We start from the raw sequence: 54,432 nt of genomic DNA on the forward strand, positions 1-54,432 counted from the left end.
ACGGTCACCCGCTGATCAAGGAAGGGCAGGAGGTGATGATCGCGCCGCTGCCGCTGTACCATATCTATGCCTTCACGGCGAATTGCATGTGCATGATGGTCTCGGGCAACCACAACGTGCTGATCACCAACCCGAGGGACATCGGCGGCTTTATCAAGGAGCTGAAAAAGTGGCGCTTCACCGGGTTGCTGGGGCTTAACACGCTGTTCGTGGCGTTGATGGACCATCCGGACTTCAAATCCCTGGATTTCTCCCACCTCAAGCTCACCAACTCCGGCGGCACCGCGTTGATCAAGGCGACCGCCGAGCGCTGGCAGCAGATCACCGGTTGTGCCATCGGCGAGGGTTATGGCCTGACGGAAACGTCACCGGTGGCCAGCACCAACCCCTACGGCAACAAATCCCGCCTGGGCACCGTGGGCATCCCCGTGCCGGCCACGGCCATGAAGGTGATCGATGATCATGGCGTCGAGTTGCCATTGGGCGAACGCGGCGAGTTGTGTATCAAGGGCCCGCAGGTGATGAAAGGCTACTGGCAGCAACCCGAGGCCACTGCCGAAGCGCTGGACGCGGAAGGCTGGCTCAAGACCGGTGATATCGCCGTCATCGATGAGGAGGGTTTTGTAAGCATCGTTGACCGCAAGAAAGACCTGATCATCGTGTCGGGCTTCAACGTGTACCCCAACGAGATCGAAGATGTGGTGATGGCGCATCCTGCCGTGGCCAACTGCGCGGTAATCGGCGTGCCGGACGAGCGCACAGGGGAGGCGGTGAAGCTGTTTGTGGTCGCGCGTGCCGAAGGGGTGAGCCTTGAGGAGTTGAAGGCTTACTGCAAGACCAACTTCACGGGGTACAAGGTGCCCAAGCATATTGTGTTGCGTGACTCGTTGCCGATGACACCGGTGGGCAAGATTTTGCGCAGGGAGCTGCGCGACATCGCCTGACCATGAATTGAAATGCAATCAAACGGTGGGAGGGGGCTTGCCCCCGATAGCGGTAGATCAGTCGATATATTCAGTGACTGAAATGCCGCCATCGGGGCCAAACCCCCTCCCACTTTGTTTTTAATTGGGCTGAAAACCCTATTCCAGAGCCTTTTACTCGGAGATTTTAGCTACGCTAAAAGTGTGACCAATTATTGTAGGACAGTCGTGTTTATGACCGTAGGGCTCCCTTTTGGCTCTAGGCGGCCCCAGGCAAAGCTGCTACTCTCGGCGCGCTTTGTGACGTCTCGGCCTGCTTGAAAGCGCCAGATTCACCAAAAAACATACACCAATAATAATCGCATCAAATGCGATGATGAATTCGCGTCGCTGACGTCGCTGAGGAGTGGGCTTCCATGAACGAAGACTTTTGGAAGGATAAGTACCCCGCCGGGATTGCTGCAGAAATCAATCCAGACGAGTATCCGAATATTCAGGCGGTACTGAAGCAGTCCTGCCAGCGCTTCGCCAACAAACCGGCTTTCAGCAACCTGGGCAAGACAATCACCTACGGTGAGTTGTACGAATTGTCCGGCGCCTTCGCCGCGTACCTGCAACAGCACACCGACTTGAAGCCCGGCGATCGAATCGCCGTGCAACTGCCCAACGTCCTCCAATACCCGGTCGCCGTGTTCGGCGCCATCCGCGCCGGCCTGATCGTGGTCAATACCAACCCGCTGTACACCGCGCGGGAAATGGAGCACCAATTCAACGACTCCGGCGCCAAGGCCCTGGTATGCCTGGCCAACATGGCGCACCTGGCGGAAAAGGTCGTGCCCAAGACCGCCGTCAAGCACGTGATCGTCACCGAAGTCGCCGACCTGTTGCCGCCGCTCAAGCGTCTGCTGATCAACAGCGTCATCAAGTACGTGAAGAAAATGGTCCCGGCCTATCACTTGCCCAACGCGATCAAGTTCAATGACGTGCTCGCCAAGGGGCACGGCCAACCGGTCAGCGACGCCAGCCCGACCAGCAGTGATGTGGCCGTGCTGCAATACACCGGCGGCACCACCGGCGTGGCCAAGGGTGCGATGCTCACCCACCGCAACCTGGTCGCCAACATGCTGCAATGCAAGGCGCTGATGGGTTCCAACCTCAATGAAGGCTGCGAGATCCTGATCACCCCGCTGCCGCTGTACCACATCTATGCGTTCACCTTTCATTGCATGGCGATGATGCTGATCGGCAACCACAACATCCTGATCAGCAACCCGCGCGACCTGCCGGCGATGGTCAAGGAACTGTCGAAGTGGAAGTTCAGCGGCTTTGTCGGCCTGAACACCCTGTTCGTGGCGCTGTGCAACAACGAGGCGTTCCGCAAGCTGGACTTCTCCGCGCTGAAAGTCACCCTGTCCGGTGGCATGGCCCTGCAACTGGCAGCGGCCGAGCGCTGGAAGGCCGTGACCGGGTGTGGCATCTGCGAAGGCTATGGCATGACCGAAACCAGCCCGGTGGCCACCGTGAACCCGATCCAGCACATCCAGATCGGCACCATCGGCATTCCGGTGCCGTCCACTGTGTGCAAAGTGATTGCCGACGACGGTACTGAACTCGCCCTGGGTGAAACCGGCGAGCTGTGCGTCAAAGGCCCGCAAGTGATGAAGGGCTACTGGCAGCGCCAGGACGCCACCGACGAGATGCTCGACAGCGAAGGCTGGCTCAAGACCGGTGACATCGCGATCATCCAGCCTGACGGCTACATGCGCATCGTCGACCGCAAGAAGGACATGATCCTGGTCTCGGGCTTCAACGTGTACCCCAACGAGTTGGAAGATGTGCTGGCAGGCCTGCCGGGTGTGCTGCAGTGCGCGGCTATCGGTGTGCCGGACGAGAAGTCCGGGGAGCACATCAAGCTGTTCATCGTGGTCAAGCCGGGTGCAACCCTGACCAAAGAGCAGGTGATGGAGCACATGCGCGCCAACGTCACCGCCTACAAGGTGCCCAAGGCCGTGGAGTTCCGCGATGCGTTGCCGACCACCAACGTGGGCAAGATCCTGCGGCGTGAGTTGCGCGACGAAGAGTTGAAGAAGCTCGGTCTTAAAAAGTAACGCTATACCAATGTGGGAGGGGGCTTGCCCCCGATAGCGGTTTATCAGTCAGCAATCTGTAGCTGACACACCGCCATCGGGGGGCAAGCCCCCTCCCACATTTTTATACGTTTTCTACAGGGCGAACTGGGCGAAGCCCACGCCAGCGCCAGCCGGGCGCACATCTTTCAAGAACGAATCCTTGTCTGCGCTCAGCTCCAGGGTGATCTCCGGCTTGCGCTTGCCCGCATTACGCACCACCAACCCTTCGATGTGCTCACGCAAAAACGCCGTCGGCACCTTCAGGTGCAGCAACTGGTCGGTCTCGGCATTGTGCATCAACAGGTGGATCCACTCGTACTGGCCCACGGCAATACGGCCCACCGGGAGGTCAAACCACCAGATGTTGCGTTTGCGGTCCAGGTCGGTGAAATGGCAGTTGTTGACGCCGAGTACGGCACCGCCCAATTCGGTGTTTCTGCGGGCGATGGCCTGTGCTTTATTGAGTTTCATAACCTTCCTACGGGATCTGTTATTCAGCGTTTCAGCCTGAATGTGCCGGGCATTCTCATGGGTTGGCGGCAAAACATAAAGCCAAACCTGCGGCCGGCGATGAAATGCGTGGGCAAAAATAATTGAAACTCTCCCAAACGGCCTTGGGTCAATCTTTAGGTAATGACCAAAACCCTTGATTGTTCTCAGGAGAAATACCATGGGCAGCACAGCGGATAAGGCAAAAGGTTTGGCGAATGAAGCCGTCGGCAACATCAAGCAAGGTGTGGGTAAAGCCACGGATAACACCAAGCTGCAGACCGAAGGCAAGGTTCAGGAAAAGAAAGGCGAAGCTCAGCAAGCTGTCGGTAAGGCCAAAGATGCGGTGAAGAAAACCATCGACAAAGCCTGACCCGGCTGACTGCGAATGCGCAGCCACGCGGCCATCCACGGATGGCCGTTTTTGTGTCACCTGATGCAGTTAAGATTTCGAAATTGTTTCAAGGTCGCCAAATAGTCTACCTTGATGTAGAAAACGGCCCCTGAGTCGCCCACGAACTCAACTTTTTTGCGGCGAAAGGAGACGCTATGATTTTCCCGGTTCTCGATGGTCTCAAGCTGCACAAAGTGCTGTTGCGCACCGTCAAGGAATTCGTCGACGACGAAATGCCCACTTACGCCTCGGCACTGGCCTACCAGATGCTGTTCTCGCTGTTTCCCTTCCTGCTGTTCCTGATTGCCCTGATCGGTTTCCTGCATTTGCCGGACTTCTTTACCTGGCTGCGCCTGCAGTCGGAACTGGTGTTGCCGCCCCAGGCGCTGGAGCAGGTCAACCCGGTGATCGACCAGTTGCAGCAATCCAAGGGTGGCCTGCTCTCGGTGGGTATCGTGATCGCACTGTGGACGGCCTCGGCCGGCGTGCGCCTGATGATGAGCGCGATGAACGCCGCCTATGACGTGGTTGAAGGCCGCCCGATCTGGAAGCGCTTCCCGCTGTCGATTTTCTACACCGTCGGCATCGCCGGCATGCTGTTGGCCGCCGCCGCGTTGATGGTGCTGGGCCCGCAGGTGATGGAGTGGCTGGCCGGACAGATTGGCATGCAGGAGTTCGTGGTCACGTTATGGACCATCCTGCGCTGGCCGTTGATCGTTATTTTGCTGATGTTCGCCGTGGCCCTCATGTACTACGTGATGCCTGACGTCGAACAGAAATTCCGCTTCATCACGCCCGGCTCGGTGCTGGCGGTGGTGGTGTGGATCGTCGCGTCACTGGGGTTTGGCTACTACGTCAAAACCTTTGCCGACTACAACGCCATGTATGGCAGTATCGGCGCCATCATCGTATTGCTCCTGTACTTCTACATTTCCGCCGCCGTGCTGTTGCTGGGCGCGGAGATGAATGCGGTGATCGAGCACATGTCCGCCGAGGGCAAGGATCCGGGTGAAAAAGAGTTTGACGAGCCCGGCCACACCGGTGAAAAACAGCACGTCTCAGGCCTCGGCCGGGACCACTCCAAGCCCACTGCCGATGAAGTCTGATCGATGATCCGTGAAATCCTGAAAATGGGCGACGAACGCCTGCTGTGTATTGCGCCCCCGGTTCCGCCGGAAATGTTCGACAGCCCCGAGCTGTGGCAATTGATCGATGACATGTTCCAGACCATGGAGCACGTGGGGGGCGTCGGCCTGGCCGCACCGCAGATCGGTGTCGACCTGCAATTGGTGATCTTCGGTTTCGAGTCCAGCGAACGCTACCCGGACGCACCGCCGGTGCCACAGACGATCCTGATCAACCCGCTGATCACGCCACTGAGCCCAGTGCTGGAAGAGGGGTATGAAGGTTGCCTGTCCGTGCCCGGTTTGCGGGGTGCGGTGGATCGTTACCAGCAGATTCGCTATGAGGGGTTCGATCCCAAGGGCGAGCCGATTGTGCGCATCGCCGAGGGTTTTCATGCGCGGGTGGTGCAGCACGAGTGCGATCACCTGATCGGGCGGTTGTATCCGTCGCGGATTACCGACTTCACGAAGTTCGGCTTTATCGAGGTGATGTTTCCGGACATGGACCCCACCGCCGACGAGTAGCGTTCAGGCCCAATGAGGCCGAACTGTGGGGCGGGCTTGCTCGCGAATGCGGGGTGTCAGTCGCCAATAATGTTGACTCCCCCAGCACATTTCGCGAGCAAGCCCGCTTCCACGGTTGGAATGCGTTTCAAGCAAGGTTATTTGCAGTCGATCTCACCAAACGATCCAAGCCCATCGCGATCATCGGCTTGTTGCGCTTGTAGCGTACCCAGCGTTCGCTGAGGGATTGCGGGAGCACAGTGTTCTGGGTGAAACCCATGCGTTGGTACAAGCCTTCCAGGTCCGGATGACATAGCAACCACACGGTGCCTTCCACCTCGGCCACGGCTGCATCAATCACACGCTTCGCCAAGCCCTGGCCACGATACGCGGGGTCGACAAACACCCCGGTCAACCACTGCCCACCGACCACCGGCGTCAGGCACAGCCCGGCGACAATCTCGCTTTCACGCGCCACCCATAGACGCCCGCCCTTGAGCGCCTTCATCGACGAATTGTGGCTGCGGTAAAACTTGTTCAGCAGCGGCCACAGGGGCTCTGCCAGCGGTTCGATATGCAAGTTGGGCATGGTGTTCAGGCGGCGTTATCAAGGGCCGAGGATTATAAGCGCCTTCTGCCGGGCAATAGGTGGTATACCCAGTGCTACATCCCCTTTCAGTGGAGCATGCATCATGGCCAAAGGTATGGATTCAAAGAAAGCCGCGAAAAAGAAACCGGCAAAGACCGCCGACGAAAAACGCGCCGACAAGAAAGCCAAGAAAACCGAGACAGGTCTGTTCGGTCACTGAGACCCGTTTTTGAACGAACTCAGCTTTTGGGGGACTCGGCGGCCAGCGCGGCAATCACGGCTGGTCGCTGACCCACCCGCTGCTCAAACGCCGCCAGCGCCGGCCATTCGCGCAGATCAATCGCGTGGAGGGCCGCCCAGCGTAGCACCACGAACAGGTACGCATCCGCCACTGAGTACTGCGCCCCCAGCAAATAATCCTGGCGCTCCAGCGTCTGCACCAGCACGGCAAATCGCTTGAACAGCGTGGCCTGGAACATGGCCCGCACCTCGCCCTGAATCACGCCGTTGAAGAACACTGCCAACCCACCGTGCACTTCGGTGGCGATAAAATTCAGCCATTCCTGCAAACGCACGCGCTCCCAGCTGCCATTGGCCGGCGCGAGATTCGCTGTGGGTTTCAGGTCGGCCAGGTACTGCAGGATCGCACTCGCTTCAGTCAGCACCTGGCCGTTGTCCAGTTTCAGCGCCGCAACATAGCCTTTGGGGTTGATCTGCAGGAAGTCTTCGCCCTCGGCGGTGGTCTTGGCCTGGTTATCCACCAGCACCAGGTCGAAGGGAATCGCCAATTCGCGCAGCACGATATGCGGGGCGAGGGAACAGGCATGGGGGAAGAAATACAGTTTCATCTGGGGCAGCTCCGTTGAATTTGCGCCAGTCTCGCGGGCATGGCACCGTGCGTAAAATTAAACGTTCAGACCCCCGCCATAAGGACAGCTACTGCCATGATGAACCTGATGCACTGGCGCCTGCTGGTAGCCGTGGCCGATCACGGCAGCATCACCGCCGCCGCCGAGCGCGTGGGCATGACCCAATCCGCCGCCAGCCAGGCCATGGCCGGCATGGAGGCGACGCTGGGCGCACAGCTGTTTACCCGTGAACCGCGCAAGACTTTGCCCACCGCCTTGGGGTTGAGTGTGATCGCGCAGGCGCGGGTGATGCTCGCGGCCTTGCAGACGATTCGCAGCACCGTGGACGAAGCCCGCCCGATGCTGCGCGGGACGATTCGCATCGCCAGTTTCCCCATGGTGCTGGCGACGTTTCTGACGCCGCTGTTGTTGCGTTTTGCTCAGCTCTATCCGGGTATTGAGGTCACTACTCTGGACGTCACCGACAACGAAGTGCTCACCCTGCTCGACGCGGACCTGATCGACCTGGGCGTTGTGCTTAACCCCAAGCCCGAGCGCAATGCCACGGTGCTGGGCCGGGACTTCTGGATGGCCGTGCTTGCGACAGACCATGCGCTGGCGCAACGCCCGGCCGATGCGACTGTGGCGCTTGAGGAATTACTTGAGCAGCCGTTCGTACTTGCCACCGGTGGCTGTACCGCGAATGCACGCAGCCTGGGTGCCGCAGCGGGATTGACGCTGCGCGATATCCGCGTGGAAGTGCGCGAATGGAACAGCGCCTTCAGCCTGGTACGCGAAGGTGTCGGCGTGACGCTGGTGCCGGAAATGGCCCTACCGGCCCAGCGCAAGGGCTTGCGTGTCATGCCACTGACGGTGCCGCTGCACCGTGAGTTTGCCTTGGTCGGCTCGCCGACCCGTCCCCCTTCGGCCGCTGCCAGCGCGTTGTTAGCAATGGTGGCTGATTAGTGGCCTTGCATAGCGCCAAGCTCTGTCTATGCTCACCCAGAACCGTTGATGACGCTTGGCATATAAAGCGATTCGGATGGTTATTTCCCCATGAAGGTGTGCCAGCACTGTCTAACAAATGAATGGAATGCGCCTCCAGGCGCCGGGAACCCAGGGTGATCTGACCATGTTCAACCGCCATCACAAATCCGACCTGCAACAAATCGAACGTTTCTCCTGCGCCCTCACCGAATCCAACGCCAAACTGGCGGCCATCAGCCGTTCCATGGCCATGATCGAGTTCGACGCCAGTGGTGTGATCCTCGACGCCAACGACAACTTCTGCAACACCATGGGCTACAGCGCCGAGGAGATCCGCGGTGAACATCACCGCCTCTTTTGCGACGAGGCCTACACCCACACCGACGCCTACGCCAAGCTGTGGCGCGACCTGGCGCGGGGCGAGGCCCTTAGTGGCACCTTCATGCGCCTGAACAAGCACGGCCAGGAAGTGTGGCTGGAAGCCAGCTACATGCCGGTGCTGGACAAGGACAACCAGGTGCAGAGCGTGATCAAGGTCGCGTCGGATATCACTGCGCGGGTCCATCACGAACATGAAAACCAGAGCTTGATCGACGCCATCGGCCGTTCCATGGCGGTGATCGAGTTCACCCCGCAGGGCCAGATCCTTAACGCCAACGAAAACTTCCTGAAGACGGTGCAGTATTCCCTGGATGAAATCGTCGGCCAGCACCACAGCATGTTTTGCCACCGCAACGAAGTGGAATCGCCGGCCTACAAGGCGTTCTGGGCGTCGCTCAACCGCGGCGAATACCACTCGCATCGCTTCGAGCGTAAAAACAAATACGGCAAGACCCTGTTTCTGGAGGCCTCCTACAACCCGATCTTTGACACCAATGGGCGCCTGTACAAGGTGGTGAAGTTCGCCAGCGACATCACCGACCAGGTCACCACCCTGCGTAACGCCGCCGACTCGGCCCATGCCACTTCGGTGCAAAACGACGCCTGCGCACGCAAGGGGTCGGAGGTGGTGCAGCAAACCGTGCAGATCATCGAAGAAATTTCCCATGATCTGAACCAAGCGGCGGTGAGTATCGACGCCGTGAGCAAGCAATCGGACATCATCGGTGCCATCGTGCAGACCATTCGCAGCATTGCCGAACAGACCAATATGCTGGCGCTCAACGCCGCGATCGAAGCGGCACGGGCCGGTGAGCATGGGCGTGGCTTTGCAGTGGTGGCAGACGAAGTGCGCAGCCTGGCGGCGCGGACCAGCCAGGCGACGGTGGAAATCGTCGATGTGGTGCGCAAGAACCATGATCTGTCGCTGAGTGCAGTGTCGAGCATGCAATCGAGCTTGAGTCGCACAGGCGTGGGAGTGGAATTGGCGAATGAAGCAGGTCAGGTGATCCTGGAGATTCAGGAAGGGTCACGGCATGTGGTGGATGCGATCGGGCAGTTCAATTCGACGTTGCAGCTGCAATAACCCAATCCCTGCAGGCGCCGGCTTGCCGGCGATAGCATCACCTCGGTCTCTCTGATTCACCGGGGCGCCTGCATCGCCGGCAAGCCGGCGCCTACCGTTGATCGTGGTGCTTGTTAGATCGCAGCCAGGGTTTCTTTCACTGTCTGGGCCTGTGGGTCAGCGGTTTTTGCCGCGACCTGCTGCTCTTGCTGCTGCTTCAAGCGCTCTGCCACTTGCTTGGAAAAGGCATCCTGTTTTTCCTTCGACATGTTCTGCAAGTCTGCCTCGGTCAAACCCTGCTCCTTGAGCAGTTGGTCACGGATGCGCTCGGCCGGGGATTTGCTCATGTAGTCGGTGAATTCCGAGCGCGCACCGGAGGTGGTGCTGGTCGCCGGTACATCGCTGGTCGACGCGCTCGTCTGCAACTGCACGCGGGTCTTGGCAAAGGCTTCGTCGATACGGTCGGTCGCCTTGTCCAATTCCTTCTGTGCGGCCGGCACGGTCACGCTTTGCTGCGCCGCTTGCAGGGCACCGCTGTACAGCGCGCTGGCAGCGGCGTTGGCGGGGTCCATGTCGGGCCGCTTGATCTGTTGAACGGTCGACACGGCTTGGGTGTTGTTGTTAACCAGCATGATCGGTCACCTGTGGAAATGTTCTGTGCCACAGCTGGAGCAAATAGCGTGCCGGGTGCCAGGTGCTCGGTTTTATTGGGGATAGCGTGGCCGTTGCGGCAAACAATGTCCCGCAGGCGGCCAGCCATTGCCGTTAATGGGCGATGTTTTCCAGCGCCAGGTTACGCGTACGCGGCCCGAACCAACTGATGGTGATCATCACGATCAACATGCTGCTGGCGATAAACGCCAGCACCCCCGGTGTGCCCAGGTGTTCGAGGATAAAGCCGATCAACAGGCTGCTGAACACGGTGGATAAGCGGCTGAACGAATAGCAGAACCCCACCGCCCGTGCGCGGATGTTGGTGGGGAACAGTTCGCTCTGGTACGAGTGATAACTGAAGCTCAGCCAGGCGTTGCAGAAGGTGATCATCACCCCACAGATCACCAAACCCACCGCCGTGGTTTGCAAGGCAAACAGGCTGCCGAAGATCACTGCGCCCAGGGCCGAGCCGACGATCTGCCATTTGTTTTCAAAACGGTTGGCCACCTTCACGAACAGCAACGGCCCCAGGGGGTAGGCGAGGGTGATGATGAAGGCGTAGAGCAAACTGTGGGTCACGCTGACGCCTTGGCCCGACAGCAACGCCGGCAACCAATTGCCAAAGCCGAAGAAGCCGATGGCCTGGAACACATGGAACACGATCAGCATCAACGCGCGGCGGCGGTACGGCGGTTGCCAGATATCGGCAAAGCGGCCGCTGCCCTGCACGCTGACGGTTTCTGGCTCGGGCTCATCCAAGGGTTTGCCATGATCCTTCTGACAGCGCGCTTCGAGGCTGTCCATGATCACACCGGCCTCTTCGAAACGCCCCTTTTGCGCAAGCCAACGCGGTGATTCTGGCAAGCGCTTGCGCAATTGCCAGATAAACAGTGCAAACACTGCGCTCGACAACACCACCCAACGCCAGCCCGATACGCCGAACGGTGCTTGTGGCACCAGCCACCATGACATCAACGCCACCGCCGGTACCGACAGGAACTGGATGAAGAACGCAAAGGCAAACGCCGAGCTGCGCATGCGCTTGGGCACCAGTTCCGAGAGGTAGGCATCGATGGTCACCAGCTCGATGCCCAGGCCAATGCCCACCAGGAAGCGCATGCAGATGATGCCCAGGGCGGACGTCTGGATGCCCATCAACACCGTGGCGACGGTGTACCAGACCAGCGCAAAGGTGAAGATCGCCCGCCGGCCGTAACGGTCGGCGATGGGGCTGAGCAGGCTGGCGCCAAGGAACAGGCCGAGGAAGGTTGCCGAGGCAAAGGCGGCCTGGTCCGAAAAGCCGAATACGCCCTCGCTGCCGGTATGAAAAATCCCGTCGCTGATCAGGCCAGGGCTGATATAAGCGGTCTGGAACAGGTCATACAGCTCGAAAAAGCCGCCGATGGACAGCAACGCTACCAAGCGCCAGACCGTGGCGACGGCGGGGAGGCGGTCGATGCGGGCGCTGATGTGGGCGGCGCGGATGGGGTCGATGCCGTCGGTGGTGGAGGTGAGTGTGGACATGGGCGAGATTCCAGGTGCAGTGACCTGGAATCTTAGCTGGCTAACGGAAAACGCTGCGTGTGAAGTTGTGCCCGGTTGGTTGCTCATTCGCTGGTTTATTGCGCAAAGACTCTCTTTTCAAAGGTTTTATGGCGGACGGGTTCAGTAGCTGATGGGGATCTCGAAAGTCGCAAAGGCATCGTCTACCGGTTGATAGCCCAGTACTCGGGTGGTTTCGCTCAAATCCAGCCGCTTGAAACGGTTATTGGAAATCCCATGGGCGATCAGGTGTTTTACCCCCTCGGTTTCCACCGCGCGTTGCAGCAACTGCACCGCATCCCGTGGGCTGAGCCAGGCGCTGAGGTCACGGGCGTTGTTCAGGTCATGGGTTTCGGGGAATTCAAAGGCACCGATGCGCAGGGCAATGGTCGACAGCGGGGTTTTGGCGGCGTAATAGCCGCAGAGTGCCTCGCCGTAGCATTTGCTCACGCCGTACAGGTTGGCGGGCATCACCGGCATGCCGGGCGTGATCTGGCGATCCACCGGATAGCCTTCGATGGTTTGCGCGCTGCTGGCGAATACCAGGCGCTTGACCCCGGCGGCCACGGCGGCTTCGAACAGGTAAGTGGTGGCGAGGATGTTATTGGGCAACAGTTCTTCGAACGAGGCGCTGGCGTGGGGGATGCCCGATAGGTGCACGATCACGTCGATGCCGTCGAGCAGGGTCGCCAGGCTGGATTTATCGCTGAGGTCGGCGTGTACGAAGCGGTGTCCACCCAGGTCGAAGTCCGGCGCGATGCGGTCGGTGAGGGTGAAGCGGTAGCGGTCTTGCGAGGCGTCGAAAAACGTCTTGCCGATTCTGCCGCAGGCGCCGGTGAGCAATATGTTGAGTCCTTTCACGCGTAATCCTTGTTTTAGTTATGGCCGTCGAGCGCGAAGGTCTTGAAGCCAGGGCGCTGGCTGAGGCGCAAGTAATACGCCTCCACCGCGGGGTAGGGCGGATGCGCCAGAGGGGCGTTGCGCCAGCGGTGTACGGAGAGGCCGACGAGGATGTCTGCCAGGGTGAACTCATCGCCGGTTACGTAGGCGCCGGTCTTGCTCAGCTGTTGCTCCAGCAAGCCCATCTTGTCGTTCCAGGCTTGCACGCCGGCCTGGATGCGCTGCGGGTCCTGATAATCCGGGTTCTGGCGCACCAGCGCGTGGAACGCGTAGCCCCAGGACGGGTTGAGTTCGGTAGCTTGCCAGTCCATCCATTGCTCCACCCGGGCCCGTGGCGCGGGTTCGGCGGGGAGCAGGTCGTGGCGTTGGTAAAGGCTGACGAGGTACCGGCAAATGGTGTTGGACTCCCATAGCACGCCATGGTCGTCGATCAGCACCGGCACTTGGGCGTTGGGGTTCAGGGCCAGGAACTCGGCGGACTGGGTGGGCTTGAAGCCGATGCCCCAGTCTTCGCGCTGGTAGTCGATGCCGAGTTCCTGGCAGGTCCAGAGCACTTTACGCACGTTGATGGAGGACGTACGGCCCAAGATTTTCAGTGAGTGTCCCATGGTGCTTCCCTGGCAGTGGAGAGCAGCCAATCTAGCAGGGCGCAAGCGGGCATGGTTAAAAAATGTGGGAGGGGGCTTGCTCCCGATTGCAGTGGGTCAGCTACCTGTAAGTTGACTGACCCACCGCTATCGGGGGCAAGCCCCCTCCCACATTTTTTCGAGTAAGGCCTTAACAGCATGGTGTGTGCTGGTCCATGGCCTTGCCTACCAGCAATACACTTAGCTCGCTCAGTTGGTGGATAGCCAGGGCTACATCGCGGTGCTTGCCGGTGAGGTCATCGGACAGGTCGAGCAGCAAGGTGCTGACGGAGCACACGGTTTCGTAGCTGTTGATCAGCAGGGTTTCGGTGGGGGTATCAGGGATGACGGTGAAGAGCGTATGCGTGGGGATGCTGTGCATTATTGACGTACCTGATCTGGGCTGATACCTGATCGCTACTAAACGAGGGTGGCAGCTGTACGCAGGTTAGTAGACCGGTATCCCACACAAACCCGGCGCACCCGAAGGCGCCCTGCGCACAGCCACCATCAAGCATCGATAGGTTCATGCAGCTTGTGTGAGGAAGCGGGGCTACTAAACCCGATCACCGAGACATTCAGCGACCGGCCAACCTTAGAGACCCTCACCCTGACGCACAAGCCGGCGGATTCTGACGTAAGCGTAGGCAACCGGGCAAGGCGCTTACCGCAATGTCAGGCGCTTCCTACAGGCGTCCTACGTACTCTCGCGCACCTGCAACTCAAACCCCATGTCCACCACCGGCTTGGCGATCTTGTTACCTGCCATGATCGTCAACAAATGTTCTGCCGCCCGCCGACCGATCGCCTCACGCGGAGTACTGATGCTGCTCAGGCGCGGCACCATGAACGAGGATGCCGGCAAGTCGTTGAACCCCAGCACTGCCACACGCTCCGGTACTTTGATGCCATGGCGCAGGGCTTCCAGCAGCGCGCCCTGGGCCAGGTCGTCGTTGCCGAAGAAGATCGCGTCTACGTCCGGATGAGCCGCCAGCAACTGTAAAAACAACTCGCCACCCAGTCCCACGGAAGAAGGGCGCGGCGTCAGCAATTCCAGCGCCGGGTCGTACAGTCCAGCCTGCTGCAGTGCGCGGCGGAAACCTTCGCCTCGCAGCAATGTGCGCTGGTCCAGTTGTGCACCGATGTAGGCCAGGCGCTTGCGCCCGCGGGACAGCAAATGCGCCGCCGCCGTCTCGCCCGCCGCGAGTTGCGAGAACCCTACGCAGTTCACGCCGGCGTTGGGGTCCAGATCCATCATGTAGACGCAGGGCACATTGCTGGCCTCGACCATCCGTCGGGCGCTTTCAGTGCGATCAAACCCGGTCAGCAGCAAACCCCGTGGCTGGTAGGCCATGTAGTTGCGCAGCAGGTTTTCTTCTTCGTCGCGGGAATAGTGGGAGTTGCCGATCAGCACTTCAAAGCCCTTGGGACGCAGCACTTGGTGGATGGCTTCAAGGGTTTCGATAAACAGCAGGTTGGACAGCGACGGCACCAACACCACCACCGAATGGCTCTGGGCCGAGGCCAGTGCACGGGCGGCAGGGTTGACCACGTACTTGAGTTCGGCGGCGGCCTGCTGCACTTTTTCCACCAGTTCGGTGGCCACGGTGCTGATGCCGCGCAGGGCGCGTGAGGCGGTAATCGGGCTGACGCCGGCCAGGCGGGCGACTTCGTTAAGAGTCGGGCGACCCGTGGTGCGTAATTTTTTATCGTTCTTGGAGGTCATCAGGCGGCTTGCCAAACAAAAATCGAGGCACTAAGGTAGCGCTGTCTCCAAAGGGCTGCAAATTCTTGAACGCTGGGTTGCCTGATCCGGTTCAAACGATTGGAGAGGATGCACGCGTCACTCCATAAAAAAAGACAAGACGGCGCGGGAAAAGCCTGTTTTTGCACTAGCCTTACAGCGTGCAAAGGTAGCGCTATCTGCGTCCTGAGGTGTTTCATGAGTCAACCTGTTACCGCCCTGGTCATCATGGGTGTTTCCGGCTGTGGCAAGTCCAGCGTCAGCGAGGCCCTGTGCCGCCTGAACGGTGCCACTGCCATTGAAGGCGACAGCTTTCACCCTGCCGCCAATATCGAAAAGATGAGCGCCGGCCACCCCCTCAACGACGACGACCGCGCCGGCTGGCTCGACATCCTTTGCGATGAACTGCGGCGTTCGCTCAAAGCGGGCGAGCACCCCGTGCTCACCTGTTCCGCCCTCAAAAAGAAATACCGCGACCACCTGCGCGAAGCAGCGCCGGGTCTGGGTTTCGTGTTCCTGGAGCTGACCCGCGCCGTGGCCGCCGACCGTGTGTCTCATCGCCCCGGCCATTTCATGCCAGCCAGCCTGATCGACAGCCAGTTCGCCACCCTTGAATCGCCTAAAGGCGAGCCGCTGACCCTGGCCCTCAACGCCAGTGAAGACAGCGTCGAGGCATTGGCCGAGCAGACACACGCCTGGTGGCTGCAACACGGCTTTGAACCTACTCATTAATTTTTTGCCGGAAAAGATAGCGCTATCCCCGGCAGGAAATTCAACACCCGCTTTAATAACAACAACAAACAGGAGAGACCCCCCATGTTTGGCATGTCCCACGAGTCCTACTTACTGCTAGATGCAGTCGTTACCATCATCGGGTTGATCGTTCTGATCACCAAGTTCAAGGTGCACCCGTTCATCGCGCTGATCATCGCGGCCGGCTTCCTCGGCCTGACCTCGGGCATGCCCGTGGACAAGATCATCAAGGCGTTCCAGGACGGCTTCGGCGGGGTGCTCGGCTTTGTCGGCATCATCCTCGCGCTGGGCACGATGCTCGGCAAGATGATGGCCGAATCCGGCGGTGCCGATCAGATCGCCCAGACCCTGATCCGCGCCTTCGGCAAAGAGAAGGTCCAGTGGGCCATGATGTTCGCCGCGTTCCTGGTGGGCATTCCGCTGTTCTTCGAGATCGGCTTTGTGCTGCTGATCCCGCTGGTGTTTATCGTCGCGCGCCGCACCGGCGTGTCGCTGATCAAGATCGGCATCCCGCTGCTGGCCGGCCTGTCGGCGGTGCATGGCCTGGTGCCACCGCATCCGGGGCCGCTGCTGGCCATCGGCGTGTTTGGCGCGGATATCGGCAAGACCATCTTGTACGGCCTGATCGTCGCTTTGCCGACCGCCATTATCGCCGGTCCGATCTTCGGCACGTTTATCGCCAAGTACATCCCGGGCAACCCGTCCCAGGAACTGGTCGATCAATTGGCCCGCGAGACTGATAACAAGTCGCTGCCAAGCTTCGGCATCACCCTGGTCACCGTGCTGCTGCCGGTGTTCCTGATGCTGCTGAAGACCTTCGCCGACATCGCGTTTGCCGAAGGTAACGTGGTACGCAACTGGATGGACATGATCGGTCACCCGATCACCGCCTTGCTGCTGGCCCTGTTGCTGTCGCTGTACACCTTTGGCCATCGCCAGGGCATCCACTCCAAGCAGATCCTCAAGCTACTCGACGCCAGTCTGGCGCCGACCGCTGCGATCATCCTGATCATCGGCGCCGGTGGTGGCTTCAAGCAGATGCTGGTGACCAGCGGCGTGGGCGACGTGATCGGCCATATGGCGGTGAACGCGCAGATCAATCCGATCCTGCTGGCGTGGCTGGTGGCGGCAGTGATTCGTGTGGCGACCGGTTCAGCCACGGTGGCGACCATTACCGGCGCGGGCATTGTGGTGCCAGTGGTAGGGATGATTCCGGGCGTCAACCGTGAGCTGCTGGTGTTGGCGACGGGGGCGGGTTCGTTGATCCTGTCTCACGTCAACGATGCGGGGTTCTGGCTGGTGAAGCAGTACTTCAACATGACCGTGGCCGAGACGTTCAAGACCTGGACGGCGATGGAGACCATTCTGTCCGTCGTGGCGTTGATCTTCATCATGTTGCTGTCGTTGGTGGTGTAAGCCACACCGCAGCATCCCATGGGGTCACCCAATCAAATGTGGGAGGGGGCTTGCCCCCGATAGCAGAGTGTCAGTCATTGCATCCGGTGACTGAACCACTGCCATCGGGGGCAAGCCCCCTCCCACATGTTTGAGCGCATTTCTTCGGGGAGATCGGGTCAGGCTTTAGGGGGCAGCCCATCTGCCCGGAACATCCCGCGAATACCGCGTACCGCCTGGCGGATCCGGTCCTGGTTTTCGATCAGTGCAAAGCGCACATGGTCATCACCATACTCGCCAAAGCCGATGCCTGGCGACACACACACCTTGGCTTCCAGCAGCAGCTTCTTGGCAAACTCCAGCGAACCCAGGGCGGCATATTGCTCTGGAATCTTCGCCCAGACGTACATCGACGCCTTCGGATTCTCCACCATCCAGCCCAGCTCATGCAGGCCTTTGACCAGTACATTGCGGCGCTGGCGGTACTGCTCGGCGATGTCTTTCACGCACTGTTGGTCGCCTTCCAGCGCGGCAATCGCCGCCACTTGCAGCGGGGTGAAGGTGCCGTAGTCGTGGTAGCTCTTGATCCGCGCCAGGGCGTTGACCAGTTCCGGGTTACCCACCATGAAACCGATGCGCCAGCCGGCCATGTTGTAGCTCTTGGACAGGGTGAAAAACTCCACCGCAATGTCCTTGGCACCCGGCACTTGCATGATCGACGGGGCTTTCCAGCCGTCGTAGACGATGTCGGCGTAGGCCAGGTCGTGGATCACCAGCACGTCGTATTGCTTGGCCAGGGCGATCACACGTTCGAAGAAGTCCAGTTCCACGCATTGCGCGGTCGGGTTGGACGGAAAGCCCAGGATCATCATCTTCGGCTTGGGAATCGAGCCGCGAATGGCCCGTTCCAGCTCCGCGAAGAAATCCACGCCAGGCACCAGCGGCACCGAACGCACCTGGGCGCCGGCAATCACCGCACCGTAGATGTGGATCGGGTAGCTCGGGTTGGGCACCAGTACGGTGTCGCCCTGGTCCAGTGTGGCCAGCATCAAGTGCGCCAGGCCCTCCTTGGAGCCGATGGTGACGATGGCTTCCGATTCGGGGTCAATGTCCACTTCATAGCGGTCTTTGTACCAACGCGAAATCGCCCGGCGCAGACGCGGAATGCCTTTGGACGTGGAGTAACCGTGGGTGTCTTCACGCTGGGCGACTTGCACGAGTTTTTCGACAATGTGCGGCGGCGTGGGGCCGTCAGGGTTGCCCATGCTCAGGTCGATGATGTCTTCGCCGCGCCGACGCGCAGCCATCTTCAGTTCGGCCGTAATGTTGAAAACGTAAGGGGGGAGTCGATCTATGCGCGCAAAGCGGCGCGGCGAACCTTGGTCTGCCATTGTTGCCTCGAAGTACGTAAGCGCCCGGAACCGTCCGAGCGACGTCGGCCACTGCGGTGGCCTGCGGGGCAGACAATACGGTCGATGATGGCCAGTTGTCCAGATGCGTAGGAAAATTTTCTGCATGGAGTCCAGCGCGAATATGCCCCTATACTCGATGCGGGTTTGTTCCCTCATAAGAAGGAGACTGTTCGTATGGATCAGCAGACAAAACAACCGTTAGAGCCACGCATGGAAGCCGGTAAAGCCTTGGTGATCGCCGGGGTGCAAGGGCGTTATTCGAAGGCCACCGTGGGGGATATCCCCAAATTGTGGGAGTTGTTCGATACCTGTATCAAGGACATCAAGCAGCGTGTGGGCGGCGTGACGTATGGCGTTTGCCATAACCCCAGGCAGGGCGAATTCGACTACATGGCCGGTGTCGAAGTCCCCACCAAAGGCGATGTGCCGAGCAACTTCGAATTCATCGAAATCCCACCGCTCAACTACGCCGTGTTCCCGCACTACGGGCCGGTACAGGCGCTTGAGCAGACGTACGAGCGCATCATGTTTGAATGGCTGCCGCACTCGGGCTACAAGGTGATGGGCGCGGATTTTGAGCGCTACAGCGCGGATTTTGATGCGCGCAAGGGCACCGGGACGGTGGAGATCTGGTTGCCGGTGGGGCAGAAGGTCTGACTGGAACAGGGGCTGGTAGTCGGGCCCCTGTCAGCTCGGTGTCGAGCGCTAGACGCCCCCACGACACCAAGGGTGCCTTGGGGGCCGCAGGCCATGGCATAAAACGCAACGTTGCCCTGGGCCAGGACCACTTCGCCGTTGTTACCGACCCCCGAGTCAGGATTGCCGCTGGCGTCGAAGCCCTCTTGAGGGGGGGATTACCGAAGCTCAGATCCTTGCCGCCTACGGTCTTGGTGTGCGTGCCCGAACGCCTGGAAGGAATACTCATTGGCCTGCTCCTTGGGTTCAAGTTATGCATACGCTACATGTTGAGCGTGTCGAAGTCGGCCTGATCGAAGACCCACCTCAACCTGCGCTCATACCCAATCCGTCCCTTATATGCCTCCCCACTGTCCACCCAGCCAGCCCTCAGATACAGCCCCATTGCCGCCACATTGTCCGCGTCCACCGACAATTCCAGGCCCTTGATCTGCGGCCACGCTTGCCGTGCCGCCGCCGGAAGGGCTTGCAAACAGGCCTTGCCGAATCCGCGCCCTTGTTGATGCCGATCCACTTGCAATGCATGCAAGGTCGCGCTGTGTTCATCGGCCCAGTGGGGCAGGCAGGGTGGGCGTTTGAGCAGGAGGAAGGCCACGGGCAGGTCGTCGGCGAGCAGGGCGAAGCCTTTGATGGCGCCAGGGTTGGGATTGACCAGCAGGCTGTTCAGCGCGCAGTGGATATCACCGGAATACGCCAGTTGCTCGGGATGCACGTGCAGGGTGTCGAGTTGCTGTTTCTGCACAAGGCTCAACGTCTCATAAAGGGCGAGGCGGGTTTCCATCGGGGGCGTATCCGAAATGCTACAAAGAGGCCTGGATTCTAGCGGGTTTACCGGGGCGAAAATATTTTTAAGCGGCGTGTCGATTTGCCGAAGAGCTATTCGACTAAGGGTGTCTTTCGTGATTTTCACCCCCAAGGAGTACCGCCATGAGCACTGCCATCAACGCCCTGATCGAACAATGGAAACACGCCGTCAGCGCCAAGGATGTCGAGAAAATAGTCAGCTTCTACGCCGACGATATCGTCGCGTTCGACGCCGTTAACGCCCTGCAATTCAAAGGCAAGGCCGCTTACCAGGCGCACTGGCAGGCCTGCATGGAGTTCTGCCCCGGCCCGGGCGTGTTTGACTTTCATGAGCTGCATATCGTCGCCGCCGAGGACAGCGCCTTTGCCCACTGGCTCGCCCACTGCGGTGGCACTGGGCCGGATGGCGTGCTCAAGACCTGCTGGATGCGGGTCACCGCCGGTTACCAGCGTATCGACGGCCAATGGAAAGTGGTGCATGAGCACTGGTCCGCACCGTTCGACATGGAAACCGGCGCCGGTCTGTTCGACCTGAAACCTTGACCGTCGCGACCTATAGTCAGTAATCCGAAAACGGAGAACGCCATGAAATACCTGTGCCTGGTCTACAGCGAAGAAGCGTTGCTGCACAGTCTGCCCGACAGTCCCAAGGACCCGGAATGCCACGCATACGCCGAAGCCGTTCACGGCAGCGGCCGCATGCTCGCCGCCCAAGCGCTGGAGTCGGTGAGCACCGCCACCACCGTGCGGATGCGCAATGGCAAGTTATCGATCACCGACGGGCCGTTTGCCGAGACCAAGGAGCAACTCGCCGGGTTCTACCTGATTGAGGCCCGTGACTTGAATGAAGCGATCCAGGTGGCCGGCGGCATTCCGGCTGCCCGGGTCGGCAGTGTGGAAGTGCGCCCCGTGCGTGAATTGAATCTCTGAACAGAACAACCATAAGACTCAAGAGGTTTATCCCATGTCTACGCAACCAGCCGAGTTTGAATTGTCCATCAGCCGCGTGATCGATGCGCCGCGCAGCCGGGTGTTCCGCGCCTGGACCGAACCTGCCTTGCTCCAGCAATGGTGGGGCCCCCACGGCATGACCACCCCCGAGTGCGAAATGAACCTGTGGGTCGGTGGCCTGTTTCGCACCTTGATGCGGGCGCCGGACGGTGCCGAGTACCCGACGCAGGGTGTGTTTCTGGAAATCGATGCGCCCAATCGACTGGTGTTTACTGACGCCTTCATGCCCGGCTGGATCCCCTCGGGCAAGCCGTTCATGAGCGCCGAAGTCACCTTCGAAGAGGTCGACGGCAAGACGCTTTACACCGCTCGCGCCATGCACTGGAGTGCCGAAGACAAGCAGGCCCACGAAGCCATGGGCTTTCATGACGGCTGGGGCCAGAGCCTGGATCGTTTGGTCACCCTGGTGACCCAGGGCATGCCCGATTGACCCTGTCGGTCGAGGCCATTTACCGCAGCGAATCACGCCGGGTGCTCGCGACGCTGATTCGCTTGCTGGGTGACTTCGACCTGGCCGAGGAAGCCCTGCACGAAGCGTTTTTCGTGGCGGTGCAGCGCTGGCCGCTGGACGGTGTGCCGGACAATCCACGGGCTTGGCTGGTGTCGACTGGTCGCTTCAAGGCCATCGACCGGCTGCGCCGCGAGGCGCGTTTCACTCCGTTGCTGCAGGAGCAGGCCGATGCGCTGGAAGCGGCTGACTGGAGTGACCAAGACGTGGAAGACGACCGCCTGCGGTTGATCTTCACCTGCTGCCACCCGGCGTTGGCGGCGGATGCCCAGGCCGCGCTGACCTTACGTGAGATCTGTGACCTCACCACCGAAGAAATCGCCCGCGCGTTCCTGGCCACACCCGCCACCATCGCCCAGCGCATCGTGCGGGCCAAGGGCAAGATCCGCGAGGCCAAGATCCCTTACCAAGTGCCATCCCTGGACGAATTGCCCGAGCGGCTGGACAGTGTATTGCGGGTGATTTACCTGGTGTTCAACGAGGGGTATTCGGCGTCCATGGGCGCTGACCTGACCCGTGAAGCGTTGACGCGCGAAGCCATTCGCCTGGGGCGTTTGTTGCTGGAATTGCTGCCCGAGCCCGAAGTCATGGGGCTGCTCGCACTGATGCTGTTGCATGAGTCCCGACGCCCGGCGCGCACCTCGGCCAACGGGGAGTTGGTGCTGCTGGATGAACAGGACCGCTCGCTGTGGGATGCGGCCCTGATTGCCGAAGGTTGCACGTTGGTAGAGCAGGCGCTGGGCACTCGGCGCTTTGGCCCGTATGGCCTGCAAGCGGCCATCGCGGCAGTGCATGCCGAAGCGTCGCGTGCAGATGAGACGGACTGGCCGCAGATCGTCGGGCTCTACGATGTATTGCTCAGGGCGGCGCCATCACCGGTGATCGAATTGAACCGCGCCGTGGCGCTGGCTATGCGGGATGGGCCGTTGGCAGGGTTGCAGCAAGTGGAGGGGATTCTGGCGCGCGGTGAGTTGCTGGATTACCACTGGGTGCATTCGGCGCGGGGGGAGTTTTGTCGGCAATTGGGGCGAGTTAAAGAGGCGCGCGCAGCTTACGAAAAAGCCCTGTCACTGACCCAGCAAGCCCCGGAGAAACGCTTCCTCGAACAACGCCTGGCCGAGCTGCAATCGCCCCTCCGCTGACGATCCAAATGTGGGCGCTGGCTTGCCAGCGCCCACAGTGAACCGGGTTGTTTGCACTGTCTGGGTTATGGCTGCTGACGCGTCGCGGCCAACACGATCTCACGAATGCACACATGCTGCGGCTACTCAGTCATCGGATTAAGCTATGGATGTGCGTCACCTCAAGGCATTTCTCACGGTCTTTGAAGAGCGCAACACCAGCGTTTGTTCATCAGCCAGCCGACCTTGTCGGTGACCCTCAAGCAGTTGGACGACGAACTGGGCGTGGCGATGTTGCCTCAGTCGCAGGCGGTTGAGCGGGTTGGCGTGGTGATTCGGCAGTGGCACCTGCCCGCACCTACACGCCGAGTGGGATTGTGTTTTGCCGCGCAAGCCTTGGAGTTGCCCGCGTTACGCGCGCTGCACGACTATTTCCAGACCCACCGCCCGCCACAATTGTCGGCCGCATAACGCTGTTGGCGTTATTCGAGCATCTGGCTCAGCATCCAGCTTCCGGCTGGCCCCGGTGGGTGTTGCCGTGACCACAGGGCATCTACCGCCACCGAGCGTGGCCAACCGCGGACGTTGAGTTCAACCAGCTCGGCATTGCCAAAACGCTCCACCAACCAGCGCGGTAATTCCGCCCAGCCGAAGCCGAGTTGAGCCATCTCCATCAGCATCAGAAAACTCGGCGCAGACCACACACGGCCTGAGGGGCGCGTTTCGTTGGGGCTGATGATGCTTGCCAGGCGCAGTTCACGGTATTGCTGCAAGGCGTGCGGGTCGATGTTTTCTACGCGGGTCAATGGGTGGGTAGGCGCGACGAACAGCGCGATTTCCGTGCGTTCGGCGACGGGCGAGCGGGTCAGGTCGGGCGGGTAAACCTCCTGGGCTTCGATCAAGGCAATCTGTGCGCGACCGCTTTGCACCAGGGCGATCAAGTCTTCGCACTCGGCGATCAACCATTCCAGTTCAAGGTCCGGGTAGCGCTGTTCGAAGGCCTTGAGGGCGAGTTCGAAGCGTTCTGACTGATAAGTGTCTGACATGGCGATCGTCACCTTCGGCTCCAACCCTTGGGCCAACTGGCTCGCCGCCAACTCCAGGCGACTGCTGGCCTCCAGCACCTGCTCGGCGCGTTGCAGCAGGACATGCCCAGCCGGAGTCAGTGTCGGTTTGCGACTGCTGCGGTCGAACAGCACTACATCCAGGTCAATCTCCAGGCTCGCCACCGCCGCACTGACGGTGGACTGACTCTTGCCCAGCTTGCGCGCCGCGGCAGAAAACGAACCTTGGGTGGCCGCTTGGACAAATGCTTGCAGCACTTCGTGAGAGGCCATGAGTATCGCCTTGATCGATGGTTATTAGTTATGAAGTATCGATTCAAAGGGTAATGATGGCAACCATCGTTACTCACGGAGAAGGGTCATGCACCCCACCAAGTCGATTACTGAACGTGTTTGCCAAGCCCTGGGTTTTGAAGGCCTGGCGTTGTTGATCTGTACACCGCTGCTGGTCTGGATCACCGGGCGGCCGGCCTTGGAGATGGGGGCGGTGACCTTGGGCCTGAGCCTGTTGGCGCTGACCTGGAACATCATTTTCAACAGCCTGTTCGACCGCCTCAAGGTGCGCCTGCAACTCTCGGGTGGCGGTTGGACGCGGGTGTTGCATGCGCTGATGTTCGAAGGCGGACTGATTATCGTCGCGGTACCTTTGATCGCGGCGTGGCTCAACATCAGCCTGATGCAGGCGTTTATGCTCGACATCGGCGTACTGCTGTTCTTCCTGCCTTACACCTATGTGTATCACTGGGGGTATGACGTGATTCGGGAAAAAGTCATCAACAGAAACGCCAGTCTCTGTAGGAGCGAGCTTGCTCGCGAAGAGCGTTAACGATAATGCGGGTTGCCTGGATAAGCGTGGTGCTCTCAGGTTTTTCGCGAGCAAGCTTGTTCCTGCAGGTGATGTGTGAAATCAGAGAAACATGCCGCCCGAGGCCTCGATGCGCTGGCCGGTGATCCAGTTGCTGCCGTCGGCCAGCAAGGTGGAAATCGCCCCGCCGATGTCGTCCGGCAAACCGGCGCGCCCCAGGGCCGTGTTGTTGGCCACCATCGCGTTCAAGTCCGAGTTGTCGCGTACTGCGCCGCCGCCGAAATCGGTGGCAATCGCGCCGGGGGCCAGGGTGTTGACGGTGATCCCACGTGGGCCCAGCTCCTTGGCCTGGTAGCGGGACAGCACCTCCACGGCACCTTTCATCGATGCATAGGCCGCATACCCCGGTAGGCTGAACCGCGCCAGTCCGCTGGAGATATTGATGATGCGCCCGCCATCGCTGATCAGTGGCAGCAGTTTTTGCGTGAGGAAAAACGGCGCCTTGAAGTGGATCGCTACCAATTGGTCGAACTGGGCTTCGGTGGTCTCGGCAAAGCTGGCGTGGGCGCCGATGCCGGCGTTGTTGATCAGAAAGTTGAAGTGCTCTTGTGCGAATACATCCTTGAGCAAGCGGCCGACTTCGCTGACAAAACCATCGAAGGTGCCGCTCTGGCTCACATCCAGTTGCAGCATCGCGGCGCGGCCACCCAAGGCCTGGACCTGCTCGACGACTGACTGGGCCTCAGCCGCTGCGCTGTGGTAGGTGCCGATGATATCGACGCCTTGTGCCGCCAGGTGCAACGCGGCGCTTTTGCCCAGGCCACGGCTGGCGCCGGTGATAAGTGCGATTTTACGGGTCATGGTGCAGTCCTCTCAGGTGATCAGTGACACTGAGTGTATTTATTCGCCCATAACGTGATAAACAGCGTTATCCCGGAATCACTGGCCGGATAAGGCGAACAATCCCATGAACAAGCTTGAGCTGCTGCGCACCTTCGTGCGCGTCACCGAACTGTCGAGTTTTACCCAGGCCGGTGAGAGCCTGGGGCTGCCGCGTTCTACGGTGTCAGAACACGTGCAGGCCCTGGAGCAATTGCTCGGCACGCGTTTGCTGCAGCGCACCACGCGCAAGGTGCAGGTTACCCAGGACGGCCGTGTGTTGTATGAGCGCAGCAAGGACTTGCTGTCGCACATGGAGGAACTGGAGGGGTTGTTTCGTCAGGATGAGGCGCAATTGACCGGACGGATTCGCGTGGACATGCCTAACGTGATGGCGCGCGGCATGATCCTGCCGCACCTGCCGCTGTTCATGGAACGCCATCCGCTGATCCAGATGGAAATCAGCAGCTCCGACCGACAGGTGGACCTGATCGCCGAAGGTTTCGACTGCGTCTTGCGGGTGGGCGCCCAGCCCGATCAAACCGTGGTGGCGCGCCGGGTGTGCAGTATGCCGATGGTCAACTGCGCGAGCCCGGCCTACCTGCAACGTTATGGCGTGCCCCAGACCCTGTCCGACTTGGCGGACCATCAATTGGTGCACTATGTACGGCCGTTGGGCGCCCGTTCATCCGGCTTCGAGTATCAGTCGGGCGGCAAAGTGCAGCGCGTGCCGATGGCGGGGCGTGTCACCGTCAACAGCACGGATGCTTATCAGGCGGCGTGCCTGGGCGGCTTCGGCATTACCCAAGTACCGCTGCTGGGGATACGCGCCTTGTTGGCCAGCGGAGAGCTGGTGTCGGTGCTGCCGGACTACCCGGCGCCGCCGTTGGACGTGTCATTGCTGTACGCCGGCCAGCGTCATTTGCCGTTGCGGGTGCGGGTGTTCATGGACTGGTTGGCCGCCACCCTGCAAGCCCATCTTTAACGCCGCGCCGACAACTGTTGCGGCGCCAGGAACGCGTCGTGGAAGTAATCGCGCACCGCCTGCATCGCCGGGGTGAATGCGCGCTCGCGGTGCCAGGCGAGGCCCACGCTCATCGGCGTGACCGGATCAGTGACCGTGAGCGTTTCGATGCGCTTGCCTTCCAGGGACCAAGGCCGATGCACCAGGTCCGACAGGATTGCCACGCCGCTGCCGTTGGCGACCATGCTGCGCACCGCCTCCACTGAGCTGGTGCGCAGGCGCACCTTGGGCGTCTGCCCGGCGTGCTCCCAATACCGCATGGCGCTGTGTTCGGCCTCGTCGACGGTGAGCAGGATGTAGGGCTCCTGGGCCACATCCGCCAGGCTCACGGCGCCACGTTCGCACAAAGGATGATGGCTGGGCAGCCACAGGCGACGCTCCGAGTTGAACAGAATTTCTGAAACGATATCCGGGTGGGTCAGGTTGGCGGTGAGTACCACGGCCATGTCGAACAGGCCGTCGAGCAGACCCTGTTCGATGGCCTGCCGCTCCTGTTCAAACACCTCGATGGTCACGTCCGGATGCCAGTGCTCCATGCGCTGCAGGTGGTGCGGCAAGAAGTAACCGAGGACCGTGTAGCTGGCGGCCAGGCGCAGCACGCCACGGGCGCGGTAATCGGGCAGCGGGCTGTTCAGCGCGTCATCAACGCTGCGCAGGATCACGTAGGCACGGTTGAGAAAGTGCCGGCCGGCGTCGGTCAGGTTCATGCCCTGGGCCGAGCGCACGAACAGCTGCACGCCGAGCATGGCCTCCAGTTCCTTGATCGCCGTGGTCACCGCCGATTGCGAGATGTTCAGGTGAATGGCCGCCTGGGAAATCTGGCCGATTTCGGCGGTGGCGACGAAATAACGAATTTGGCGCAAGGTCAGGGACATAGCGATATCTGTTTTTCAGAAGATGGGTCATCTGATAATAGATCTTCCCAAGGGGTCAAGCGGCAGCCTACTTTTCCTCCATCACTTAGGCGGAGCGACTCTGATGCAGGCAGTGGATTTCAACTCGGACATGGGCGAGGGCTTCGGTCCCTGGACCATCGGCGACGGCGTCGACGCGGAGCTGATGGCTTATATCAGCTCGGCCAATATCGCCACCGGCTTCCACGCCGGTGACCCCGGCACCATGCGTCGCACGGTCGAGCGCGCCAAGCAACTGGGCGTGGCCATTGGGGCGCATCCGGGCTTTCGGGACCTGGTCGGCTTCGGTCGTCGCCACATTAACGCGCCAGCCCAGGAGCTGGTGGACGACATGCTCTACCAGCTCGGCGCCCTGCGTGAAATCGCCCGGGCCCAAGGTATGACTCTGCAACACATCAAGCCCCATGGCGCGCTCTACATGCACCTGGCCCGTGATGAAGAAGCCGCACGGTTGCTGGTACAGAACCTGCAAATCATCGAGCCGACCCTGCTGTTGTACTGCATGCCCAACTCGGTGATCTGGCGCGTGGCCAAGGAGCTGGGGCAGCCGGTGGTGCGGGAGTTTTACGCCGACCGTGAGTACGATCTGACCGGCTCCATCGTGTTTACCCGCAACGTGCGGGCACTGGATCCTGCGACGGTGGCGGCGCGCGTCCTACGGGCTTGTCAGACGGGGCGTGTGCGAACTGTAGAAGGCGAAGACCTGCTCATCGAATTCGATTCCATCTGCCTGCACAGCGACACCCCCGGTGCGCTGGAGTTGGTGGAAGCCACCCGCGAAGCCCTGGACCAAGCGGGCATTACCGTCAAAACACCACAATAAGAACCATCCCCCATTTTTTCGCCTGCCTTTCTACAATGATTCCAAGAGGAACAGACATGGCTGAAACATCCCCCATCCGCTACAGCTTCGGTGGCGATGAACACCTGTTTGCCGAGGTCAGCGACAGCATGTCCCTGGAGGCTTTTTTCACAGGCATGGCGGTGACCCGTGCCGTGGAGCGCCTGGCGTTGGAAGGCGTTCTGGATGTATGCCTGGCCAATGCATCGTTCCAGATCCGCTTCGACCCCGACCGCATCGCCCCCCATGTGCTGCTCGATGCGGTGCAGACCGCCGAAGCCCAGGCCGTGGCCGAGCGCACCTTGCACACGCGCATCATTGAAATCCCGGTGCTCTACAACGACCCGTGGACCCACGAAACGCTGATGCGTTTTCGCGACCGCCATCAAGACCCCAGCGGTACGGACTTGGAATACGCTGCGCGCATCAACGGGCTCGCCGATGTGGAGGCGTTTATCGCCGCCCACAGTGGCGCGCCGTGGTTTGTGTCGATGGTCGGATTCGTTGCGGGCTTGCCGTTCATGTTCCAGATGGTCGAACGAGAGCGGCAGTTGCAGGTGCCCAAGTACCTGCGCCCGCGTACCGACACGCCGAAACTCACCCTTGGCCATGGCGGCTGTTTTGGTTGTATTTACTCGGTGCGCGGTGCCGGTGGTTACCAGATGTTCGGCGTGACCCCGGCGCCGATCTACGATCCGGCGCAGCAACTGGCCTACCTCAAGGAACACATGGTGTTCTTCCGTCCTGGCGATATCGTGCAGTTCAAACCCATGGACCGTGCGGCCTACGACCTGGCCGTTGCCGACGTGGACGCAGGACGTTTCGACCTGCGCATCCGCCCGGTGGAATTTTCCCTCGATGCCTTTCTCGCCGACCCCATTGGCTATCCAAAATCCCTGCAGGAGGCGCTGGCATGATCAAGGTTCTCAAACCCGGCCTCGCCACCTCTGTGCAGGACCTTGGCCGCGAAGGTTACTACCACCTCGGCATTCCGCCGTCGGGTGCCTTGGATCAGTACGCGTTGAGTGCGGCTAACCATCTGGTGGGCAATCCGGTCGGCGCTGCGGGCTTGGAGTGCACATTGATCGGCCCCGAACTGGAATTTCAGCAAGACGCGCTGGTAGCACTCAGCGGCGCCCTGATGTCACCGCGCCTGGACGGTGAAGTGGTGCACCAGGACACCGCGTTTCAGGTGCGTGCGGGTCAGGTGTTGCGCTTTGAATTTCCCAAGGCGGGCGCGAGGACTTATCTCGCGGTGGCCGGTGGTATTGATGTGCCGGTGGTGCTCGGCAGCCGCTCGACCTATGCCCTCGGCGCACTCGGCGGGTTTCACGGACGGCGCTTGCAGGAAGGTGATGAATTGCCCATCGGTGAAGCCAGCGGCACGGGCCGGGCGGGCAACAGTCTGCCGATGGCGCTGCGCCGATCAGTGGGCGGTGACGTGACGCTGCGCGTGGTGCCCGGGCTTTATTACGAGCGCCTGACGGAGGCGGCCAAAAGCAGCTTCTTTGCCGAGCCGTGGACCGTGGGTTCCGAAGCCGACCGCATCGGCTATCGCTTCAAGGGCGGCAGTGCGTTGAGCTTCCAGCCACGGGAGCAACCTTTCGGCGCGGGCTCTGACCCGTCGAATATCGTCGACAGCTGCTACCCGATTGGTTCGATCCAGGTGCCGGCAGGGCTGGAGCCGATTGTGTTGCACCGGGACGCGGTGTCGGGCGGTGGCTACGCGATGATCGGCACCGTGATCAGTGCCGACCTGGACCTGATCGGGCAGATGCAGCCGAACCAGCGGGCGGGGTTTGTGGCGGTGACGCTGGAGCAAGCATTGGAGGCGCGTCGGGTGTACAAGAAACGCGTCAAAGCGATGACTGGACTCTTCAACAACTGAAGAAATAAAAATCCAAATGTGGGAGCGGGCTTGCTCGCGAATACGGAGTGTCAGTCACTGGAGATGTTGACTGAACCACCGTATTCGCGAGCAAGCCCGCTCCCACATTTTGTCCTGAGTTGTGTCAGAAGAGTTGGGTGAACAGCCAGTAGAGGCTGCCCGACAGCAAAATTGCCGCCGGCAATGTCAGCACCCAAGCCATCAGCAAATTACGGATAGTCCGCATCTGCAAGCCACCGCCATTCGCCACCATGGTCCCCGCGACACCGGACGACAACACATGCGTGGTCGAAACAGGCAAACCGTACATATCCGCCGCGCCGATGGTCAGCATCGCCACCATCTCGGCCGAGGCGCCTTGGGCATAAGTCAGGTGCGTTTTACCGATCTTCTCACCGACGGTCACCACGATGCGCTTCCAACCCACCATGGTGCCCAGGCCGAGGGCGATGGCCACGGCGATCTTCACCCACAGCGGAATGAAGCGCGTGGAACTGTCGATCTGTTGCTTGAACAGTTGCAGCTTGCCCTGGGTATCCGCGTCGAAATTACCGACCTTGCCTTTGTCCATCAACCGAATGGTTTCGCTGGTCAGGTACATGTCGTTACGCACGTTGCCGACGGCCTCGGCAGGCACTTTGGCCAGGGAACCGTAGCCTTTGACTTCATCACCGATCTGCCCGGCCAAGGCGGCGAGGGCCGGGATCAGTTCCGGGGTGGCTGCCTTGGTGCGCATGTAGGTCGAGAGGATCGGGCGCGGATCGCCCGTCAGTGCTTGCGGTGCGCTTTTCAGCAGCGCCACTTGGGTCACTTCGGCCACCGCCGCGAACTGCAACGACTGCTCGGCCGGCATGGTGCGGTTCAGCGCGTAGGCCATCGGCAGGGTGCCGACCAGGATCAGCATGATCAGGCCCATGCCTTTCTGCCCATCGTTGGAGCCGTGAGCAAAAGACACGCCGGTGCAAGTGGCGATCAGCATGCCTCGGATCCACCACGGCGGCGGCGTGTTGCCTTTGGGCGCCTTGTACAACGCGCGGTTCTTGACGAACGCGCGCAGGGCCAGCAACAGCATCGCCGCAAACGCGAAACCGATCAGCGGCGACAACAGCAAGGCGTAACCGATCTTGATCGCCTGGCTCCAGTCCACGCCGCTGGTGCCGTCACGCCCGTGCATCAAGGCATTCGCCACGCCGACGCCGATGATCGAGCCGATCAGCGTGTGGGATGACGACGCCGGCAAACCCAGCCACCAGGTGCCGAGATTCCACAGGATCGCGGCGATCAACAGGGCAAAGATCATCGCGAAACCGGCCGAAGAACCCACCTGCAAAATCAACTCCACCGGCAGCAACGCAATGATGCCGAACGCCACCGCACCGCTGGAGAGAAGTACGCCGAGGAAGTTGAAAAAGCCCGACCACACCACCGCAAAATGCGGCGGCAGCGAGTTGGTGTAGATCACCGTCGCCACGGCGTTGGCAGTGTCGTGGAAGCCGTTGACGAACTCGAACCCGAGGGCGATCAACAGCGCCACACCCAGCAGTAGAAAGGGTGTCCACGTCGTGAGCTGCGCGCCCATTTCATGCATGTCATGCATCAGGCTGTAGGCGGTGAACAACAGGCCCATGGCGAGCACGGCGAAAAACACGATCACCGTCACCAGGCCGGGTTTCTTGTCCAGCCTGGGTTTAGGGTCTGCAGGTGAGGCGTGGGTGGAGGCAGTCAGGGAAGGGGTGGCCATGCCGGAGCATCCAGTGTGGGAAGGATGTCGTTCATAGTCATTGCAAAATGTTACAGGGATGCTGCCATACATCAGTGTTTGGGTGATTGAGCTGGCCGCTGGTCAGTAATCCTTGCGCTTCCTGAACGCCCAGCGCCCGGCGATCAGGGTAAAGGTCGCGACCAGTGCCACCAATATCCAAAACCCCTCCGGGTCCTGGGAAAGCGGCACACCGCCCACGTTCATGCCAAAAAAACCGGCGATGATATTGATCGGCAATGCCAGCACCGTCACCACGGTGAGGGTAAACAGTGTGCGGTTGCTTTGTTCGTTGAGGTTGGCGGCGATTTCTTCCTGCAACAACTTGATGCGTTCGCCCAGGGCCATCAGGTCATTGATGATCAGCGCAAATTCCTCGGTGGACTTGCGCAATTCCTTCACGTCTTCCTTTTGCAGCCATTGCGGCGGGCGGTTGAGCAGGCGCAACAGCGAGCCCGGTTCCAGCGCCAGCAGGCGTTGCAGGCGCACCAGCACCCGGCGTGCAGCACCGAGTTCGGCGCGGTTGGTGGACAGACGTGACGACAGCAACTGGTCTTCGATATGGTCGACGCTGATGCTGGTCTTGCGCACGATCTGGGTCAGCACTTCACCCTGGTCGCGCAACAGGTGTACCAGCAAGGCCAGCGGTGAGCGAAAGCCTTCGCCAGCCTTAACCGACGAGCGCAGCTTGTCCACCGAGTGCAGCGGTTGCAGGCGCGCGCTGATCAGCAAGCGACTGCGGGCGCAGACCCACAGCGTGGAGATATCCGACGACACCATGCTGCTGAAGTTGAACACCACGTCGTTGACCACCGCCAGCAAGGCCGAGTCGACGTGTTCGATGCGCGTGGAACGCGAGCCCTCATGCAGGGCTTCGAAGAATTCTTCCGGCAGGTCCAGGTTTGCCTGCATCCAGCGCTCGCACGCCGCATGGGCGAGGTTCAGGTGCAGCCACATGAATTCTTCCGGGTCGCCCGGTTGGCGCAGGGCCTGGAGCGCCGTGGCCGAATCGATCTGCTCACCCTTTTCACCGGGGCGAAAACGGAAACCGTAAAGCAAGCCAAACAGGTCGGAATCCTGATGGCTGTGGTCGATGCTGTGGTTCATGGGGACTCGCAGAGAAAAGGCCTGTAGGACGTTTCACAGGTCGCGTCGCGAATCATTGCAAGGGGGTTTGACAGTTTTGTGACGGTTTGCGAATTACTTCGCTGTTGAGCGCTTGATCAGGCCGTTGGCAGGCTAGGACGCAGATCGTGCCGGAGAACTGGCCGCCGGTGCGGAACTCCGGCACCGAAATGTAGCTTTCAAATGGGTAGGGACGCTGGGAGTGGTGGTCCTGGTAAAGCGGATCTTAGTGCCCGCGCCGACGAACGTAATTAAGCGACCTTGCGCGCCGTAAGTGGAATTTCATTCGGTGAATTGAGCTTTTTTCCTACGCACGGACATAAAAAAACCGCGCGACCCGAAGGTCGCGCGGTTTTCAGTGAAGCGGTCACTCAGCTATCGATCTTGTCTTCCAGCACGGCGCCGGTCTTGGCGTCGAGCTTCACTTCAAAGCGCTTGCCGGCGGTGTCGGTCAGGTCAACTTCGTAGACCAGTACACCGCTGTTGTTGTGGTCCAGCTCGGTGTCAGTGATGGTGGCACCCGCGTGTTTGGCCACGGCGGCAGCGTTGAGTTTGTCGAAAGGCATTACGGCGCCGGACTTGAGCAGGCCTTCAATCTGGTCTGGGCGAACATCCGCCTGGGCCAGGCCGGCGGTCAGGGTCAGGGCGGTAGCGGCGAACAGGGCGGTCAAGGTTTTCATGGTGTGTATCCTTTTCGGGTGAGCTGTTTAAGTGGGATCAGGTTAACCAGCGCAACTTAACTCACCCTTAATTAATTCAAACAGTTGCGCAGTTTGTTCAATCCGCCAGGCGCGGAGGATTTCATGCTGGAGGCTCACTTGAAGGGAGACTCTGCATGAAACGGTTAGTGAGTTGGATCTACGCGCCTGCATTTCTGTTTGGCTTTATCGCTTGCGGACTCTGGCAACCGCACGCGCTGATTTTGCTGTTTGTGACAGCGGTTGCAGTGTCATTCCTGGCGGAGCAGTGGTTGCCCTATGAACCACAGTGGAATCGCAGTCTCGGTGATCGTCGGCGCGACACCGTGCACGCCTTGGTCAACGAAAGCCTGAATGCCGTGGGCTTGTTGATCCTGCCTGGGCTCACGGCGTTGTTGGCGTTTGAAGGCATTTGGCCGCGTGGCTGGCCGCTGTGGGAACAGCTGCTGATGGCTATTGTTCTGGCTGATGCCGGCATTACGTTGATGCATTACGCCAGCCATCGCATCGCACTGCTGTGGCGCCTGCATGCGGTGCATCACAGTGTGCAGCGGCTGTACGGTTTCAACGGTTTGATGAAGCACCCGTTGCATCAGATGCTCGAAGCCACTGCAGGCTTGCTGCCCTTGATCCTGTTAGGTATCCCGCTGGACGTGGCGCAATTGCTGGCGCTGGCCATTGCTCTTCAACTGCTGTTGCAGCATTCCAATGTGGACATGCGCCTAGGGCCATTGCGCTGGGTGTTCGCCTGGGCGCCGGTGCATCGGTTTCACCACATGAAATACGGCCGTGCCGGGGATGTGAATTTCGGCTTGTTTTTCAACCTCTGGGATTGGCTGTTGGGCACGGCGTATTACCGCTCGGGCTACCGCATCGGGCCGGGGGATCTTGGGATTGGCAGTCGGCCGGATTTCCCGGTGGGCTATGGGGCGCAGTTGCGTGATCCTTTCAAGACGGTTGGCTTGAGCAAAGAGCCGTCACTGCCGGATGGTTTAGGTTAACAACTCAACCTTCAGCTGGCGCAACGACGCCGCCGCCGTGACGCCAAACAACTGCTTCATGGTCCGTGAAAAATGCGCTGAGTCGGCAAACCCCGCACCGTGAGCCGCTTCGGTCAGCGTGCCACCGGCAAGCGCCAAGTGCAGGGCGATGCGCAATCGTCGCCACAGCACCAGGCGACGCACAGGCAAACCGAGTTGGTGGGCGAACAGTCGTTCCAGTTGACTCAATGACAGGTGCGCGGCCTGGGCCAGGGCCTGGGCCGAGACTTTGCCGGCGAGGTGTTGATCCAGTGCGGCGAGGGCGCGCTCCAGACGTGGATCATCCAGGCTGCGCCGAGGCAGTCGACGCATTGCCTCCAGGGAGAGGTCCTGGTGCAGCAAAGGGGCAATATCAAACACGGCAGGTTCGGCGTACAGCACCGAGACCTCACCTTGAGTCTCAAGAATGGCGTGAGTCTGTCGCGATGGGATAAACAGGCGGTGGGCCGTGGTGACCTGGCCGTCGAGGCTGACCGTGATCGGTGAGCCTGTGGAGAACATCAATTGGTGGGCGTAGTGCGCATGGGGCGCGGTGCGCCCCAGCTCGCCGCGGATCAGGCCGTAGTCACGGCCCAACCACAGGCGGCCTGACCATTCGGCCTTCACTCAGTACTTATAGTCGTTCAGCAGATCCTGCACGCTGGACGACGGCCAGCGCTTGTAGAACTTCAGCAGTTCGGCGGCGCGGTTGGTGAAGATGCCATCGACGCCAGCCTTCATCACTTTTTCGAAGTCCACCGGCTCGTCCACGGTGTAGACGTGTACCAGCAGGCCTTTGTCGTGGGTCAGCTTGTTCATTTCCGGTTTGACCAGGTCCGAATAGCTCTGGTCGCCGTGATTGGTCAGCTCAGCCGATGGGCCGGTGCCGATGGCGCCGAGGCTCTTGGCTTCGTCGACCCACTTTTCGAACTCGGCAGCGTCTTTCGGCTCTTGCTTGGCGTAATAGGCGGCCTTGGTGGTTTCGCCGGATTCAGCGAACGTCTGCTTGTTCTTCGGTTCGATACTGCCTTCACCCACCCACAGCAGCAGGATTTTCGGGGTGTTCGGCATTTCTTTCTGCAGCTCTTTCAGGCTGGCCACTTCGAAGGTTTGCAGCACCACGCGACCCTTGCCCTGGCCGACGCCAACGTTGCTCTTGCCCAGCTTGGAACCGGCGGAGCTCAGCCAGCCTTTGTCGAGCAGCTTGTTCTTCAGGTCGGCTTCGATGCCGGGGAATTGCTTGGGCTCTTTGGTTTCGATGTACAGGCCGGGTTTGTGCTGAGGGTTGCCTTCAGCGATCTTGATGATGTCGTCCAGGCTCTGGATTTTCAGGCCGACGAAACCTGGGCGCGCGCGGTCCGGGTAGGCGGCGTTGAACCAGCTGCCGGCGTCGAGGGTTTGCAGTTCTTTCCAAGTGAACTCGTTGGCCGGGGCGTCCTTGCGATCAGGGAACTTGGTGGCCACGTCGGTGGTGCGCTGCAGATTATTGTCGTGCAGGGCGAACAGTACGCCGTCCTTGCTGCGCTGCAGGTCCATTTCCAGGTAGTCGGCACCCAGGTCGCGGGCGATCTTGTAGGCGGCAGCGGTGGATTCCGGTGCATCGAAGGAAGCGCCACGGTGGGCGATCACGGCAGGGTAGGGGATGCCTTCGTTGGTCGCCAATTCGGCCGGGCTGATAGGGGCTTGCGCATGTGCCTGGCCAAGGCCGAGCATCAGGGCGAGCAGCAGGGCGCTCTTGGTAGACGTGACAGGCATAGGCGAAGTCCTTTCGTAGAGGTAGCTTTGAGAAGGCCTCCTTTTTAACAATTGATTGCGAAAGGCGCTATCACCAAACCGACATTAACGTGTGCAGCCCTCAATTTTCTCGGTTTTTTTCTCGGGCATTGCCGTATTCTTGGCCGAAGCTGCCCCGTTAGAGGGCGGCGCTTTTCGCCACGCGTGTAAACCATCTTTCCAGTTCCTGTGGGACTTTTCAGTGAGGTTTACCATGCGCATCACCTCCGAGCTTATCTGCCAGGCCGCCGACCAACTCCACGGTTTTGTTGGCCTCAACCGCAAGACAGGCCATTACATCGTGCGATTCAGCGAAGACGCCTTCGGCATGGACGTGGCCGATGACGGCATCATTCCCACCGCCGAATTCGTCTGGCTGCCGGCCCCGGAGCAGACCATGACCCTGTCCCGCGAACGTATCCAGTTGCTGCTGGACCAAAACATCGATGACCGCATCAACATCACCGAGCCGTTGCGGGTGTATATGCGTCGGGTGGAGATTCCGCAGATCAGTGCGTTGCGCAGTCTTGTGAGCTAGCCCGCCTTGAAACGGTAGTCCCGTTCGACTTTGCATACCCGCGTCTGGAAGGCTGAGTACCAGGCGGCGCGCCCTTGTTCGCGCACCGCCCGGTGCTCGGCCTGCTGCTTCCAGGCCAGGATGGCCGCTTCACTCTCCCAGTACGACACGGTGATGCCCAGAGCGTCCTCCCGTGCGGACTCCACGCCGAGAAACCCCGGTTGTTCGCGTGCCAGTTCCAGCATGCGGCTGGCCGCCTGGCCGTAGCCTTGATCGCCTTCGGTGCGCTGTGAGCTGAATATCACCGCGTAGTAGGGCGGGTTGGGTGTGGGGGCGATCATGCGGACTCCGCCTGGCAAGCCTTGAGCAGGGCAACCGCCAAGGGCGGGGTGATGCCTTTCAGCGCGACGCGCTCGGGCTGGAACAGGGTGGCGACGAAGAACGGGTGGTCGAGCAATTCCACCGCCCGTAGATCGCCCGCCGAGTCATGGCCGCTGGGGATCAGGTCGCCGTTGAGCAAGGCATCGAGAAACGCGGGGTTCACGCCATAACGGCAGCGATAACCTTCCTGCACATCAAGGGTGCCGTAGGCCTCGGCGATCCGGGTGTAGGGCGCCAGGCGCACGGTGTCGGTGGCTTCCACCAGCGCGCAGCTCAGTGGCGCGATCACAGCGCGCGTGGACTGCGGGGCGAGCTCGCCATGCTCGGCATCCTTCCAACCCAGAACGTTGCGCGCGTATTCAAGCACCGCATGTTGAAAACCGCCGCAAGTGCCCAGGAACGGTCGGCGTTGCTCGCGGGCAAACTGGATCGCGCGCATTGCGCCCTCGGTGTCACGGTAAGGGCTGGCGGGGACGCACCAGAAACCGTCGAAGCCGTGCAGTGACGGGGGCAGGTTATCGGTGTCGAGCCACTGTACGTGAATGCTCAGGCCCAGCGTCTCGGCGGCCTGTTGCAGCGCCACGGGGATGGCTTGGTGAGCGATGACATCGGGGTTGTAGTCGCCGATCAGGGCGAGGTGCAAAGGCGTGGTTTTCATCGTGTTCGTCCTAGGGCTTGTGGTGTCCTGGGGCGCACTATAGATTGGCGCTCACGCAATCAATATTGGCGTATCCACACATGCTCAATGCAGCGACGCACTATTCAATCGACTACCCAGACTTATCGTTGATCCTCGCCCTGGTGCGTGGCGGCACGCTCGCACGGGCGGCGGCGCTGTTGCGCGTGGACGTGTCCACGGTGTTCCGCGCGGTGCGGCGCCTGGAGGCGGCGCTGGGCCAGACGTTGTTTGAAAAAAGCCGCGCCGGCTACCTGCCCACCAGTCTGGCGAGCAACCTGGCGCAGCAGGCAGAACGCGCCGAACAAGCGCTGGAGGCCGCGCGCATCGGTGTGGAGCAAGGCGGTGAGGTGATCAGCGGCACGGTGCGCCTGACCTGCACCGACTCGGTGCTGCAAGGCTTGCTGTTGCCGGCCCTGGCGCAGTTCATGCCAGAGTACCCGGCGCTGACCTTGGAGTTGAGCACGTCGAATGATTTTGCCAACCTCAGCCGCCGCGACGCCGATATCGCCCTGCGCCTGACCCGCACGCCGCCGGAGCATCTGGTGGGGCGGCGCCTGGGCAATGTGGCTTATCAGGTGTGTGCCCGTCCGGAGTTCGCCCAACAGCACATGGGTCATGAATTGGCTGACCTGCCTTGGATCGCCCCGGATGACTTCCTGCCCGACCACCCCACGGTCGTCTGGCGCCGCGAGCACTTGCCTGGCGTGCGCCCCAGCTATCGCTGCAACAGCATGTTATCGGTCACCGAGTTGGTGCGTGCGGGTTTGGGGGTGGCGGCGTTGCCCGACTTTTTAATGGGTGAAGGCCTGCAGCCGTTGGGCCCTGCATTGGCGGGGCATGACACAGCGCTGTGGTTGCTCACGCGTCCCGATTGTCGGGCGCTGCGCTCAGTGGTCACGCTGTTTGATGAGTTGGGCCGACACGTGCGGTTGCCTTAGGTTTTTCGCACAAAGTGCTCATGCATTTCGCTCGTCAGGCTTTCGATTCGTTCTGTCAGTTGCTTGGTCATCTCCGTGAGGCGAGTATTTTGCTCCAGCAGCTCCAGTAACTGTTTGCTGGTCTGAGCCGCCTGGGCCTGGCGCTCAGTGTTAGCGCTGGCCAGGGCTTCGCGGTGTTGGGCGTCGGCCTCTGACTGCGCCTTGTCGCGAGCGGCCTGGCGCGTCTGGGCCAGCAGGATCAGCGGCGCGGCATAGGCCGCTTGCAGGCTGAAGGCCAGGTTGAGCAGGATGAACGGGTACACATCGAAGTGCGTGATGCCGGTCGTGTTCAGCACCACCCACACCACCACGATTGCGGTTTGTGCGCCGAGGAAGGTAGGCGTGCCGAAGAACCGGGCGAAAGCTTCAGCCTTGAGGGCAAAAGTGTCATTGCCGAAGGTCGGCGCCAAGTGGGCGTGGCGACGGTGGAAGCGCAGGTGGTCGACGGAAGCGGTTTCGGTCTTTTCTGGGGTCATGGCGGGCTCGGACGTTTGCTTGAAAACAAGCAAGCACTATAGACCGAGCGCTCACCCCCCCGTATGAAGATCGGCTCAGTTGCCACCGCGCTCATTGGCGAATGCACTCACCGCCTGCACCGCGTCGCTGGTGCCTTCGCGGATTTGCAGGATCACCGTGCCGGCGCGGTTGGCCAGGTCGACCCCTTGCGCGGCGCGGTCGCGGGTGCCGTCCATGCTGTGGATGGCTTGGCGGGTTTCGTCCTGGATCATCGCGATCATGCTGGAGATTTCCGCCGTGGAGCCGCTGGTGCGTGCAGCCAATTGCCGCACTTCATCAGCCACCACCGCAAACCCGCGACCTTGCTCGCCTGCACGCGCCGCCTCGATGGCGGCGTTGAGGGCCAGCAGGTTGGTCTGGTCAGCGATGCCGCGAATGGTGTTGACGATGGCGGTGATCTGCTGCGAGCGCTCGCCCAGCTTGGCGATCAGTTGTGAGGAACCGTCGATATCCGCTGCAATATCGCGCATGCCGCTGGCGGTTTGCTGGATCACTTCGGCACCTTTTTCGGCGATGTCCCGGGTGTTCAGGGAGATGTGATACGCCTGGGCGGCACTGGCGGCGTCGGCGGTATGTTGCTGCACCATGGCGGTCACGTCCGAGGCGAACTTCACCACTTTGCACAGGCGCCCGCCAGCGTCGTACACCGGGTTGTAGTTGGCTTCGAGCCACACGGCCTGGCCGTTCTTATCCACCCGTTCGAACTGGCCGCTGAACATTTCGCCCTGGTTCAGGCGCCGCCAGAAATCCTCGTAGGCCGGGCTGTTGGCCAACGCTTTCGTGCAGAACAGGCGGTGGTGCTGGCCCTGGACCTGCGCGAGGGTGTAACCCATGCGCTGCAGGAAGTTTGCATTGGCCGTGATGATGGTGCCGTCGAGGTTGAACTCGATCACCGCCATGGCCCGGCTGATGGCGGCCAGTTTGGCATTGGCTTCACTTTCTGCCTGCAGGCGTGGGGTGACATCCATGGCGTACTTCACCACTTTGATGACATGGCCCGCGTCATCGCGCACCGGGTTGTAGCTGGCTTCCAGCCACACCGACTGGCCATCGCCGGCCACCCGTTCAAAGGTGCCGGACTGGTACTGGCCATTGCGCAGGTTCGACCACAACTGGTTGTACTCGGCGCTGCGGGCGAACGCGGGAGTGCAGAACATTCGATGGGACTGGCCCTCGATCTGCTCGGCGCGGTAACCCATGGCCTGGAGGAAGTTGGCATTGGCCCGCAGCACGTTGCCGTGCAGGTCGAATTCGATCACCGCCATGGAGCGCTCGATGGCGTCCAACAGACTGGCGTGTTGGGCAAGGGTGTGTTGCAGGGAATCTATGGTTTTCTTGTGGGCGTTGAATAGCATGTTCGGGTGCTCGGACAAGCAGGCTGCTGGGAGTTTCCATGGGTGTGCGCCTGCCCCCGTAAGGCATGCGCCGTACGGTTGACTTGCTCATTGTCGGCTTCCTTGTGCCGACAGAGGGGTGGGACAACGGGTTCAGAGTGATCAGCCTGACAAGAAGTTCGCCGCAATGGCAGGACCTTTTTTGGGTAGCCGACAAGTGGTGGCCTTTTGCTTTGATCCAGCGCGCAGGAAGGAAACTCAGATGAGGTGTGGTAGGACCGGTTCCGGCGACTAAGCGACCCTCTCGTCGCTCATGTTGACCCGGTTACGCCCGGTGTCTTTTGCGGCATACAGCGCTCGGTCCGCCGCATTCAGCCACATGGCGGCGTCGGTAAAGACGGGTTGGAAATCGGCCAGGCCGATGCTCAGGCTCACGCGCAATTCAGGGATCTGTGGGTTGCGGTAATTGCTGAAGGTCTCGCGCATGCGCTCCATGACCTGGGCGGCCTGTTCCATGGGCATTTGCGGAAGAATCACACAGAATTCATCGCCGCCATACCGCCCTGCAAGGTCGTTTTCCCTCAGGTTGCGCCGCAGCTCCAGGCTCAGTTGCCGCAGGACCGCGTCACCGACGATATGGCCGTGGGTGTCATTGATCTGCTTGAAGTGGTCGATATCGATCAGGGCGATGGTGGCGTGGCTTTGCTGTTGCTGACATTTGTGGAATTTGAGGTGCAGCAGGTCTTTCCAAGAGCCGTGATTGAGCAGGCCGGTGAGGCTGTCGGTACGGCTTAGGGCACTGAGCGCGCGTTTGTGTTCCGACAACTTAATCGCCAACTGATAGCAAACCATGCCGATGGCCATGGGGTAGAGCGTTAGCATCGGCAGGCAGGTGTAGACCTGGGTGAGGCTGACGTTGGGGTTGAATTTAATGCCGAAAAGCGCACCTGCGACCCCGATACCGGCCACTTGCGCCAGCAGCCCATGCAGGAACAGCCGCTTGCCGCCCGCCGCCACGTTGTTCATGGTCATCATGGAAAGGATGGTGACGGTTGTCAGTGGTGTGAATTGCGTGGCCGCGGCCCAGAACCCGCCGAACAATGAGTCGTACAACAGGTTGCGTTGTTCGGCCTGGTAGGGAAATTGCGAGCGCGCTGAGAGTTGGTAGGCCACATGCGCCCAGGCGAAACCGTTGAACAGCAGAAAAGCCCAGACCCAGCCCGGCATTGCGAGCGGATAAAGCGCGCCTGTGACACTGATGCAGCCGATGCCCAAGCCGATAATCCTTGGCTTGTAGATACGTCTGGCAAATGAAAGCCCTTTGCCTCGTCTGTTTTCCATAAATTCCTGGGGCTGTTCTTTATTAGCAGGTGCGGCAAGGCGCGTCAGCGGGTCGAACCGTTGATCGGATAATAGCTGTGAATATTGTCAGTTATTCGCGTGGGAATAATCAGTGTCCTTCCAAGCCATTTGTTCAGGACAGCGCGTGAATATGCCAAAAAGATCAGGAATGTCGTTCACACCACAGGTTTTATGGCTGACGGGAAGGGGTGACTTCGTAGCCGGCCAGGAACAGGTCGATGGCGGACTCGATAACATTGGCCTGAGTGGCGGCGTCCAGAACCGGTTGGCCGAGCGTAATTTGCGGCCAGAAGGCGAACGCCTTGAGCAGGCTCTGAATCTGGTGCGCGGCAAATGCCGGGTCGTTGCAATTGAGCCGGCCATCTTCCTGGGCGGCGCGGACCCATTGGGTAAAACCCTCTTCGCGCTTGCTCAGACGGGTGACCATGTCCTGCGCACGCTCCGGCGAATGGATGGTGGCGGCGATGGCGACCCTGGCAAGGTCGAGGAAATTGGCGTCCGCCATCATCTTCATCTTCGCTTCCAGCAAACCGCGCAGTTGTTCGCGCAGTGGGCGGTCGCTGGCGTAGCTGACGTCGAGCTGCGCAACGCTGCTTGCCCAGAGTTGATGGAGAATTTCGGCAAACAACTCCTCCTTGCTGGGGAAGTGGTTGTACACCGTGCGTTTGGAAACGCCGGCGGTGGCGGCAATCTTGTCCATGCTGGTGACCTCGAAACCGTTTTCGCGAAACTCAGCGATGGCCGCGGCCACGATGGCTTCGCGTTTACGGTCGGTGAGGCGTTGAGGGGCAGTCATGGAGGGCGCTCGGTTCGTCAAGGAAAGTTACACTCAGTAGTTTACTTGCTGTGTATTTTGTTGCAATCTTAAAACTACACTGTGCAGTGTAATTAAAGATCGGTCTGTAGGAGTCACCTGTAAATGGCCACGATTTCGTCCCGTGTCGATTCTTCGCCGGCAGCGCCCAAGCAAGACCAAGGGCACTTCAGCAACGAGGCGCCCGTACAGCAGGGTGGCTTCGGCAAAACCCTGCGTATTTTCTGGAATATGTTGTTCAACAAGCCGCGTAGCACGCGGCCGGTGGGGCAGATCCCGGTGCAGCCGCTGACGCGCGAGCAGCTGTTGGCGGCGCCGGATCACAGTGTGTTCCGCCTTGGGCATTCCACGGTCTTGCTGAAAATGCGCGGCAAATTCTGGGTGACCGACCCGGTGTTCGCCGAGCGTGCGTCGCCGTTCAGTTGGGCCGGCCCCAAGCGTTTCCACCCGCCGCCCATCAGTCTTGATGAGCTGCCGCCGCTAGAGGCAGTGATTCTTTCCCACAACCACTACGACCATCTTGACCGCAAGGCTGTCGTCCAATTGGCCGATAAGACCCGCTATTTTCTCGCGCCGCTGGGCGTCGGGGACATTCTGGTGAAATGGGGCGTGGACGCCAGCAAAGTGCGCCAGCTGGATTGGTGGCAGGGCACTGAGGTGGAGGGCATTCGGTTTGTTGCCACGCCTGCGCAGCATTTTTCCGGGCGGGGCCTGTTGGATGCCAACCAGACCTTGTGGTGTTCCTGGGTGATGATCGATGGTGCGCGACGGATTTTTTTCAGCGGCGATACCGGTTACTTCGACGGCTTTAAACGCATCGGCGAACAGTACGGTCCGTTTGACCTGACGCTGATGGAAACAGGCGCTTACAACGTCGATTGGCCCCACGTGCACATGCAACCTGAGCAAACCCTGCAAGCGCATATCGATCTCAAAGGTCGCTGGTTGCTGCCGATTCATAACGGCACCTTCGACCTGGCGTTCCATGCCTGGCACGAACCGTTCGACCGCATCATGGCCCTGGCCTGGGAGCGCAACGTGTGTATCACCACACCGCAGATGGGGCAGGCGTTCAGCTTGAACCAGCCTGAGCGAGGGTGTGCGTGGTGGCTGGAGGTTGAAGCCCAAGGTGCGCAGGAACAGCTAGCCGGCTGACGGAACAGCCGCCGGAAAAAGGAGTTTTCAAGCTGTTTCAGAGCTGCGACAGACGCCAGCCAAGGGTGCGATGATCCCCGGAAAATCAATTCTCGGGGGACGGTATTTATGGAGAGTAAGTGTCGGAAATATTGGCAGGCGGGTATACCGTGCCCACCGAGTCAACCAGCTTCTGTGCTCACTGAAGCGTCTGGCCTGGCGACTTCGCTCAACGAGCAAGGGAACCCGCGAAGTATCGCTTTCGGTGTCGAGCCCCAGGCTCGTGACAACCCTGGACGAATCGTCCCCATTCCAGGTTATGACGCTCCGAGTCTTCCCCTGAAACCCTTGCGCGACCCGGCGCTGTCGTTGATTGCCTTAAGTGGCGTCGATCCCTCTGGGCCGGTGATGGTTGAAGTCCCCTTGGTGGAAAACAACACGGCCTTCACGGCTACTCACGCGCTGGGCGGCAGGCGCGTGGGGTTTGCCGAGCGGTTTGTGGATGACCACGAAGAGGGGCGGATCGAACACCCTCCCTCCTTCCTGAAAGCCTTGGACATCCTGCGCCAGGCCGGTACCGAGCTGGTACCAGTGCCTGCACACCGGGCCAATCACACCCTTCACACCCGCAACGAAATCGATGAGCTGGTGCGTGCATTCCGACTGGATGCCCTGGTATCCGACAGCCGTAGCAGCGCCTTCCACAGCGCGTGCTGGAGTGGCTACCCGGGGGTTGGCGCGCCGCTCGAGGATGGCGCGACGCTGTGGTTCTACGGCGCACGTTGGGCGAAAGATTGGCTGCCGGCGCTGGTACAGGGCTATCAAAACGTGTGCCGTCTGATGGATCGGCAGGATGAGCCACCCGCAGCGCTGAACTATCCCACACGGTGAATCACCCTCGCCGCGCTGCCAAGGAGGGGTGAAGTTTTTAGACTGGCCTACGGATCAACGTTGGTCCTTCTTCATTTCTTACTTCTCAGGAGGTCGTATGTTAGGAATCGCATATGGCATGGGCGCCATGGTTTGGCAGGTCGTAGAGTCGTTCGCTGGAGACGCCTCACCCACGGCTTCAACACCTGTGCCCGCGGGTACTGAATACCTCGGTGTCAACGAGCTCAGCAGGCAAATGGCCCTGCCGGGCGGGCTCACTTCGGCCGATCTGGTCACTCACCTGCAGGCGCGGATTCGCAGACTGGATCCGCAACTGAGCGCCATCATCGAACTCAACCCCAAGGCGCTTGAAACCGCACGTGAGTTGGACCGTGAGCGGGCCAATGGCAACGTGCGCGGGCCGCTGCATGGCATGCCCATCTTGCTCAAGGACACGATCGAAACCGAAGGCATGCAAACCAGTGCGGGTGCGTTTGGGCTGGTCGGTGCATCAGCCAGCAAGAACGCCCCGTTGGTGGACTACCTGATCCAGCAGGGCGCGGTGATCCTCGGCAAAACCAACATGACTGAAATGGCTGGGTTCCGTGGGGGCCCCGATGGTTGGAGCAGTCGGGGCGGGCAGACCCGCAACCCTCATCAAAGGGATGCCGACGTTGGAGGGTCCAGCTCCGGCTCTGCCGCCGCCGTTGCAGCAGGGTTGGCGCCCATGGCGGTGGGGGCAGAAACCAACGGTTCGATCATTGTGCCGGCAGCGCGCAACGGTATTGTCGGGCTCAAGCCCACTGTCGGCCTGCTGGATCGCAATGGAATTATTCCCGCGAGCCAGTACCAGGACACACCGGGCCCGATGACGCGTTCTGTGTTTGATGCTGCACTGATGCTCAATGCCATGTCAGGCAGTGATCCTGCGGATCCAGCAAGCGTGGGAGCACCCCAAGGTATCGATTACACCCAGTTACTGGTTCCAGGCGCGTTGAAAGGCAAGCGTATCGGCTATCCCGCCACGTTCTCCAAAGAGGGTGAAACCCTGCCAGTGGAGAACAGCACGACGTTCAATCGGACATTGGAAGTGCTTCGCGAGCAAGGCGCGGTGTTGGTGCCGGTCAACCTGCGCCTGGCCGATGCCTCACGGTACGACGAACTATTGCTTTCGGATGTGAAGGACTCACTGAATACCTACCTGGGCAAGCGCTCGGGATTGCCGGTCAAGTCGCTGACCGAACTGATCCGGTTCAACGACGAACGCGATGGCAGTGAGACGGATCATCAACCGGTGCTCAGGGAAATCAGCGCCTCAACGCTGACGCCAGCAGCACGCAAGCCACTGTGGGAGGCGCTCATCCAGGATTTCAGAAGCTCGATCGATGACCCGATCAAGGCAGAAAACCTGGACGCGATGGTGTCGGATTTCGACACCAACAGTTACTTCGGCGTCGCGGCAGCCGGCTATCCGGGAATCGCCGTACCGTCTGGTGTAGATGAGGATGGTCTACCCACCAGTGCTTACTTTTTTGGTACCCAATGGGCCGAGCCTACCTTGCTGGCAGTGGCCCATGGGTATGAGCAAGCAGCTCAGGTAGCGGTTAAGCCGCAACTTTGACACCGTAGCGTGCCGCTGGGGAGCGATGCGACAGGTTGGGTGCCAGGGAGCCTTGCTGTTTCGTAGGCGTCCCTGCTGCTCGATCTTGGCGACCACTTCATCGACACCATCGCCCGCGAAACCGGCTTCGGCGAGCTGGAACGGATGCGCCGTGCATTCCTGCGTGCCTTTGGCCAACCGCCGCACATGATGCGCTGGGCGCGACAACTGCAGGCATGAAGCTCTACGCACCTTTAGGTTCAAGAGATGCCGACGTTGTGCCTATCAGACGGGAGAGGATGCCCTGCGCTACAGGCTCTGGTTCTGCACAGTCAAACCGGCGCACACTCATCCCCCACCCCGGTGCAAACCCCGGGAAAAACACCAGCCCTTCAGCTTCCAACCGAAACGCCAAGGCCAGGCGGGTTTCATCCCCCACGTCATGCTGGCTTTCAAACTGTTGAACCGCCTCAACGGCCACACCGGCCTGGCGAGCCAGGTCTTCCCGGCTCCAGCCCAGCATCGCGCGGGCTTGCACACTGTGTTTGGCGGTGAATTGATGCAGGACGATCTGCTGTTCTACGAAAGAGCTCATTGCCAGAGAGGACATGGGGTTTCTCCAGGTTCGACGGGGGGAGGGCAAACTATACTGTGTTTTTGTACAGTTGTTTTGACCGCTCATCAACTGGATTTTTGCTGACCCACTATTCCACCCCTGGCGCCTCCCGAATGATCAGATGGTCCAGGTTCTCGATATTGGCACTGAATACCCCGAAGGTCTGCTCGGGATTCTTCTTGCTCGGCACCTGTTTCAGCTCCGGCGTCACCCCGTAGAAAAAGCAGTACAACGCGCGCTCACTGTCCACTGCCGCCTTGATCTGCTCCAGGAACACCTTGCGTTTGCGGTAGTTCTCAATGAGTTTTTTACTCAGGTAGACGTTGACCGAGTAGGGCTTCTTGTCGAGCCACACTTTCTTTTCGAAGTCGATGCGAAAGCTGCTGGTGTAGTCCTTGATCGCCCTGATCTTGCCCCAGTAGATCAGGCCTTTGTTGTCTTGCAGGTATTCGATTTTCTTGAAAAACGTCCAGTAGGTCGCGGTGTGGTCACCGATTTTCAACGGCATGGACTTGAGCTTGTCTTTGTCGTCGATGTTGGACACGAAACATTCGACCGGGTGGGCGAACACGCTGGTTTTGTCTGGGGTGCTGTCATTGGTGCGGTGGGATACAGAGCTTCGGTTTGAGGGCGCTTTCACTGGATCGTGTGGGATGCTTCCCTCTGTACTCGCAAGCGGTGTCTGGCGTTCGTACTGACGACGGGTGAGTACAAACTCCGATGGGAAATGGTCCTCACGCTCGTCGTCACTGTCATCTACCGCAGTCTTGTGCGTGCTGGCGTAACGACAACCGTCGATATGCCGGGTGCTGGTCTTGTTCTTGAAATGCGGCGTGCGCAGGTAATTGACGTTTTTGGCGTTGAAGGTGCTCAGCGCGTTGCCGGGATCAAACGCCGCACGACAGTCGTCATTGGGGCAGAGAAAGCTGTCCTTGTCTGAGTCGAAATCGGCTGTTTCGTCGAAATTCAGGTCTCGTACGTCGTAGATCGACAGCTTATCATCGAGACTCAGGCAGTAGGCCGTGTCGAATTTCATGGGGCTTGGGTCCGTGAGAGGTTTGGCTATTAATAGCGGGATCCTGCGTAAATATCAGCAAGAACCTGCAACCCGCCGCCCGCTCAAGAAGCACAGCGCACCGCCCGCCGCCGTCAACCCGGCCAGTGCATAAAACATCGTGGTCGGCGGTGAGTTGATCAACAAATAGCCACAAATCACCGGGCTCAGCGCCCCGCCAAAGGCCGCCAGGTTCTGCGCGCCGTAGTAACTGCCACGCAGCGACTCGGGGGCAAGGGTGTCGATAAACAGGAATTCGGACGGGAAGATAATCATCTCGCCCAACGTGAACACGAACATGGCCACACACCACGACAGCAGGCTGTCGGCCTGGCTGAAGCCGATCAGGCCGCCGATGAACAGCGCAGTGCCCAGCAGGATCCAGTAACGCAATTGCTCACGCTTAAGGAAGCGGCCGATCTGGTATTGCAGCACCATCACCGTGATTGCGTTGCACGCCAGCACGGCGGAAAGAATTTTCAGTGCATCATCCGGGTTGTGAATCACCAGCAGAAATTGCGACAGGTACAAGGTGTAACGGCCATGCACGATGGTGCTTAGCAGGCTGCCGCCGGTGAACAGCACCAGGCTGCGATCGTTGCGCAGGGTTTTCAGCGTGGTGAGAAAACTCAAGGGCTTGCTGCTTTCCTCACGCTGGGTTGGCGGGATGCCTATCATCAGGAACACGCTGATAAACGCGATGGCGCTGGACAGCATGAATGGCAGCAGGGGCATCTGCCCGGCAATGACCACGCCCACCATGGGGCCTGTGGCGTAGCCGATATTGGTCAGGGTGTAGCGCAGGGAAAACACCTTGGCGCGCTGCTCCACCGGCAGGTTCTCGCTGATGATCGCCTTGGAACCGATCAGGAACAGCGCCGATGCCGACTCGGTGATGACGAGTGTCAAGGTGGTGAGGTAAAGGTTGGTGGCAAAGGTCAGCAACAGAAAACCGATGGAGCTGGAGAGCATCGCCAGGATCAGCAGCTTGCGCTTTTCCATGCGGTCGATGACGTAGCCGCCGTACAGGCCCATCAGGGTGGCGGTAAACACCGCGATGCCCATCAGCAAGCCGATGTCCTGCTGGTTGAGGCCCAGGCGCCGGCTGAGCAACAAAGTCATCAAGGGACTGGTCATTGCCCGGCTGATGACGATGGTCAGCGAGCAAATCATCAGGCGGCGGATTACCAGGGAGTAGGTGGCCACGGTGGGGCACATGTCCTTGTCTGGGTGGCTTGGTTTTCTGTAGGAACGAGCGTGCTCGCTCCTACAGAAGGAGGGTTATTGGCCGGCGTTGATGCTGATCTTCTCGACCGCGCCCTGCTCCAGATCCCACTTTTTCAGGATCTTGCCGTAAGTGCCGTCATCGATCATGCCCTGCAACGCTTCACTGATCGCGGTGACCAATTGCGTGTTGCTCTTCTCGATCCCAAGCCCGGTGAACTGCTTGGAAATCGCCAAGCCCACCGGCTTGTACTTGCCCTTGTCCAGCGACATCAAATAAGGAATCGTCTCGCTGCCCTGCATCGCCGCATCCAAGCGGTTCTGCTGCAACTGCGCGCGCGCATCCGCCGAGCCTTCGGTGCCGATTACCACGATCGCTGGCTTACCCGCCGCTTCGCAGTTTTCCTTGCTCCACGCGGCAATTTCCGACGGCCAAGTGGTGCGACGGCTGGTGCCGACTTTTTTCCCGCACAGGTCAGTCAATTCCTTGAGGTCTTCACGCTTGGCCATCGTGTACAGCTGCGGGCCGCTGCTGAAGTAGTCGATAAAGGTTACGGATTTCTGCCGCTCGGCGGTATCGGTCATGCCCGACAGCACGATGTCCACGCGCTTGGTGGTCAGGCCGCTGAGCATTTGCTCGAAGCCGGTTTCCTGCCACTTGATCTTTACGCCCAGGCGCTCGGCGAGGGCGTTGCCCAGATCGAAGTCAAAACCGGTGAGTGTGTTGGTGGCCGGGTCCTTGAAATCCATCGGCGGATAGTTCGGCACGATGGCCGCGCTGATCTCACCCTTGTCCTTGATTGCCGCCGGCAAAGCCGCGAAAACAGCGGAGGAGGCCAGCAAGCCTGCGAGCAAGGTTGGGATAAATAATTTTTTCATGGGGGCGTTCTCGTTTGTTTTTTAGTTAAGTGCGAACGGCAGAAATAAAGCTTTGGGTACGCGGGTTTTGTGGGCTTATTAGAATTTCTTCGGGGCTGCCGGCTTCCACAATCTGACCGGCATCCATGAACACCATGCGGTTGGACACTTCGCGGGCGAAGCCCAACTCGTGGGTGACCACGATCATGGTCATGCCGGTGGTGGCTAGATCGCGCATCACCGACAGCACCTCTCCTACCAGCTCCGGGTCGAGGGCTGACGTGGGTTCGTCAAACAACATCAACTTGGGGCGCATGGCCAATGCGCGGGCAATCGCCACACGCTGTTGCTGGCCGCCGGATAACTCCACAGGGTAGGCATTGCGCTTGTCTGCCAGGCCGACGCGGGCCAGCAACTCCAGCGCATCTTCGATGGCCTCCTTGGGCGAGCGCTTGAGCACCTGGCACGGGCCTTCGATGATGTTCTGCAACACGGTCATATGAGGGAACAAATTGAAGCGTTGGAACACCATGCCGGTGGCCAGGCGCTGGCGGGCAATCTGCGATTCATTCATCTCATGCAGCTTGTTGCCGACGACCCGGTAACCCACCAGTTCGCCGTCGACCCACAGGCCGCCCTTGTCGATTTTTTCCAGTTGGTTGACGCAACGCAGCAGCGTGCTTTTACCGGAACCCGACGGGCCGATGATGCACATCACTTCGCCTTGCTCGACCTCGATGTTGATGTCGCGCAGCGCGTGATACTGGTCGTAATACTTGTTCAGGTTGACGGCCTTGACGATGCTTCTCATGGGGCAAATCTCCTCAACCCAGACTTACGAACGCTTGCCGGCGCCGCGGGCAAAACGACGCTCAAGGCGGCTTTGACCAAATGAAAGAACAGTCACCACCGCCAGGTACCAGATGCCGGCCACAATCAGCAGCTCCATGACCCGTGCGTTGGCGTAGTAGATGTTTTGCGCGTTGTGCAGCAGCTCCGAGTACTGGATCACGCTGGCCAGGCTGGTCATTTTCACCATACTGATGAACTCATTGCCTACAGGCGGAATGATCACGCGCATCGCCTGGGGCAGAATTACCCTACGTAGGGCTTGCAGGCTCGGCATGCCGATGGATTTGGCGGCTTCGTACTGGCCGGTGTCGACCGAGAGCAAACCGGCGCGCACCACTTCGGCGGTGTAGGCGCCCTGGTTGATACTCAGGCCGAGCAGGGCAGCCACGAAGGGCGTCATCAGATCGACAGTGTCGATACTGAACAGGCCCGGAATTGCGATCACCGGGAAGATCAGTGCCAGGTTGAACCACAGCAGCAGTTGCAGGATCAGCGGCGTGCCGCGGAACAGCCAGGTGTAGGTGATGGCCACATACCGCAGGATCGGGTTGGCCGACATACGCATGATCGCCGTGATCACGCCGATCACCACGCCCAGCGCCATGGCCAACACCGACATGATGATGGTGTTCACCAGGCCCCAGAGGATGGCTTCAGACGTGAGGAACTGACCGATGTAGGACCATTCGATCTGACCATTGGCAAATGCACGCAACAGCGCGGCCAACACAATCACGATCAACGTGGCAAAAAACATCCGCCCGTAGTAGCGACGCGGCACGTGCTCGTACTGCGTGATATCGAACTGGTTCTCGGACAACTTGCGCTCGGCTTCCAAGCGCTCTGCCGGGGTTTGGTTCATGGTGCTTCTCCAAAACTGATGACGCTACTACTGATGTACTCGGTCCAAATGTGGGAGCGGGCTTGCTCGCGAAAGCGTCAGCCCCAGCACCACACCTCTGACAGGCTTAAATCCGAAAGCCCTGATAGCTCTCAGCCCACTGCTGCTGAGCCGCCAATGCAATCTTCAACCGCCCAATCTGCTCGCGAACCCGCTCCGGCGCCGTCCCGCCCCACCCACTGCGCGCCGCAATCGCCGCTTCCAGGCTCAAGCAGTCCCGCACTTCAGGCAGCAACCGCGCGTCCACCTCCGCCAACATCGCCGGCGAGGCTTCCCACAATTCAATCTCATGCTTCTCACAGGCCTGAACCAGTGCGCCGGTAATCTCATGCGCCTCCTTGAACGGCACACCGCGCGTGGCCAACCAATCCGCCACCTCCGTCGCCAAGGTGAAGCCCATCGGCGCCTGGCGCCGCAGCTCTTCAACCTGCACCTTCATGGTTGCGACCATCCCGGCCATCGCCGGCAGCACCAGCAGCAAGGTATCCACACTGTCCAACACGCTGTGCTTGTCTTCACTTAAATCGCGGTTGTACGACAGCGGCAACGACTTGAGCGTCGACATCAACCCGGTCAGGTTGCCAATCAAGCGCCCAGCCTTGCCCCGCGCCAATTCGGCAATGTCCGGGTTCTTCTTCTGCGGCATGATCGAGCTACCGGTGGCGTAGGCATCGTCCAGCACCACCCAGCGAAACTGCCGCGACGACCACAGGCAAAATTCCTCAGACAGGCGCGAAATATTCACCCCGAGCATGCCCGCCACAAACAGAAACTCCGCCACATGGTCACGGCTGGCGACCGCGTCGATCGAGTTTTCACACGGCCCGGTGTAGCCCATCTCCTTGGCCGAATGCTCCGGCTGGCGCGCAATCGCCGAACCGGCCATGGCCGCCGCACCGAGGGGCGACAACGCCGTTCGCGCATCCCAATCCACCAACCGCTGCACATCCCGCAACATCGATTGCGCGTGGGCCAGCAAGTGATGAGCAAACACAATCGGTTGTGCCTGCTGCAAATGGGTAAAGCCGGGGCAGACGCTCTCGATATGCTGTTCAGCCTGGTCCACTAGTGCTTGCTGCAAACCCAGCACCTCAGTGGTGATGGTGCGCGCGTGGTCGCGCAGGAAAAGACGCAGGTCATTGGCCGTCTGGTCATTGCGCGAACGCCCGGCGCGCAATTTGCCACCCAAGGCGCCCAGGCGCTCGGTCAATACGCGTTCGATAAAGGTGTGCACGTCTTCGTCATCCAGGGTCGGATGCAGCGTGCCGGCGGCGAAGTCCATGCCAATACTGTCCAACGCTTCGAGGGTGCGCAGGGTTTCCGACTCATCCAGCAAACCGGCGCGCTGCAACTCACGTGCATGGGCACGGGAGCCGGCCAGGTCGTAAAGCGTCAGACGGAAATAGCGCTCAGGGCAACGCGACAACGCGGCCAATGCAGCAGACGGACCGGTCTTGAAACGAGCGCCCCAAAGGCGGTCGGTGGGCTGGGACATGGATGTTCCTCACGCTTGTTTTTAGAAGAGTCGGAGGCAGTAAAAATAAGGTTTCAACTAGACTGAATCGGCGTCTGACGCGCCGTATTCATGGTTGCCAAGGGCGGATGTTTATGTTCATTATCGCCGCCTGGCTATGTTCAAGGACTGGGTCAAAGCCTGTTGAATATGGCACTTGAGGTCAACGCGTATTATGGAAACCCCACTTTCCACTTCTGGAAACATACCGCCCAAACCCGGCACAAGACCGCCCCTGCAACTGAGCGGGCTGGACTTCAAATTGCTCCGGGTATTCATGGCGGTTGTCGAAGCCGGCGGCTTCAGCGCCGCGCAAAACGAGCTGAATGTGGGCTTGGCGGCCATCAGCAAACAGATCTCCGACCTTGAAATCCGCATCGGCATGCGCCTGTGTACGCGCGGCAGGGAAGGCTTTGGCCTCACCGAAGAAGGCAAGTTGGTGTATCAGGCGTCCATCGAGTTATTTACCTCGGTGGACAGTTTTCGCGACAAGCTTAGTTCGGCGCAAAACGAGCTTATTGGTGACCTTAGTGTCGGCGTAATTGATAACACTGTATCGGACGTTAATTCGCCGCTGATTACCGCGTTGGGAAAATTACACAGCGAGTCGCCCAAGATTAGATTGCGCTTACATGCCTCACAATTGGACGAAGTTGAGCGCGGTGTGGTGGAAGGAAGGCTGATCGTCGGCATCGTCCCTGTGTACCAACGCCGTGAGGAATTCGACTACTTCCCGCTGTACGAAGAAAAGGCCCACGCCTACTGCGCCGTAGGACATCCGCTGTTCACTGCGAGCGACATCACGCCGGAAGTCTTGCGCCAATACGAAGTGGTTAACCATCGG

The 54,432-nt window shown here is 60.2% G+C and carries 57 protein-coding genes and 4 pseudogenes (2 of these 61 running past the window's edge); 28 read left to right on the forward strand and 33 right to left on the reverse strand.

Annotated elements, in window-relative coordinates; genetic code table 11:
* A protein-coding gene (fadD2, locus tag AC4PS7_RS26900; RefSeq protein ID WP_010208210.1) for a long-chain-fatty-acid--CoA ligase FadD2 crosses the window boundary here: on the forward strand, positions 1 to 944 show its 3' portion. 745 nt of this gene lie to the left of the window's left edge; the window shows 944 of its 1,689 coding nt (coding positions 746-1,689); the start codon falls outside the window, past its left edge; its stop codon occupies positions 942 to 944.
* A gap of 395 nt (positions 945 to 1,339) precedes the next feature.
* Entirely contained in the window at positions 1,340 to 3,031 is a 1,692-nt protein-coding gene (gene fadD1, locus AC4PS7_RS26905) for a long-chain-fatty-acid--CoA ligase FadD1 (protein WP_010208213.1), read from the forward strand.
* 114 nt (positions 3,032 to 3,145) lie between these two features.
* On the opposite strand, the gene AC4PS7_RS26910 is transcribed toward fadD1, so the two are convergent.
* The gene (locus AC4PS7_RS26910; RefSeq protein ID WP_010208214.1) at positions 3,146 to 3,523 is read right to left on the reverse strand and encodes a hypothetical protein; all 378 of its coding nucleotides are present in this window, start codon (positions 3,521 to 3,523) and stop codon (positions 3,146 to 3,148) included.
* 199 nt (positions 3,524 to 3,722) lie between these two features.
* Between AC4PS7_RS26910 and AC4PS7_RS26915 the strand changes: the two genes are divergently transcribed.
* From AC4PS7_RS26915 to def, 3 genes are all read left to right on the forward strand, one after another.
* Positions 3,723 to 3,914: a CsbD family protein gene (locus tag AC4PS7_RS26915; protein ID WP_010208215.1), complete on the forward strand. Its 192-nt coding sequence runs from the start codon at positions 3,723 to 3,725 to the stop codon at positions 3,912 to 3,914.
* Between the two features lie 176 nt (positions 3,915 to 4,090).
* Positions 4,091 to 5,041 carry a YihY/virulence factor BrkB family protein gene (locus AC4PS7_RS26920; RefSeq protein WP_010208216.1) on the forward strand — a complete coding sequence of 317 codons (951 nt, stop codon included), beginning with the start codon at positions 4,091 to 4,093 and terminating at the stop codon, positions 5,039 to 5,041.
* Positions 5,042 to 5,044: 3 nt separating this feature from the next.
* Complete coding sequence (def, locus tag AC4PS7_RS26925) at positions 5,045 to 5,584, forward strand: peptide deformylase (RefSeq protein ID WP_492179832.1); 540 nt, start codon at positions 5,045 to 5,047, stop codon at positions 5,582 to 5,584.
* A gap of 127 nt (positions 5,585 to 5,711) precedes the next feature.
* Here the strand turns inward: def and AC4PS7_RS26930 are convergent, their stop codons facing one another.
* Positions 5,712 to 6,152, reverse strand: a complete 441-nt coding sequence (locus AC4PS7_RS26930) for a GNAT family N-acetyltransferase (RefSeq protein ID WP_021491266.1) — start codon at positions 6,150 to 6,152, stop codon at positions 5,712 to 5,714.
* Positions 6,153 to 6,391: 239 nt separating this feature from the next.
* Complete coding sequence (gene gstA / locus AC4PS7_RS26935) at positions 6,392 to 7,000, reverse strand: glutathione transferase GstA (protein WP_021491267.1); 609 nt, start codon at positions 6,998 to 7,000, stop codon at positions 6,392 to 6,394.
* Between the two features lie 96 nt (positions 7,001 to 7,096).
* Between gstA and AC4PS7_RS26940 the strand changes: the two genes are divergently transcribed.
* The 3 genes and pseudogenes from AC4PS7_RS26940 to AC4PS7_RS26950 form a co-directional block, all read left to right on the forward strand.
* On the forward strand, positions 7,097 to 7,966 hold the full coding sequence (locus AC4PS7_RS26940; protein WP_010208222.1) for a LysR family transcriptional regulator: 870 nt from the start codon (positions 7,097 to 7,099) through the stop codon (positions 7,964 to 7,966).
* A 271-nt stretch (positions 7,967 to 8,237) separates the two neighbouring features.
* A pseudogene (locus AC4PS7_RS26945) lies at positions 8,238 to 8,861 on the forward strand (PAS domain-containing protein); the annotation flags it as partial.
* Positions 8,862 to 9,026: 165 nt separating this feature from the next.
* Positions 9,027 to 9,452, forward strand: a pseudogene (locus AC4PS7_RS26950) (methyl-accepting chemotaxis protein); the annotation flags it as partial.
* Between the two features lie 113 nt (positions 9,453 to 9,565).
* Here the strand turns inward: AC4PS7_RS26950 and AC4PS7_RS26955 are convergent.
* The 6 genes from AC4PS7_RS26955 to gntR form a co-directional block, all read right to left on the reverse strand.
* The gene (locus AC4PS7_RS26955; RefSeq protein WP_044287759.1) at positions 9,566 to 10,063 is read right to left on the reverse strand and encodes a hypothetical protein; all 498 of its coding nucleotides are present in this window, start codon (positions 10,061 to 10,063) and stop codon (positions 9,566 to 9,568) included.
* Between the two features lie 133 nt (positions 10,064 to 10,196).
* Positions 10,197 to 11,609, reverse strand: coding sequence for an MFS transporter (locus AC4PS7_RS26960; protein WP_010208226.1), 1,413 nt, complete (start codon positions 11,607 to 11,609; stop codon positions 10,197 to 10,199).
* A gap of 141 nt (positions 11,610 to 11,750) precedes the next feature.
* Positions 11,751 to 12,488, reverse strand: coding sequence for an NAD-dependent epimerase/dehydratase family protein (locus AC4PS7_RS26965; protein ID WP_492179833.1), 738 nt, complete (start codon positions 12,486 to 12,488; stop codon positions 11,751 to 11,753).
* Between the two features lie 14 nt (positions 12,489 to 12,502).
* Positions 12,503 to 13,135 carry a glutathione S-transferase family protein gene (locus AC4PS7_RS26970; protein ID WP_010208229.1) on the reverse strand — a complete coding sequence of 211 codons (633 nt, stop codon included), beginning with the start codon at positions 13,133 to 13,135 and terminating at the stop codon, positions 12,503 to 12,505.
* Between the two features lie 169 nt (positions 13,136 to 13,304).
* On the reverse strand, positions 13,305 to 13,535 hold the full coding sequence (locus AC4PS7_RS26975) for a DUF6124 family protein (RefSeq protein ID WP_044287756.1): 231 nt from the start codon (positions 13,533 to 13,535) through the stop codon (positions 13,305 to 13,307).
* Between the two features lie 315 nt (positions 13,536 to 13,850).
* On the reverse strand, positions 13,851 to 14,882 hold the full coding sequence (gene gntR, locus AC4PS7_RS26980) for an HTH-type transcriptional regulator GntR (RefSeq protein ID WP_031290552.1): 1,032 nt from the start codon (positions 14,880 to 14,882) through the stop codon (positions 13,851 to 13,853).
* 213 nt (positions 14,883 to 15,095) lie between these two features.
* Here gntR and AC4PS7_RS26985 point away from each other — a divergent pair, with 213 nt between their 5' ends.
* Both AC4PS7_RS26985 and AC4PS7_RS26990 read left to right on the forward strand, forming a co-directional pair.
* The gene (locus AC4PS7_RS26985; protein WP_010208233.1) at positions 15,096 to 15,629 is read left to right on the forward strand and encodes a gluconokinase; all 534 of its coding nucleotides are present in this window, start codon (positions 15,096 to 15,098) and stop codon (positions 15,627 to 15,629) included.
* Between the two features lie 84 nt (positions 15,630 to 15,713).
* Positions 15,714 to 17,066 (forward strand): GntP family permease, encoded by a 1,353-nt coding sequence (locus AC4PS7_RS26990; protein ID WP_010208235.1) that lies wholly within the window; start codon positions 15,714 to 15,716, stop codon positions 17,064 to 17,066.
* A gap of 158 nt (positions 17,067 to 17,224) precedes the next feature.
* Here the strand turns inward: AC4PS7_RS26990 and alaC are convergent, their stop codons facing one another.
* Positions 17,225 to 18,436, reverse strand: a complete 1,212-nt coding sequence (gene alaC / locus AC4PS7_RS26995) for an alanine transaminase (protein ID WP_137206258.1) — start codon at positions 18,434 to 18,436, stop codon at positions 17,225 to 17,227.
* Positions 18,437 to 18,631: 195 nt separating this feature from the next.
* On the opposite strand from alaC, the gene AC4PS7_RS27000 reads away from it, so the two are divergent.
* Positions 18,632 to 19,114, forward strand: a complete 483-nt coding sequence (locus tag AC4PS7_RS27000; protein WP_010208237.1) for a GyrI-like domain-containing protein — start codon at positions 18,632 to 18,634, stop codon at positions 19,112 to 19,114.
* Between the two features lie 301 nt (positions 19,115 to 19,415).
* On the opposite strand, the gene AC4PS7_RS27005 is transcribed toward AC4PS7_RS27000, so the two are convergent.
* On the reverse strand, positions 19,416 to 19,934 hold the full coding sequence (locus AC4PS7_RS27005) for a GNAT family N-acetyltransferase (protein ID WP_010208238.1): 519 nt from the start codon (positions 19,932 to 19,934) through the stop codon (positions 19,416 to 19,418).
* A 146-nt stretch (positions 19,935 to 20,080) separates the two neighbouring features.
* Between AC4PS7_RS27005 and AC4PS7_RS27010 the strand changes: the two genes are divergently transcribed.
* The 5 genes and pseudogenes from AC4PS7_RS27010 to AC4PS7_RS27030 all read left to right on the forward strand — a co-directional run.
* On the forward strand, positions 20,081 to 20,500 hold the full coding sequence (locus tag AC4PS7_RS27010) for a YybH family protein (RefSeq protein ID WP_106119622.1): 420 nt from the start codon (positions 20,081 to 20,083) through the stop codon (positions 20,498 to 20,500).
* Between the two features lie 42 nt (positions 20,501 to 20,542).
* Complete coding sequence (locus AC4PS7_RS27015) at positions 20,543 to 20,887, forward strand: YciI family protein (RefSeq protein WP_010208240.1); 345 nt, start codon at positions 20,543 to 20,545, stop codon at positions 20,885 to 20,887.
* Between the two features lie 34 nt (positions 20,888 to 20,921).
* Positions 20,922 to 21,398, forward strand: a complete 477-nt coding sequence (locus AC4PS7_RS27020; protein ID WP_044287754.1) for an SRPBCC family protein — start codon at positions 20,922 to 20,924, stop codon at positions 21,396 to 21,398.
* Entirely contained in the window at positions 21,395 to 22,618 is a 1,224-nt protein-coding gene (locus tag AC4PS7_RS27025; RefSeq protein ID WP_198831766.1) for an RNA polymerase sigma factor, read from the forward strand. Before AC4PS7_RS27020 ends, AC4PS7_RS27025 begins: the two co-directional genes overlap by 4 nt.
* Positions 22,619 to 22,876: 258 nt before the next feature.
* Positions 22,877 to 23,068, forward strand: a pseudogene (locus AC4PS7_RS27030) (LysR family transcriptional regulator); the annotation flags it as partial.
* An 11-nt stretch (positions 23,069 to 23,079) separates the two neighbouring features.
* Here the strand turns inward: AC4PS7_RS27030 and AC4PS7_RS27035 are convergent.
* Positions 23,080 to 23,934, reverse strand: a complete 855-nt coding sequence (locus AC4PS7_RS27035; protein ID WP_010208246.1) for a LysR family transcriptional regulator — start codon at positions 23,932 to 23,934, stop codon at positions 23,080 to 23,082.
* A gap of 88 nt (positions 23,935 to 24,022) precedes the next feature.
* Between AC4PS7_RS27035 and AC4PS7_RS27040 the strand changes: the two genes are divergently transcribed.
* Positions 24,023 to 24,487, forward strand: coding sequence for a multidrug/biocide efflux PACE transporter (locus AC4PS7_RS27040; protein ID WP_010208247.1), 465 nt, complete (start codon positions 24,023 to 24,025; stop codon positions 24,485 to 24,487).
* 81 nt (positions 24,488 to 24,568) lie between these two features.
* Here the strand turns inward: AC4PS7_RS27040 and AC4PS7_RS27045 are convergent, their stop codons facing one another.
* Positions 24,569 to 25,327 (reverse strand): SDR family NAD(P)-dependent oxidoreductase, encoded by a 759-nt coding sequence (locus tag AC4PS7_RS27045; RefSeq protein ID WP_021491277.1) that lies wholly within the window; start codon positions 25,325 to 25,327, stop codon positions 24,569 to 24,571.
* A 106-nt stretch (positions 25,328 to 25,433) separates the two neighbouring features.
* On the opposite strand from AC4PS7_RS27045, the gene AC4PS7_RS27050 reads away from it, so the two are divergent.
* The gene (locus AC4PS7_RS27050) at positions 25,434 to 26,330 is read left to right on the forward strand and encodes a LysR family transcriptional regulator (protein ID WP_010208249.1); all 897 of its coding nucleotides are present in this window, start codon (positions 25,434 to 25,436) and stop codon (positions 26,328 to 26,330) included.
* Here AC4PS7_RS27050 and AC4PS7_RS27055 read toward each other — a convergent pair.
* A complete protein-coding gene (locus AC4PS7_RS27055; protein ID WP_010208250.1) occupies positions 26,327 to 27,244 on the reverse strand; it encodes a LysR family transcriptional regulator in 918 nt (305 codons plus the stop codon). The two genes, AC4PS7_RS27050 and AC4PS7_RS27055, sit on opposite strands and share 4 nt — an antisense overlap.
* A gap of 103 nt (positions 27,245 to 27,347) precedes the next feature.
* Here AC4PS7_RS27055 and AC4PS7_RS27060 point away from each other — a divergent pair, with 103 nt between their 5' ends.
* The 3 genes from AC4PS7_RS27060 to AC4PS7_RS27070 are packed head-to-tail and all read left to right on the forward strand — an operon-like array spanning position 27,348 to position 30,012.
* The gene (locus AC4PS7_RS27060; protein ID WP_021491279.1) at positions 27,348 to 28,106 is read left to right on the forward strand and encodes a 5-oxoprolinase subunit PxpA; all 759 of its coding nucleotides are present in this window, start codon (positions 27,348 to 27,350) and stop codon (positions 28,104 to 28,106) included.
* Positions 28,107 to 28,162: 56 nt separating this feature from the next.
* On the forward strand, positions 28,163 to 29,041 hold the full coding sequence (locus AC4PS7_RS27065) for a 5-oxoprolinase subunit B family protein (RefSeq protein WP_010208253.1): 879 nt from the start codon (positions 28,163 to 28,165) through the stop codon (positions 29,039 to 29,041).
* Positions 29,038 to 30,012, forward strand: a complete 975-nt coding sequence (locus AC4PS7_RS27070) for a 5-oxoprolinase subunit C family protein (RefSeq protein WP_021491280.1) — start codon at positions 29,038 to 29,040, stop codon at positions 30,010 to 30,012. Before AC4PS7_RS27065 ends, AC4PS7_RS27070 begins: the two co-directional genes overlap by 4 nt.
* A gap of 124 nt (positions 30,013 to 30,136) precedes the next feature.
* Here AC4PS7_RS27070 and AC4PS7_RS27075 read toward each other — a convergent pair whose 3' ends face one another.
* The 3 genes from AC4PS7_RS27075 to AC4PS7_RS27085 all read right to left on the reverse strand — a co-directional run bounded on the left by AC4PS7_RS27075 (position 30,137) and on the right by AC4PS7_RS27085 (position 33,576).
* Positions 30,137 to 31,753 (reverse strand): inorganic phosphate transporter, encoded by a 1,617-nt coding sequence (locus AC4PS7_RS27075; RefSeq protein ID WP_492179834.1) that lies wholly within the window; start codon positions 31,751 to 31,753, stop codon positions 30,137 to 30,139.
* Between the two features lie 102 nt (positions 31,754 to 31,855).
* Positions 31,856 to 32,878, reverse strand: a complete 1,023-nt coding sequence (locus AC4PS7_RS27080) for a transporter (RefSeq protein ID WP_021491282.1) — start codon at positions 32,876 to 32,878, stop codon at positions 31,856 to 31,858.
* A 389-nt stretch (positions 32,879 to 33,267) separates the two neighbouring features.
* Positions 33,268 to 33,576 (reverse strand): PepSY domain-containing protein, encoded by a 309-nt coding sequence (locus AC4PS7_RS27085; protein WP_010208262.1) that lies wholly within the window; start codon positions 33,574 to 33,576, stop codon positions 33,268 to 33,270.
* A gap of 155 nt (positions 33,577 to 33,731) precedes the next feature.
* On the opposite strand from AC4PS7_RS27085, the gene AC4PS7_RS27090 reads away from it, so the two are divergent.
* Positions 33,732 to 34,595, forward strand: coding sequence for a sterol desaturase family protein (locus AC4PS7_RS27090; protein WP_010208264.1), 864 nt, complete (start codon positions 33,732 to 33,734; stop codon positions 34,593 to 34,595).
* Here the strand turns inward: AC4PS7_RS27090 and AC4PS7_RS27095 are convergent.
* Both AC4PS7_RS27095 and AC4PS7_RS27100 read right to left on the reverse strand, forming a co-directional pair.
* Entirely contained in the window at positions 34,587 to 35,240 is a 654-nt protein-coding gene (locus AC4PS7_RS27095; RefSeq protein WP_010208266.1) for a helix-turn-helix domain-containing protein, read from the reverse strand. The genes AC4PS7_RS27090 and AC4PS7_RS27095 overlap by 9 nt on opposite strands.
* Positions 35,241 to 36,368 carry a glycerophosphodiester phosphodiesterase family protein gene (locus tag AC4PS7_RS27100; RefSeq protein WP_010208267.1) on the reverse strand — a complete coding sequence of 376 codons (1,128 nt, stop codon included), beginning with the start codon at positions 36,366 to 36,368 and terminating at the stop codon, positions 35,241 to 35,243.
* 232 nt (positions 36,369 to 36,600) lie between these two features.
* Between AC4PS7_RS27100 and AC4PS7_RS27105 the strand changes: the two genes are divergently transcribed.
* Positions 36,601 to 36,924 carry a DUF2025 family protein gene (locus AC4PS7_RS27105; RefSeq protein WP_010208268.1) on the forward strand — a complete coding sequence of 108 codons (324 nt, stop codon included), beginning with the start codon at positions 36,601 to 36,603 and terminating at the stop codon, positions 36,922 to 36,924.
* Here the strand turns inward: AC4PS7_RS27105 and AC4PS7_RS27110 are convergent.
* Positions 36,921 to 37,244, reverse strand: a complete 324-nt coding sequence (locus AC4PS7_RS27110) for an antibiotic biosynthesis monooxygenase family protein (RefSeq protein ID WP_010208269.1) — start codon at positions 37,242 to 37,244, stop codon at positions 36,921 to 36,923. The genes AC4PS7_RS27105 and AC4PS7_RS27110 overlap by 4 nt on opposite strands.
* Positions 37,241 to 37,942, reverse strand: a complete 702-nt coding sequence (locus AC4PS7_RS27115; RefSeq protein ID WP_042571259.1) for a CTP synthase C-terminal region-related (seleno)protein — start codon at positions 37,940 to 37,942, stop codon at positions 37,241 to 37,243. Before AC4PS7_RS27115 ends, AC4PS7_RS27110 begins: the two co-directional genes overlap by 4 nt.
* Before the next feature lie 80 nt (positions 37,943 to 38,022).
* Between AC4PS7_RS27115 and AC4PS7_RS27120 the strand changes: the two genes are divergently transcribed.
* Positions 38,023 to 38,901, forward strand: a complete 879-nt coding sequence (locus AC4PS7_RS27120) for a LysR family transcriptional regulator (RefSeq protein ID WP_010208272.1) — start codon at positions 38,023 to 38,025, stop codon at positions 38,899 to 38,901.
* On the opposite strand, the gene AC4PS7_RS27125 is transcribed toward AC4PS7_RS27120, so the two are convergent.
* From AC4PS7_RS27125 to AC4PS7_RS27145, 5 genes and pseudogenes are all read right to left on the reverse strand, one after another.
* A complete protein-coding gene (locus AC4PS7_RS27125; RefSeq protein WP_010208274.1) occupies positions 38,898 to 39,416 on the reverse strand; it encodes a DUF1003 domain-containing protein in 519 nt (172 codons plus the stop codon). The two genes, AC4PS7_RS27120 and AC4PS7_RS27125, sit on opposite strands and share 4 nt — an antisense overlap.
* A 75-nt stretch (positions 39,417 to 39,491) precedes the next feature.
* Positions 39,492 to 40,043, reverse strand: a complete 552-nt coding sequence (locus AC4PS7_RS27130) for a methyl-accepting chemotaxis protein (RefSeq protein ID WP_370737429.1) — start codon at positions 40,041 to 40,043, stop codon at positions 39,492 to 39,494.
* Positions 40,044 to 40,811, reverse strand: a pseudogene (locus AC4PS7_RS27135) (PAS domain-containing protein); the annotation flags it as partial. It lies immediately after the preceding gene.
* 270 nt (positions 40,812 to 41,081) lie between these two features.
* Positions 41,082 to 42,131 carry a diguanylate cyclase gene (locus AC4PS7_RS27140; RefSeq protein ID WP_187517339.1) on the reverse strand — a complete coding sequence of 350 codons (1,050 nt, stop codon included), beginning with the start codon at positions 42,129 to 42,131 and terminating at the stop codon, positions 41,082 to 41,084.
* Positions 42,132 to 42,321: 190 nt separating this feature from the next.
* On the reverse strand, positions 42,322 to 42,948 hold the full coding sequence (locus AC4PS7_RS27145) for a TetR/AcrR family transcriptional regulator (protein WP_044287744.1): 627 nt from the start codon (positions 42,946 to 42,948) through the stop codon (positions 42,322 to 42,324).
* A gap of 123 nt (positions 42,949 to 43,071) precedes the next feature.
* Here AC4PS7_RS27145 and AC4PS7_RS27150 point away from each other — a divergent pair, with 123 nt between their 5' ends.
* The 3 genes from AC4PS7_RS27150 to AC4PS7_RS27160 all read left to right on the forward strand — a co-directional run bounded on the left by AC4PS7_RS27150 (position 43,072) and on the right by AC4PS7_RS27160 (position 46,591).
* Positions 43,072 to 44,121: an MBL fold metallo-hydrolase gene (locus AC4PS7_RS27150; RefSeq protein WP_045791704.1), complete on the forward strand. Its 1,050-nt coding sequence runs from the start codon at positions 43,072 to 43,074 to the stop codon at positions 44,119 to 44,121.
* A gap of 174 nt (positions 44,122 to 44,295) precedes the next feature.
* The gene (locus AC4PS7_RS27155) at positions 44,296 to 44,991 is read left to right on the forward strand and encodes a hypothetical protein (protein WP_231621419.1); all 696 of its coding nucleotides are present in this window, start codon (positions 44,296 to 44,298) and stop codon (positions 44,989 to 44,991) included.
* A 97-nt stretch (positions 44,992 to 45,088) separates the two neighbouring features.
* Positions 45,089 to 46,591, forward strand: a complete 1,503-nt coding sequence (locus tag AC4PS7_RS27160) for an amidase family protein (RefSeq protein ID WP_492179835.1) — start codon at positions 45,089 to 45,091, stop codon at positions 46,589 to 46,591.
* Between the two features lie 223 nt (positions 46,592 to 46,814).
* On the opposite strand, the gene AC4PS7_RS27165 is transcribed toward AC4PS7_RS27160, so the two are convergent.
* From AC4PS7_RS27165 to argH, 7 genes are all read right to left on the reverse strand, one after another.
* Positions 46,815 to 47,180: a helix-turn-helix domain-containing protein gene (locus tag AC4PS7_RS27165; RefSeq protein ID WP_021491290.1), complete on the reverse strand. Its 366-nt coding sequence runs from the start codon at positions 47,178 to 47,180 to the stop codon at positions 46,815 to 46,817.
* Between the two features lie 94 nt (positions 47,181 to 47,274).
* The gene (locus AC4PS7_RS27170; RefSeq protein ID WP_154846699.1) at positions 47,275 to 48,222 is read right to left on the reverse strand and encodes a hypothetical protein; all 948 of its coding nucleotides are present in this window, start codon (positions 48,220 to 48,222) and stop codon (positions 47,275 to 47,277) included.
* A gap of 54 nt (positions 48,223 to 48,276) precedes the next feature.
* Entirely contained in the window at positions 48,277 to 49,446 is a 1,170-nt protein-coding gene (locus AC4PS7_RS27175; protein WP_010208287.1) for an MFS transporter, read from the reverse strand.
* Between the two features lie 75 nt (positions 49,447 to 49,521).
* Positions 49,522 to 50,343: an ABC transporter substrate-binding protein gene (locus AC4PS7_RS27180; protein WP_042571263.1), complete on the reverse strand. Its 822-nt coding sequence runs from the start codon at positions 50,341 to 50,343 to the stop codon at positions 49,522 to 49,524.
* 25 nt (positions 50,344 to 50,368) lie between these two features.
* The gene (locus AC4PS7_RS27185; protein WP_010208290.1) at positions 50,369 to 51,133 is read right to left on the reverse strand and encodes an amino acid ABC transporter ATP-binding protein; all 765 of its coding nucleotides are present in this window, start codon (positions 51,131 to 51,133) and stop codon (positions 50,369 to 50,371) included.
* A gap of 24 nt (positions 51,134 to 51,157) precedes the next feature.
* Positions 51,158 to 52,036 carry an amino acid ABC transporter permease gene (locus AC4PS7_RS27190; RefSeq protein ID WP_010208291.1) on the reverse strand — a complete coding sequence of 293 codons (879 nt, stop codon included), beginning with the start codon at positions 52,034 to 52,036 and terminating at the stop codon, positions 51,158 to 51,160.
* A gap of 106 nt (positions 52,037 to 52,142) precedes the next feature.
* Entirely contained in the window at positions 52,143 to 53,570 is a 1,428-nt protein-coding gene (gene argH, locus AC4PS7_RS27195) for an argininosuccinate lyase (protein ID WP_431480412.1), read from the reverse strand.
* Positions 53,571 to 53,763: 193 nt separating this feature from the next.
* Here argH and AC4PS7_RS27200 point away from each other — a divergent pair, with 193 nt between their 5' ends.
* Positions 53,764 to 54,432 carry the 5' portion of a LysR family transcriptional regulator gene (locus AC4PS7_RS27200; protein ID WP_256454523.1) on the forward strand. 291 nt of this gene lie beyond the right edge of the window, so the window shows 669 of its 960 coding nt (coding positions 1-669); its start codon is at positions 53,764 to 53,766; the stop codon falls past the right edge of the window.

The sequence above is a fragment of the Pseudomonas sp. DW-iso3 genome, from assembly GCF_058725305.1.

Coding starts and splice junctions, on each gene's coding strand:
- fadD1 (WP_010208213.1), top strand. CDS start 1,340: ATGAACGAAGACTTTTGGAAGGATAAGTACCCCGCCGGGATTGCTGCA.
- AC4PS7_RS26910 (WP_010208214.1), bottom strand. CDS start 3,523: ATGAAACTCAATAAAGCACAGGCCATCGCCCGCAGAAACACCGAATTG.
- AC4PS7_RS26915 (WP_010208215.1), top strand. CDS start 3,723: ATGGGCAGCACAGCGGATAAGGCAAAAGGTTTGGCGAATGAAGCCGTC.
- AC4PS7_RS26920 (WP_010208216.1), top strand. CDS start 4,091: ATGATTTTCCCGGTTCTCGATGGTCTCAAGCTGCACAAAGTGCTGTTG.
- def (WP_492179832.1), top strand. CDS start 5,045: ATGATCCGTGAAATCCTGAAAATGGGCGACGAACGCCTGCTGTGTATT.
- AC4PS7_RS26930 (WP_021491266.1), bottom strand. CDS start 6,152: ATGCCCAACTTGCATATCGAACCGCTGGCAGAGCCCCTGTGGCCGCTG.
- gstA (WP_021491267.1), bottom strand. CDS start 7,000: ATGAAACTGTATTTCTTCCCCCATGCCTGTTCCCTCGCCCCGCATATC.
- AC4PS7_RS26940 (WP_010208222.1), top strand. CDS start 7,097: ATGATGAACCTGATGCACTGGCGCCTGCTGGTAGCCGTGGCCGATCAC.
- AC4PS7_RS26955 (WP_044287759.1), bottom strand. CDS start 10,063: ATGCTGGTTAACAACAACACCCAAGCCGTGTCGACCGTTCAACAGATC.
- AC4PS7_RS26960 (WP_010208226.1), bottom strand. CDS start 11,609: ATGTCCACACTCACCTCCACCACCGACGGCATCGACCCCATCCGCGCC.
- AC4PS7_RS26970 (WP_010208229.1), bottom strand. CDS start 13,135: ATGGGACACTCACTGAAAATCTTGGGCCGTACGTCCTCCATCAACGTG.
- AC4PS7_RS26975 (WP_044287756.1), bottom strand. CDS start 13,535: ATGCACAGCATCCCCACGCATACGCTCTTCACCGTCATCCCTGATACC.
- AC4PS7_RS26985 (WP_010208233.1), top strand. CDS start 15,096: ATGAGTCAACCTGTTACCGCCCTGGTCATCATGGGTGTTTCCGGCTGT.
- AC4PS7_RS26990 (WP_010208235.1), top strand. CDS start 15,714: ATGTTTGGCATGTCCCACGAGTCCTACTTACTGCTAGATGCAGTCGTT.
- alaC (WP_137206258.1), bottom strand. CDS start 18,436: ATGGCAGACCAAGGTTCGCCGCGCCGCTTTGCGCGCATAGATCGACTC.
- AC4PS7_RS27000 (WP_010208237.1), top strand. CDS start 18,632: ATGGATCAGCAGACAAAACAACCGTTAGAGCCACGCATGGAAGCCGGT.
- AC4PS7_RS27005 (WP_010208238.1), bottom strand. CDS start 19,934: ATGGAAACCCGCCTCGCCCTTTATGAGACGTTGAGCCTTGTGCAGAAA.
- AC4PS7_RS27010 (WP_106119622.1), top strand. CDS start 20,081: ATGAGCACTGCCATCAACGCCCTGATCGAACAATGGAAACACGCCGTC.
- AC4PS7_RS27015 (WP_010208240.1), top strand. CDS start 20,543: ATGAAATACCTGTGCCTGGTCTACAGCGAAGAAGCGTTGCTGCACAGT.
- AC4PS7_RS27020 (WP_044287754.1), top strand. CDS start 20,922: ATGTCTACGCAACCAGCCGAGTTTGAATTGTCCATCAGCCGCGTGATC.
- AC4PS7_RS27035 (WP_010208246.1), bottom strand. CDS start 23,934: ATGGCCTCTCACGAAGTGCTGCAAGCATTTGTCCAAGCGGCCACCCAA.
- AC4PS7_RS27040 (WP_010208247.1), top strand. CDS start 24,023: ATGCACCCCACCAAGTCGATTACTGAACGTGTTTGCCAAGCCCTGGGT.
- AC4PS7_RS27045 (WP_021491277.1), bottom strand. CDS start 25,327: ATGACCCGTAAAATCGCACTTATCACCGGCGCCAGCCGTGGCCTGGGC.
- AC4PS7_RS27050 (WP_010208249.1), top strand. CDS start 25,434: ATGAACAAGCTTGAGCTGCTGCGCACCTTCGTGCGCGTCACCGAACTG.
- AC4PS7_RS27055 (WP_010208250.1), bottom strand. CDS start 27,244: ATGTCCCTGACCTTGCGCCAAATTCGTTATTTCGTCGCCACCGCCGAA.
- AC4PS7_RS27060 (WP_021491279.1), top strand. CDS start 27,348: ATGCAGGCAGTGGATTTCAACTCGGACATGGGCGAGGGCTTCGGTCCC.
- AC4PS7_RS27065 (WP_010208253.1), top strand. CDS start 28,163: ATGGCTGAAACATCCCCCATCCGCTACAGCTTCGGTGGCGATGAACAC.
- AC4PS7_RS27070 (WP_021491280.1), top strand. CDS start 29,038: ATGATCAAGGTTCTCAAACCCGGCCTCGCCACCTCTGTGCAGGACCTT.
- AC4PS7_RS27075 (WP_492179834.1), bottom strand. CDS start 31,753: ATGGCCACCCCTTCCCTGACTGCCTCCACCCACGCCTCACCTGCAGAC.
- AC4PS7_RS27080 (WP_021491282.1), bottom strand. CDS start 32,878: ATGAACCACAGCATCGACCACAGCCATCAGGATTCCGACCTGTTTGGC.
- AC4PS7_RS27085 (WP_010208262.1), bottom strand. CDS start 33,576: ATGAAAACCTTGACCGCCCTGTTCGCCGCTACCGCCCTGACCCTGACC.
- AC4PS7_RS27090 (WP_010208264.1), top strand. CDS start 33,732: ATGAAACGGTTAGTGAGTTGGATCTACGCGCCTGCATTTCTGTTTGGC.
- AC4PS7_RS27100 (WP_010208267.1), bottom strand. CDS start 36,368: ATGCCTGTCACGTCTACCAAGAGCGCCCTGCTGCTCGCCCTGATGCTC.
- AC4PS7_RS27105 (WP_010208268.1), top strand. CDS start 36,601: ATGCGCATCACCTCCGAGCTTATCTGCCAGGCCGCCGACCAACTCCAC.
- AC4PS7_RS27110 (WP_010208269.1), bottom strand. CDS start 37,244: ATGATCGCCCCCACACCCAACCCGCCCTACTACGCGGTGATATTCAGC.
- AC4PS7_RS27115 (WP_042571259.1), bottom strand. CDS start 37,942: ATGAAAACCACGCCTTTGCACCTCGCCCTGATCGGCGACTACAACCCC.
- AC4PS7_RS27120 (WP_010208272.1), top strand. CDS start 38,023: ATGCTCAATGCAGCGACGCACTATTCAATCGACTACCCAGACTTATCG.
- AC4PS7_RS27125 (WP_010208274.1), bottom strand. CDS start 39,416: ATGACCCCAGAAAAGACCGAAACCGCTTCCGTCGACCACCTGCGCTTC.
- AC4PS7_RS27130 (WP_370737429.1), bottom strand. CDS start 40,043: ATGGTGCAGCAACATACCGCCGACGCCGCCAGTGCCGCCCAGGCGTAT.
- AC4PS7_RS27140 (WP_187517339.1), bottom strand. CDS start 42,131: ATGGAAAACAGACGAGGCAAAGGGCTTTCATTTGCCAGACGTATCTAC.
- AC4PS7_RS27145 (WP_044287744.1), bottom strand. CDS start 42,948: ATGACTGCCCCTCAACGCCTCACCGACCGTAAACGCGAAGCCATCGTG.
- AC4PS7_RS27150 (WP_045791704.1), top strand. CDS start 43,072: ATGGCCACGATTTCGTCCCGTGTCGATTCTTCGCCGGCAGCGCCCAAG.
- AC4PS7_RS27160 (WP_492179835.1), top strand. CDS start 45,089: ATGTTAGGAATCGCATATGGCATGGGCGCCATGGTTTGGCAGGTCGTA.
- AC4PS7_RS27165 (WP_021491290.1), bottom strand. CDS start 47,180: ATGTCCTCTCTGGCAATGAGCTCTTTCGTAGAACAGCAGATCGTCCTG.
- AC4PS7_RS27170 (WP_154846699.1), bottom strand. CDS start 48,222: ATGAAATTCGACACGGCCTACTGCCTGAGTCTCGATGATAAGCTGTCG.
- AC4PS7_RS27180 (WP_042571263.1), bottom strand. CDS start 50,343: ATGAAAAAATTATTTATCCCAACCTTGCTCGCAGGCTTGCTGGCCTCC.
- AC4PS7_RS27185 (WP_010208290.1), bottom strand. CDS start 51,133: ATGAGAAGCATCGTCAAGGCCGTCAACCTGAACAAGTATTACGACCAG.
- AC4PS7_RS27190 (WP_010208291.1), bottom strand. CDS start 52,036: ATGAACCAAACCCCGGCAGAGCGCTTGGAAGCCGAGCGCAAGTTGTCC.
- argH (WP_431480412.1), bottom strand. CDS start 53,570: ATGTCCCAGCCCACCGACCGCCTTTGGGGCGCTCGTTTCAAGACCGGT.